The organism is Streptomyces sp. NRRL S-244 (assembly GCF_000717915.1).
In the GTDB taxonomy this organism is placed as follows: domain Bacteria; phylum Actinomycetota; class Actinomycetes; order Streptomycetales; family Streptomycetaceae; genus Streptomyces.
Window position 1 is genome coordinate 342,090 of sequence record NZ_JOCX01000003.1, and the last position, 55,072, is coordinate 397,161.

At 73.2% G+C, this 55,072-nt stretch carries 54 protein-coding genes and 1 pseudogene (2 of these 55 only partly in view); 13 read left to right on the top strand and 42 right to left on the bottom strand.

Features of this window, described 5'->3' with window-relative positions:
- On the top strand, positions 1-395 hold the 3' portion of the coding sequence (locus IF02_RS0105470; RefSeq protein WP_037835524.1) for a TetR/AcrR family transcriptional regulator. It extends 244 nt beyond the left edge of the window; 395 of the gene's 639 nt are visible here — the last part of the coding sequence; its start codon lies off the left edge, out of view; it ends in the stop codon at positions 393-395.
- Positions 396-546: 151 nt separating this feature from the next.
- Here IF02_RS0105470 and IF02_RS0105475 read toward each other — a convergent pair whose 3' ends face one another.
- From IF02_RS0105475 to IF02_RS34720, 6 genes and pseudogenes are all read right to left on the bottom strand, one after another.
- A complete protein-coding gene (locus IF02_RS0105475; protein ID WP_030154103.1) occupies positions 547-1,101 on the bottom strand; it encodes a TerD family protein in 555 nt (184 codons plus the stop codon).
- 112 nt (positions 1,102-1,213) lie between these two features.
- Positions 1,214-2,470, bottom strand: coding sequence for a DUF2201 family putative metallopeptidase (locus IF02_RS0105480; RefSeq protein WP_078621886.1), 1,257 nt, complete (start codon positions 2,468-2,470; stop codon positions 1,214-1,216).
- 19 nt (positions 2,471-2,489) lie between these two features.
- Entirely contained in the window at positions 2,490-3,710 is a 1,221-nt protein-coding gene (locus tag IF02_RS0105485) for an AAA family ATPase (RefSeq protein WP_051695819.1), read from the bottom strand.
- Complete coding sequence (locus IF02_RS0105490) at positions 3,707-5,485, bottom strand: ankyrin repeat domain-containing protein (RefSeq protein ID WP_234318094.1); 1,779 nt, start codon at positions 5,483-5,485, stop codon at positions 3,707-3,709. Before IF02_RS0105490 ends, IF02_RS0105485 begins: the two co-directional genes overlap by 4 nt.
- Positions 5,482-6,621, bottom strand: coding sequence for a hypothetical protein (locus tag IF02_RS0105495; protein ID WP_030154107.1), 1,140 nt, complete (start codon positions 6,619-6,621; stop codon positions 5,482-5,484). The genes IF02_RS0105490 and IF02_RS0105495 overlap by 4 nt, the downstream gene beginning before the upstream one ends.
- 61 nt (positions 6,622-6,682) lie before the next feature.
- Positions 6,683-6,755 (bottom strand): annotated as a pseudogene (locus IF02_RS34720).
- Positions 6,756-7,097: 342 nt separating this feature from the next.
- On the opposite strand from IF02_RS34720, the gene IF02_RS0105500 reads away from it, so the two are divergent.
- A complete protein-coding gene (locus IF02_RS0105500) occupies positions 7,098-7,913 on the top strand; it encodes a glutamate ABC transporter substrate-binding protein (RefSeq protein ID WP_030154108.1) in 816 nt (271 codons plus the stop codon).
- A 120-nt stretch (positions 7,914-8,033) separates the two neighbouring features.
- On the opposite strand, the gene IF02_RS0105510 is transcribed toward IF02_RS0105500, so the two are convergent.
- Positions 8,034-8,600 (bottom strand): DJ-1/PfpI family protein, encoded by a 567-nt coding sequence (locus IF02_RS0105510; protein ID WP_030154109.1) that lies wholly within the window; start codon positions 8,598-8,600, stop codon positions 8,034-8,036.
- Positions 8,601-8,864: 264 nt separating this feature from the next.
- On the opposite strand from IF02_RS0105510, the gene IF02_RS0105515 reads away from it, so the two are divergent.
- Both IF02_RS0105515 and IF02_RS0105520 read left to right on the top strand, forming a co-directional pair.
- Positions 8,865-9,698, top strand: a complete 834-nt coding sequence (locus IF02_RS0105515) for an endonuclease I family protein (RefSeq protein WP_030154110.1) — start codon at positions 8,865-8,867, stop codon at positions 9,696-9,698.
- Between the two features lie 116 nt (positions 9,699-9,814).
- Positions 9,815-10,126, top strand: a complete 312-nt coding sequence (locus IF02_RS0105520) for a DUF3040 domain-containing protein (RefSeq protein WP_106977224.1) — start codon at positions 9,815-9,817, stop codon at positions 10,124-10,126.
- Positions 10,127-10,163: 37 nt separating this feature from the next.
- Here the strand turns inward: IF02_RS0105520 and IF02_RS0105525 are convergent, their stop codons facing one another.
- The 4 genes from IF02_RS0105525 to IF02_RS0105540 form a co-directional block, all read right to left on the bottom strand.
- Positions 10,164-10,595: a GNAT family N-acetyltransferase gene (locus IF02_RS0105525; protein ID WP_030154112.1), complete on the bottom strand. Its 432-nt coding sequence runs from the start codon at positions 10,593-10,595 to the stop codon at positions 10,164-10,166.
- 74 nt (positions 10,596-10,669) lie between these two features.
- Entirely contained in the window at positions 10,670-12,343 is a 1,674-nt protein-coding gene (locus tag IF02_RS0105530) for a beta-N-acetylhexosaminidase (RefSeq protein ID WP_051695820.1), read from the bottom strand.
- 71 nt (positions 12,344-12,414) lie between these two features.
- Entirely contained in the window at positions 12,415-12,852 is a 438-nt protein-coding gene (locus IF02_RS0105535) for a GlcG/HbpS family heme-binding protein (RefSeq protein ID WP_030154114.1), read from the bottom strand.
- Positions 12,853-12,944: 92 nt separating this feature from the next.
- Positions 12,945-14,165, bottom strand: a complete 1,221-nt coding sequence (locus tag IF02_RS0105540; RefSeq protein WP_030154115.1) for an MFS transporter — start codon at positions 14,163-14,165, stop codon at positions 12,945-12,947.
- A 245-nt stretch (positions 14,166-14,410) separates the two neighbouring features.
- Here IF02_RS0105540 and IF02_RS0105545 point away from each other — a divergent pair, with 245 nt between their 5' ends.
- The gene (locus IF02_RS0105545; RefSeq protein WP_030154116.1) at positions 14,411-14,863 is read left to right on the top strand and encodes a MarR family winged helix-turn-helix transcriptional regulator; all 453 of its coding nucleotides are present in this window, start codon (positions 14,411-14,413) and stop codon (positions 14,861-14,863) included.
- Positions 14,864-14,877: 14 nt separating this feature from the next.
- On the opposite strand, the gene IF02_RS32990 is transcribed toward IF02_RS0105545, so the two are convergent.
- The 5 genes from IF02_RS32990 to IF02_RS0105570 all read right to left on the bottom strand — a co-directional run bounded on the left by IF02_RS32990 (position 14,878) and on the right by IF02_RS0105570 (position 19,907).
- Entirely contained in the window at positions 14,878-15,399 is a 522-nt protein-coding gene (locus IF02_RS32990; RefSeq protein WP_051695824.1) for a hypothetical protein, read from the bottom strand.
- Positions 15,396-16,016, bottom strand: coding sequence for an RNA polymerase sigma factor (locus IF02_RS32190; protein WP_078621887.1), 621 nt, complete (start codon positions 16,014-16,016; stop codon positions 15,396-15,398). Before IF02_RS32190 ends, IF02_RS32990 begins: the two co-directional genes overlap by 4 nt.
- 113 nt (positions 16,017-16,129) lie before the next feature.
- Positions 16,130-16,549, bottom strand: coding sequence for an LAETG motif-containing sortase-dependent surface protein (locus IF02_RS0105560; RefSeq protein ID WP_030154119.1), 420 nt, complete (start codon positions 16,547-16,549; stop codon positions 16,130-16,132).
- Between the two features lie 131 nt (positions 16,550-16,680).
- Positions 16,681-18,267 (bottom strand): glycosyltransferase family 2 protein, encoded by a 1,587-nt coding sequence (locus IF02_RS32195; protein WP_051695827.1) that lies wholly within the window; start codon positions 18,265-18,267, stop codon positions 16,681-16,683.
- A gap of 74 nt (positions 18,268-18,341) precedes the next feature.
- The gene (locus IF02_RS0105570; RefSeq protein ID WP_030154121.1) at positions 18,342-19,907 is read right to left on the bottom strand and encodes a PLP-dependent aminotransferase family protein; all 1,566 of its coding nucleotides are present in this window, start codon (positions 19,905-19,907) and stop codon (positions 18,342-18,344) included.
- A gap of 29 nt (positions 19,908-19,936) precedes the next feature.
- Here IF02_RS0105570 and IF02_RS0105575 point away from each other — a divergent pair, with 29 nt between their 5' ends.
- Positions 19,937-20,854, top strand: a complete 918-nt coding sequence (locus IF02_RS0105575; RefSeq protein ID WP_030154122.1) for an EamA family transporter — start codon at positions 19,937-19,939, stop codon at positions 20,852-20,854.
- A 32-nt stretch (positions 20,855-20,886) separates the two neighbouring features.
- Positions 20,887-21,756, top strand: a complete 870-nt coding sequence (locus tag IF02_RS0105580) for a helix-turn-helix domain-containing protein (RefSeq protein ID WP_051695830.1) — start codon at positions 20,887-20,889, stop codon at positions 21,754-21,756.
- Here the strand turns inward: IF02_RS0105580 and IF02_RS0105585 are convergent.
- The 4 genes from IF02_RS0105585 to IF02_RS0105600 form a co-directional block, all read right to left on the bottom strand.
- Entirely contained in the window at positions 21,744-25,223 is a 3,480-nt protein-coding gene (locus IF02_RS0105585; protein WP_051695832.1) for an endo-alpha-N-acetylgalactosaminidase family protein, read from the bottom strand. The genes IF02_RS0105580 and IF02_RS0105585 overlap by 13 nt on opposite strands.
- 155 nt (positions 25,224-25,378) lie before the next feature.
- Positions 25,379-25,753 (bottom strand): YbjQ family protein, encoded by a 375-nt coding sequence (locus tag IF02_RS0105590; RefSeq protein ID WP_030154125.1) that lies wholly within the window; start codon positions 25,751-25,753, stop codon positions 25,379-25,381.
- Positions 25,754-25,877: 124 nt separating this feature from the next.
- The gene (locus IF02_RS0105595; RefSeq protein WP_051695835.1) at positions 25,878-26,759 is read right to left on the bottom strand and encodes a helix-turn-helix domain-containing protein; all 882 of its coding nucleotides are present in this window, start codon (positions 26,757-26,759) and stop codon (positions 25,878-25,880) included.
- 37 nt (positions 26,760-26,796) lie between these two features.
- The gene (locus tag IF02_RS0105600) at positions 26,797-27,030 is read right to left on the bottom strand and encodes a DUF397 domain-containing protein (protein ID WP_030154127.1); all 234 of its coding nucleotides are present in this window, start codon (positions 27,028-27,030) and stop codon (positions 26,797-26,799) included.
- A gap of 247 nt (positions 27,031-27,277) precedes the next feature.
- On the opposite strand from IF02_RS0105600, the gene IF02_RS32200 reads away from it, so the two are divergent.
- Positions 27,278-27,814 (top strand): hypothetical protein, encoded by a 537-nt coding sequence (locus IF02_RS32200; RefSeq protein WP_037835526.1) that lies wholly within the window; start codon positions 27,278-27,280, stop codon positions 27,812-27,814.
- Positions 27,815-27,844: 30 nt separating this feature from the next.
- Here the strand turns inward: IF02_RS32200 and IF02_RS0105610 are convergent, their stop codons facing one another.
- The 5 genes from IF02_RS0105610 to IF02_RS0105630 all read right to left on the bottom strand — a co-directional run bounded on the left by IF02_RS0105610 (position 27,845) and on the right by IF02_RS0105630 (position 31,633).
- Entirely contained in the window at positions 27,845-28,225 is a 381-nt protein-coding gene (locus tag IF02_RS0105610) for a hypothetical protein (RefSeq protein ID WP_030154129.1), read from the bottom strand.
- 37 nt (positions 28,226-28,262) lie between these two features.
- Positions 28,263-29,195 carry an AAA family ATPase gene (locus IF02_RS32995; RefSeq protein ID WP_234318095.1) on the bottom strand — a complete coding sequence of 311 codons (933 nt, stop codon included), beginning with the start codon at positions 29,193-29,195 and terminating at the stop codon, positions 28,263-28,265.
- Between the two features lie 4 nt (positions 29,196-29,199).
- Entirely contained in the window at positions 29,200-30,414 is a 1,215-nt protein-coding gene (locus tag IF02_RS0105620) for an RNA ligase (protein ID WP_030154131.1), read from the bottom strand.
- A 61-nt stretch (positions 30,415-30,475) separates the two neighbouring features.
- Entirely contained in the window at positions 30,476-31,180 is a 705-nt protein-coding gene (locus IF02_RS0105625; RefSeq protein WP_030154132.1) for an epimerase, read from the bottom strand.
- A gap of 18 nt (positions 31,181-31,198) precedes the next feature.
- Positions 31,199-31,633 (bottom strand): VOC family protein, encoded by a 435-nt coding sequence (locus tag IF02_RS0105630; protein WP_030154133.1) that lies wholly within the window; start codon positions 31,631-31,633, stop codon positions 31,199-31,201.
- A gap of 132 nt (positions 31,634-31,765) precedes the next feature.
- Here IF02_RS0105630 and IF02_RS34240 point away from each other — a divergent pair, with 132 nt between their 5' ends.
- Positions 31,766-32,473: a YoaK family protein gene (locus IF02_RS34240; RefSeq protein WP_106977214.1), complete on the top strand. Its 708-nt coding sequence runs from the start codon at positions 31,766-31,768 to the stop codon at positions 32,471-32,473.
- Here the strand turns inward: IF02_RS34240 and IF02_RS33505 are convergent.
- Positions 32,470-33,417: a tellurite resistance/C4-dicarboxylate transporter family protein gene (locus IF02_RS33505; protein ID WP_037835528.1), complete on the bottom strand. Its 948-nt coding sequence runs from the start codon at positions 33,415-33,417 to the stop codon at positions 32,470-32,472. The two genes, IF02_RS34240 and IF02_RS33505, sit on opposite strands and share 4 nt — an antisense overlap.
- A gap of 118 nt (positions 33,418-33,535) precedes the next feature.
- Between IF02_RS33505 and IF02_RS0105645 the strand changes: the two genes are divergently transcribed.
- Both IF02_RS0105645 and IF02_RS0105650 read left to right on the top strand, forming a co-directional pair.
- On the top strand, positions 33,536-34,267 hold the full coding sequence (locus IF02_RS0105645; RefSeq protein WP_030154136.1) for an SDR family NAD(P)-dependent oxidoreductase: 732 nt from the start codon (positions 33,536-33,538) through the stop codon (positions 34,265-34,267).
- Between the two features lie 38 nt (positions 34,268-34,305).
- Positions 34,306-35,226, top strand: a complete 921-nt coding sequence (locus IF02_RS0105650) for a cobalamin-binding protein (RefSeq protein ID WP_030154137.1) — start codon at positions 34,306-34,308, stop codon at positions 35,224-35,226.
- On the opposite strand, the gene IF02_RS0105655 is transcribed toward IF02_RS0105650, so the two are convergent.
- Both IF02_RS0105655 and IF02_RS0105660 read right to left on the bottom strand, forming a co-directional pair.
- On the bottom strand, positions 35,227-35,976 hold the full coding sequence (locus IF02_RS0105655; protein WP_030154138.1) for a VOC family protein: 750 nt from the start codon (positions 35,974-35,976) through the stop codon (positions 35,227-35,229). It lies immediately after the preceding gene.
- Positions 35,977-36,110: 134 nt separating this feature from the next.
- Positions 36,111-37,211: a carboxylate-amine ligase gene (locus IF02_RS0105660; RefSeq protein WP_030154139.1), complete on the bottom strand. Its 1,101-nt coding sequence runs from the start codon at positions 37,209-37,211 to the stop codon at positions 36,111-36,113.
- 257 nt (positions 37,212-37,468) lie between these two features.
- On the opposite strand from IF02_RS0105660, the gene IF02_RS0105665 reads away from it, so the two are divergent.
- Positions 37,469-38,662, top strand: coding sequence for an AI-2E family transporter (locus IF02_RS0105665; RefSeq protein ID WP_078621890.1), 1,194 nt, complete (start codon positions 37,469-37,471; stop codon positions 38,660-38,662).
- Between the two features lie 120 nt (positions 38,663-38,782).
- Positions 38,783-39,625 (top strand): RNA polymerase sigma factor SigF, encoded by an 843-nt coding sequence (locus IF02_RS0105670; protein ID WP_051695838.1) that lies wholly within the window; start codon positions 38,783-38,785, stop codon positions 39,623-39,625.
- On the opposite strand, the gene IF02_RS0105675 is transcribed toward IF02_RS0105670, so the two are convergent.
- From IF02_RS0105675 to IF02_RS0105740, 14 genes are all read right to left on the bottom strand, one after another.
- Positions 39,555-40,076, bottom strand: coding sequence for an ATP-binding protein (locus tag IF02_RS0105675; RefSeq protein WP_051695841.1), 522 nt, complete (start codon positions 40,074-40,076; stop codon positions 39,555-39,557). The two genes, IF02_RS0105670 and IF02_RS0105675, sit on opposite strands and share 71 nt — an antisense overlap.
- 52 nt (positions 40,077-40,128) lie before the next feature.
- Positions 40,129-41,505 carry an FAD-binding oxidoreductase gene (locus IF02_RS0105680; protein ID WP_030154143.1) on the bottom strand — a complete coding sequence of 459 codons (1,377 nt, stop codon included), beginning with the start codon at positions 41,503-41,505 and terminating at the stop codon, positions 40,129-40,131.
- Positions 41,502-41,825, bottom strand: a complete 324-nt coding sequence (locus tag IF02_RS35085; protein WP_030154144.1) for a hypothetical protein — start codon at positions 41,823-41,825, stop codon at positions 41,502-41,504. The genes IF02_RS0105680 and IF02_RS35085 overlap by 4 nt, the downstream gene beginning before the upstream one ends.
- Entirely contained in the window at positions 41,822-42,187 is a 366-nt protein-coding gene (locus tag IF02_RS0105690; RefSeq protein ID WP_030154145.1) for a cupin domain-containing protein, read from the bottom strand. The genes IF02_RS35085 and IF02_RS0105690 overlap by 4 nt, the downstream gene beginning before the upstream one ends.
- Positions 42,188-42,371: 184 nt before the next feature.
- Positions 42,372-43,151, bottom strand: coding sequence for a response regulator (locus IF02_RS0105695; protein WP_078621893.1), 780 nt, complete (start codon positions 43,149-43,151; stop codon positions 42,372-42,374).
- A gap of 152 nt (positions 43,152-43,303) precedes the next feature.
- A complete protein-coding gene (tsrT, locus tag IF02_RS0105700; protein WP_030154147.1) occupies positions 43,304-45,025 on the bottom strand; it encodes a tryptophan 2-C-methyltransferase in 1,722 nt (573 codons plus the stop codon).
- Positions 45,026-45,040: 15 nt separating this feature from the next.
- Entirely contained in the window at positions 45,041-46,252 is a 1,212-nt protein-coding gene (locus IF02_RS0105705) for an acyl-CoA dehydrogenase family protein (protein ID WP_324603753.1), read from the bottom strand.
- A gap of 21 nt (positions 46,253-46,273) precedes the next feature.
- Positions 46,274-47,488 (bottom strand): acyl-CoA dehydrogenase family protein, encoded by a 1,215-nt coding sequence (locus tag IF02_RS0105710; protein ID WP_030154149.1) that lies wholly within the window; start codon positions 47,486-47,488, stop codon positions 46,274-46,276.
- Between the two features lie 31 nt (positions 47,489-47,519).
- Positions 47,520-48,818 (bottom strand): ATP-grasp domain-containing protein, encoded by a 1,299-nt coding sequence (locus IF02_RS0105715; protein ID WP_030154150.1) that lies wholly within the window; start codon positions 48,816-48,818, stop codon positions 47,520-47,522.
- A complete protein-coding gene (locus tag IF02_RS0105720; protein WP_030154151.1) occupies positions 48,815-49,936 on the bottom strand; it encodes a SidA/IucD/PvdA family monooxygenase in 1,122 nt (373 codons plus the stop codon). The genes IF02_RS0105715 and IF02_RS0105720 overlap by 4 nt, the downstream gene beginning before the upstream one ends.
- Positions 49,933-51,228, bottom strand: coding sequence for an ATP-grasp domain-containing protein (locus IF02_RS0105725; protein WP_051695846.1), 1,296 nt, complete (start codon positions 51,226-51,228; stop codon positions 49,933-49,935). Before IF02_RS0105725 ends, IF02_RS0105720 begins: the two co-directional genes overlap by 4 nt.
- Positions 51,225-52,589 carry an MFS transporter gene (locus IF02_RS0105730; RefSeq protein ID WP_030154153.1) on the bottom strand — a complete coding sequence of 455 codons (1,365 nt, stop codon included), beginning with the start codon at positions 52,587-52,589 and terminating at the stop codon, positions 51,225-51,227. The genes IF02_RS0105725 and IF02_RS0105730 overlap by 4 nt, the downstream gene beginning before the upstream one ends.
- Positions 52,586-53,653, bottom strand: a complete 1,068-nt coding sequence (locus IF02_RS0105735) for an FAD-dependent oxidoreductase (protein ID WP_234318096.1) — start codon at positions 53,651-53,653, stop codon at positions 52,586-52,588. Before IF02_RS0105735 ends, IF02_RS0105730 begins: the two co-directional genes overlap by 4 nt.
- Positions 53,650-55,072, bottom strand: partial view of a class I tRNA ligase family protein gene (locus tag IF02_RS0105740; protein ID WP_030154155.1) — the 3' portion only. 119 nt of this gene lie beyond the right edge of the window; 1,423 of the gene's 1,542 nt are visible here — the last part of the coding sequence; its start codon lies off the right edge, out of view; its stop codon occupies positions 53,650-53,652. The genes IF02_RS0105735 and IF02_RS0105740 overlap by 4 nt, the downstream gene beginning before the upstream one ends.

Below are 55,072 nucleotides of genomic sequence, written 5' to 3' on the forward strand. Positions count from 1 at the left end.
GCACGCTCGCCGGCGACCTGCGCGAGGCGGCCCGGATCGCGGCAGGCAACTCGGGACGCGACACCCGCCTCACCCAGGCGCTCGGGCACGCCGTGCTCAGCGACGAGGAGCTGCAGGCGGCGCTGCGCGAGGCGCTGGTCGAGCCGGAGCTGGCCGCGTTCGACGCGATGGTGGCGCGGGCCGTGGCGCGCGGCGAGATCGCGGCGGGCCATCCGGCCGTGGAGTTCCTGCCGGCCCAGCTGATGGGCGTCCTGCGCATCCGGCCGGTCCTGGAGGGTCAGTACGCCGACGCCGACTACCTGGTCCGGTTCGTCGACGCGGCTCTGCTGCCCGCCCTGGGCCTGGTACCCGTCCCGGCCCCCGCCCCGGACCCGGACCGGGCCGAGGCCCCCTGAACCGGTGGGCCGCCGTCTCCGATGACCGGACGGCGACCCGCCCGCGCTGCCTCGTGGGGACGGCGGCAGCGCGCCACCGGACGGGGCGGTGGTCACTCACTCGAGGGAGTGACCACCGCCCGGTCTGTGCGGCCCCACGTACGGGCCTGCGTCAGGACAGCGGCGCGCCCATGATCCGGGCGAACTCCTCCGGGTCCGCGTCGAAGCCCCGTAGGGCGGCGTCCAGCGACCAGGCCCCCGAACCGTCGCGCCTGAACTCCGCGATCGTGGCCGCCGTGGCCTGCGGGACCCCCGTGAAGTCGGTCACCGCGAGTTCGGTGTAGCCCTCCCGGATCCGGACCCCCGTACCGCCTATGGCCGCGAAGGTCTTCGTACGCGCACCCCGCTGCCCGGTGTCCTGGATGACCACGCCGACCACGACCCGCCCCAACGCGGGTGCCATCCGGTCCAGTTCGAGGGTCATCACCTCGTCGAAGCCGAAGCCCTGGCCGGTGTGGCTGTCACGGTTCAAGGTGATGGTGCCGTCGGGAGAACGGCTGCCGAAGTGCACGAGGTGGACCGGCTCCCCGTGGGGGTCCGCGGCGCCGAACACCGCCGCGATGATGTCCAGGTCATGGGCGGGCGTGCCCGCGGGGCTCGGATCCCACCGCAGTGCGATCTCCACCTTGGCCAGGCCCTTGCGTACTCCGCTCGTCGAAGTGCTCACCGAACTCCCCCTCCGCTTGCCGGGTGTTGCCCGGCCATGCTGTCATGCGGCGGCCCCACCGGTCCGGACGAGCGTACGTTCCCGGCCAGTTGAGCCGGATACCGTCCGTCGCTCAGGACCCGGGAGGGACGCGTACGGTCTCCACCCAGCCCGGCGGCTGCGGTGCGTCGGCCCCGATCAGCGCGGCGATCAGCCGGCAGGACGGGGTCTCGTCCGGCCACGGCGTGTACCCGTCGGTCAGCACGACGACGATGTTCGGCCGGTCCGGCAGCGCCAGCGCGGCCCGGATGCCGACGCGCATGTCGGTGCCGCCGCCCCCGGCCAGGGTCACCTGCTCGGTGCTCGTCACCCGGGCCACGGTGTGCACGTCCGCGTCGCAGGCCAGGACGGCGACCCGGTTGCCCCGGACCCCGACCTCCCGCAGCACGCCGGTGACCTCGCCGAGCGCGGCGGCGAGCTCGTCCTCGCCCATCGACCCCGAGGTGTCGATGACGATCGCGACCCGCGGCAGCGGCCGGCGCAGGCTGGGCAGCACCACGCGGCCGCCGAGCGCCGGAGTGCGCCGCGAGGGGCGGCGGTAGGTGTAGTCCACCGCGCCGCCCGCCCAGGCGGCGGCCTCCCGGACCGCCCCGGACAGCGCGCTGCGCCAGTCGACGGTGGGCTCCAGCAGCTCCTGCGCCCAGCGCTGCCAGCCGGCCGGGAGCCTGCCCCGGGCGCGCTGGTGGGCGCGCATGGCCTGGGCGGTCTGCCGGCGCAGCGCCTCCGCCTCGACCGGGCCGATCCGGGCGGGACCCGCCGCCTCACCGAGCTCCCAGGGCATCGGCGTGCCGTGGGCCCCCGAGCCGCAGTCCGGTGCGTGCGGCGGGGTGGCCGGGATCGCGGGCAGGTACGTCTCGAACATCCCGCCGGTGGCGAGGCCGAACAGCCGGGGCTCCATCCGGCCCTCGGGCAGCGCCAGTCCGTCGGCGAGGAGGTCGTCGTTGATCTCGCAGTCCTGGGCGATGTTGACGCGTCGCCGGTCGCGCTGGTCGGCGGCCGGGAGCCGGTCGGCGCGGGCGTGGTGGTCGCGCAGCAGGTGGGCCACCTCGTGGACCCACACCCCGGCCAGTTCCGCGACCGGCGTGGCGTCGACGAACGCGGGCGAGACGTAGCAGCGCCAGTGCCGGTCCACCCCCATCGTCGGGACCCCGGCCGAGGGGACCACCGTGAGCGCGTACAGGGCGGAGGCGAGGTACGGCCGGGCCTCGGCGGCCTTGTACCGGGCGGCCAGCAGCTTGGCCCGGTCCAGGCGGGCGCCGGCGGGGGCTCCGTCCTCGGGCGCGCCCGTCGGGCCGTCGCCCGTCGGGCCGTCGCCCGTCGGGCCGTCCATGGGCACGCTCACCCGCCCGTCAGCCGCCGCCCGGCAGGGCGCCGGAGAGCTGGAGCAGTTCGATGAAGGCGTCGATCCCGGCGGGCACCGGCCAGTCCAGGTCGCGCATGGCGGCCAGGTCGGTGGCCGCACGCGCGGCCACGTCGGGCACGCCCGCGTCGACCGCCTTCGCGAGGACCGCCCAGCCGGCCTCCCAGCGGGGGCGGGTGAGCTCGCCCTGGACGGCGGCGACCACGGCGATGAGGAAGGCCAGCTGCCGGTCCCCGCGTTCGGGCAGGGCGAAGGCGTCCGGGTCGGCGAGCACCCGGTCCGGGTCGGGCAGGTCGAGGTGTTCCACGTACGAGAGCAGCTCGATCCCGGCCGCGTCCCCGACGGCCCCGGTGAGCGCGGCGGCCAGGGCCTCCCGGCCGGCGCCGGCCGCGTACCCGGTGGCCAGCAGCCGCAGGGCCATCTCCCAGGTGCGCGGGGAGGGCCAGGCGCGGCCGCGGCCCTCGGCCTCGTTCGGCATGTGGTGGACCAGGCCCGGCCGGGCGGTCAGGAAGCCGGAGATCACGCCGCGGGCGCGGGCGACGGCCCCGGAGGCGCGGGCGGGGTCGACGGCCGGGATGGCCACCTCGGGCCAGGTGCCGGCGAGGCCGCGGGCCACGGTGCGCGGGCTGTGGGTCCAGTCGAGGTGGACGAAGCGGTTGGCCAGCGGCGGGCTGAGGTGCCAGCCGTCCGCCGCACTGGACGGCGGATTGGCCGCGGCGACGATCCGTACGGACTCGGGCAGGACGAGGCTGCCGATCCGGCGTTCCAGGACCACGCGCAGCAGGGCCGCCTGCACGGCGGGCGGGGCGGAGGACAGCTCGTCGAAGAACAGCAGTCCGTGGCCGGTGCGGGCGAGGCGGACCGCCCAGTCCGGCGGGGCCATGGGCACGCCGGTGGTGGCGGGGTCCTCGCCGACGATGGGCAGCCCGGCGAAGTCGGAGGGCTCGTGGACGCTGGCGATGACGGTCTCCAGCTCGACGCCGAGGGCGGTGGCGAGCTGCTGCATGCCCGCGGACTTGCCGATGCCCGGCTCGCCCCACAGCAGGACGGGCTGATTGGCCGTCACGGCCAGGGCCAGCGCTTCGAGTTGGGGGTTGGTCGCCGGCTCGGTGCGGGTGGCGCGGAGCCGGGCGCCCAGGGCGTCGGCGGCCGCCAGGGCCCGCGAGGGCTGCGACTGCGGCTGCGGCCCGCGCTGCGGCTGCGTGCTCATGCGTCCTCGTACTCCTCGTCGGACTCGCGCTCGTCCAGGTACTCGTCGAACCACTCGGAGCCGATGTCGGGGAACTCCTCCTCCACCCGGCTGCGCAGGAAGGCGAGATCCGTGCGCTTGTGGCGGCGGATCACCTGGCCCAGCGACAGGTCCGCGTCGTCGACGACGTCGATCCTGCTGCCGGCCGCGAGGAGCATGCGGACCAGGCCGACCCGGGCCCCCCGCTCGACGGCGACCTGGAGCGGGGTGCGCCCCGCCTTGTCCTGGGCCTCCAGGTCCAGGCCCGCCGCCAGCAGCCGCGGCAGCAGCACCTCGTGGTCGAGCAGGTGCAGGACGTGCAGCAGCGTGTACCCGCGGGCGTCCCGGACCCGGGGGTCCGTGCCCGCGTCGAGCAGCGCGACGACGCCCGGGGTGTCCCCGTGCTGGACGCGCAGGAACAGCTCCTGCCGCTCCGCCCGCAGGGCGCGCGGCAGCCGCCCCTCTCCCGTGGTCCAGATCTGCTGCACGGCGAAGCAGCCCTGGATCGCGCCGCCGAACGCCCGCATGGCGCGCTCGCGTTGCTGCTCCTCGGGGCTGTGCGGGAGCAGGTCCAGTACGCCGCCCTGGGAGCGGACCTCGTGCCACTCGCCGCGGCAGCGCACCCGTACGGGCTTCGCCTCCGCGGGGCCGGGCGGACCGGCGGCGGGGCCGGCCCCGGGGAACAGCGCGGCGGCGACCAGCGGGTGCAGCTCGCGCGGGGTGATCCGGCCGGTGCGGACCAGTTCGAGGTCGGGGAGCCGCTTCCAGGCGAACAGCGGGAGCGCGGGCACTCCGCCCAGCTCGTCCCGGCCGGCCGCCCGGACCCGCAGCCCGTCGTCCGGACCGGAGCCGGCCGGTTCCAGCAGCAGGCAGCCGCGCCAGTCGCCCATCTTGAAGCGTTCGCCCGCGCCGGCCGCCACGAGGCGGCGCACCTCCGGCCCCAGCCGCGCCAGATCGGCCGAGGAGGTGGCCATGAGGGTCTCCGGGTCCGCCGTCCTGCCGTAGCGCGGGTTCTCCGCGGGCTTGGTCAGGTCCCGTTCGATCCCCGCGGCCGCGTACGCCTCGGCGAAGTCTTCGCGGGCGTGCAGCAGGGCGACCCACTCGGCGTGCCCGGCCGGGTCGGCGGTGCCGGGATCGGCGGTGGGCAGCTCGTCCGCGGGCAGCGGGGTGCCGTCCGGGCGGAAGAAGGGCAGCCGCTCGCCGCCGCCGAGGCGCTCGCGCAGCGCGGCCGTGTGCCGGGCGTCCCAGAGCGGGCGGGCCGCGGTCCAGTCCTCGGGGCGCAGCCGGTGGGCGCCGCCGAAGGTGCGGTGGGGTGGCGGGGGTTCGACCGGCGCGCAGTGCAGCAGCAGCCGCTGCGGCCCCTCGATCATCGGGCCGGTGGACACGGACAGCACCGGCGTGTCGGCGCCGGCGCCGTAGCGGGCGAGCAGCACGCGTACGTCGGGCTCGACGGTCGTACGGCCGCCCAGGACGCGGGGCAGGTGCCAGCGCACCAGGTCGGGCGCGAGGTGGCGCAGGTCCTCCGCCACCGCCTCCGCGAGGGGTGCGCCGTACCGGGCGGCGAGTCCGGGCAGGTCGAAGGTGACGTCCACGGCGGCGGCCGCGCAGGCGGCCTGCCAGTCGCCGGCCAGCCGGTGCGCGGTGGCGCGCTCGATCATCCAGCCCGGGACGGCGTGGCGGCGGATGCGCTGCCAGGCCGCGCCGTCCTCCGCCCGAACGCCCCCGGGCAGTTCGCCGGGGCCGGTGTACCCGCTCACCGGTACACGCTCGTGATCGCGCCGAGGTCGGGGTGGGCGGGCCGGGCGGGCCGCAGCCGGGCGGTGAAGGACCGCTTCACCTTGCGGGGCAGACCGGGGCCGAGGCCCACGTACTCCAGCGGGGAGTCCTCGGGCACCGCGGCCAGCAGGCACTTCGCACCGCGCCCGGTGAGCCCGGTGTGGCGCAGTTCGAGGCGGCGCAGCGGACTGCCCGGGAGGGCGGCGGCCAGGGCGTACGCCCCCTCGTCCCCGGTGTCGTTGCCGGCGGAGCCGAGGCTGCGCTCGGACATGGCCCGGCCGAGGTCGAGGGCTTCGATCCCGCCGAGGGCCTCGGCGAGGGACCGGGCGCCGGCCGGGCCGATGCCGTTGCCGCCGAGGCCGAGGCGGACGGGCCGCGCGGGGTCGGCGGCCGCGGCGGCGGCCAGGACGGCGGTGCCCTCGTCGCCGAGGTGGTTGGCCGGGAGGTACAGCTCGCGCACCCCGGCCTCCCGGATGAGGGCGGCGAGCAGGGGTGCGGCCTCGGCGGTGAGGCCGTTGCCGCCGAGGAAGAGCCGTTCGAGCGGGGTCTCGCGGGTGCGCAGGGCGTCGAGGAGGAGGCGTACGCCGTCGGTTCCGATGCCGGTGTTGACCAGGTCGAGGGTGCGCAGCGTCCGGTTGCGGCGCAGCAGGGCGGCGAGGGTGCGGGCGCCGTCCTCGAAGACCGGATTGCGCTTGAGCCACAGGGCCTTGACGCCGGTGTCGTCCGCGAGGGCGTCGGCGAGTGCGGCCACGCCGTCGGGGCCGATGCGGTTGCAGCCCAGGTAGAGGGTGTGCAGTCCGTGCCCGTCGGTGAGGGCGCCGGCGAGCGTGCGGGCTCCTTCGTCGCCGATGGAGTTGGTGCCGAGGAGCAGGTGCCGGGCGTGGGGCGAGCCGGCGGCGACGGCGGCCACCCGGGCGGCGCCGGCCGGTCCGAGGCCCTGCTTGCACAGGTCGACGCGGCCGTCCGCGCGCAGGGTTCCGATCGGGAAGGCCTCGTCGGCCCCGACGGCGTCTTCGGCGGCGAGCCGCGCGAGCAGCGGGTCGAGCCCGGCCGGGTCGGCGATCGGCAGGTCGGGGTGCTCGATCGCGGGGCACCGTACGGGTGTCGGCTGTGTCATCACCACTCCACCGGTCCTTCGCCGGTGCCCGGCGTCCACAACGACAAGAAAGAAGAAGACGCAAGACCGGTCGGATTCGAACCGACGTCCTCCAGCTCGATGCGTGGGCGCGACGACCTCTGCGCTACGGCCTTGCTGCCGGAGATCATACCCATCCGCAGGCCTGAAATCGATCACCAGTTTGAACGGTTTGCACCCCTTCGCTCAATAGCAGTGCTTTTCCGGCCACCCGTACCGAATCCGCCATGCAGCAGCCCGCTTTGTCCCGTTCACGGCGCAATTCGCCGGAGAGACACCGGTCGCGCCGGATCGTTACCTCAAGTTTTCCTCAATTGCAGTGACATCGCGGCGGGCGCCTTCCTAGCTTCCTCGTACACGCGTCTCGACTCTTCTTGACGCTTCGTACCAATCCGCGGTTCCCCCCGCTGCCGGCGATCCCCGCAGCGCATCCCGCGGCCCCTAGGAAAGAGTGCAGCATGAAGGTTCCCAAGGCCGGTGCTTTGGTCGCAGTGGTCGGCCTCGCCCTGACCGCCTCCGGGTGTGGCGGTGACAGCGGCCCCAAGGGGAACCTCTCGATCGGCATCAAGTTCGACCAGCCGGGCGTCGGGCTGCGTGAGCAGGGCGGGACCTTCTCCGGTTTCGACGTGGACGTCTCGACGTACATCGCCAAGGAGCTGGGCTACAAGCCGGAGCAGATCGAGTTCAAGAAGGTCGACAGCTCCGACCGCGAGCTGCTGCTCCAGTACAACGAGGTCAAGTTCGTCGCGGCCAGCTACTCGATCAACGACAAGCGCAAGGAGAAGGTCGACTTCGCCGGCCCGTACTTCCTCGCGCACCAGGACCTGCTGGTCCGCGCCGACGACACCACCATCACCAAGGCCGAGGACCTCAACAACAAGAAGCTCTGTTCGGTCACCGGCTCCACCTCGGCCGAGAACGTCAAGAAGACCCTCGCGCCGAAGGCCAGCGTCCTGGAGCTCGACGGGTACTCGGAGTGCGTCGTCGCGCTCCAGGACGGCCTGGTCGACGCCCTCACCACGGACAACTCCATCCTGGCCGGGTACGCCGCCCAGAAGGGCAACACGGGCAAGTTCAAGCTGGTCGGGCTGAGCCTGAGCAACGAGAACTACGGCATCGGTGTCAAGAAGGGCAACAAGGACCTCCAGAGCAAGATCAACGCCGCCCTGAAGAAGATGGTCCAGGACGGTTCCTGGGAGGCCGCGGTGAAGAAGAACTTCGGATCGGCCAACTACAAGAACGAGCCGGCCCCGCAGATCACGACGGGCAGCTGACGATCGTCGACGCGGTGGCGGGATCCGACCAGCCGGAGCCGAGGGCCGCGTCGACCACGTAGAGCACGTGGAGCACGTAGAGGCGGCGCCGAGGAAACCGCGCCGGCGCCGCCGCGTACGTCAGGCCAGCGGGGCCTTGGCGCGCAGCACCTTCAGGAACTCCCGCATCCAGGCGGAGTGGTCGGGCCAGGCGCGCGCCGAGACCAGGGTGCCGTCGACCACGGCCTCGGAGTCCTCGTACGCGGCCCCGGCGGCCTTCATGTCGGGTTCCAGCGCCGGGTACGCCGTCACCCGGCGGCCGTTCAGCCCGCCGCTCGCGGCCGTGATCAGCGGGCCGTGGCAGATCTGGGCGACCGGCTTGTCGGAGCCGGTGAAGGCGGCCAGGATCCGCCGCACCTCGGGGTCGTTGCGCAGGTACTCGGGCGCCCGGCCGCCCGGGACGACCACGGCCGCGTACTCCTCCGGCACCACGTCGGCGAACGCCACATCGGCGGGCCAGGTGTAGCCGGGCTTCTCGGTGTAGGTGTCGAAGCCCTCCTCGAAGTCGTGCACCACGAACCGCAGTTTCTTGACCGCCGGCGCCGCGATGTGCACCTCGTACCCCTCCTCGCGCAGGCGCTGGTACGGGTAGAGGACCTCCAGCGACTCCGCCGCGTCGCCGGTCACGATGAGGATCTTCACTGCCATGGGCTGCTCCCGGTAGGGGGTGTTGACGGTGTGCACCGTCCGCGCGGCCCCGGTCGGGGCCACCGCCACCGTGCCCGCGGCGGAGCGATCTGCCAAGGGGCCCTCGCCCGTTCGGCCCAGTGGCCGCGAGGGGCAGAATCCGGCCTTCCGACACATGGATTTAATCTGTAGGGCACATGACAATGTGAGCCTCGGCTCTGCCACCTGATGCCCCGCCAACTGCCTTGGCGGGGGCGGTGCCTGCGAAGAGGTATCCCCCACATCATGAAATCCTCCCCACGCGCCCCCTGGGTCGCCGGGCTCGCCGTCGCGGCCCTGGCCCTCATTCCGGCCACCGCGTCGGCCGGCTCCCAGCGCACGGCGGCTCCCCACGCCGACGCTGCCGCCGCCGACGCGGCCACCACCACCGCCTCCGTGGACGCGTACTACGCGGCCGCCGAGGGCAAGACCGGAGCCGCGCTGAAGACCGCGCTCCACAACATCATCAAGACCCAGTCCAAGGTGACCTACGAAGGCGTGTGGAACGCGCTGAAGGTGACCGACCAGGACCCGGCGAACCCGAACAACGTCATCCTCGTCTACTCCGGCCGCTCCCAGTCCAAGTCCACCAACGGCGGCGGCGTCAACGACTGGAACCGCGAGCACGTCTGGGCCAAGAGCCACGGCGACTTCGGCACGTCCACCGGTCCGGGCACGGACCTGCACCACCTGCGCCCCGAGGACGTCACGGTCAACAGCACCCGCGGCAACAAGGACTTCGACATGGGCGGCAGCCCGGTCGCCGAGGCCCCCGGCAGCTTCACCGACTCCGACTCCTTCGAGCCGCGCGACGCGGTCAAGGGCGACGTCGCGCGCATGCTGCTCTACATGGCCGTGCGCTACGACGGCGGCGACGGCTTCGCGGACCTGGAAGTCAACGACAAGGTCAACAACGGCAGCGCCCCCGCCATCGGCCGGATCAGCGTGCTCAAGCAGTGGAACCAGCAGGACCCGCCGGACGCCTTCGAGCAGCGCCGCAACCAGGTCATATTCGACACGTTCCAGCACAACCGGAACCCGTTCATCGACCACCCGGAGTGGGTCAACTCCATCTGGTGACCCTCCCCCGGCAGCCAGGGGACGGCCCGCGAGGGTTGGGCCGCCCCTGGTCGGGTATGCGCAGGCCAGAGGCTGTGGTGCGCGCCGCCCGGTGACGCCGGCCGATGGAGGTCGTCATGGACGGAGCCGGACTGTCCGACCACGAACGGCGCGCCCTCTCGGCGATCGAGGCCGATCTCGAGGCGGACCGCTCTCTCCAGCGGATCCTGCGCTCCGCGCACACCCGTCCGCGGCACCGCACCGCGGCCGCCTGTCTCCTCGGTGCGGTGACCGTGGCCCTGCTGGTGGCGGCGTCGATCACGGTGTCGCTCCCCCTGATCTGGGGATTCGCCGCGGCCTGGACCCTGACCGTGGTCCTGGCCCTGCCGCTGTTCGGCCAGTGGGTCCGCCGCCGCTGGCAGCGCAGGGAGCACGCCGAGCGGCCCTAGGGGCCCCATCGGCCGTGGCGGCCGCTCCTCCGCTCCCCTACTGCTCGCCGAGCAGCATCCACTTCTCCTGGTCCGCCAGGGGCTCGAAGCCGACCTCGGCGTAGACGCCGTGCGCGTCGGCCGTGGCGAGCATCACCCGGCGCAGCCCGTACGGGGCCAGGTGGTCGCGGATCGCGGCCACGAGGCCGGTCCCCAGCCGCTTGCCGCGTGCGGCGCGGTCGATGTACACGTCGCACAGCCAGGCGAAGGTGGCCCGGTCGGTCACGACGCGGGCGTAGCCGAGCTGGGCTCCCGAGGCCGCGTCGTAGACGCCGAAGTTCAGGGACTCCGCCATGGCCCGGTCCTGCTTCTCCCGGCTCCGGCCGAGGGCCCAGTACGCGTCCTGCGACAGCCAGCGGTGGATCAGCTCGGCGTCGAGGCGGGCGGGGTCGGTGGACAACTCGTAGCCGTCCGGCAGCTCACTGTTCATCCCGGCATCCAAGCAATGCGGACGGCGTCCGGCCAGCGAATATCCGGGGCGGTGCGGGACACGCCCTCCGCAGGTCAGCCCGGCGGCTGGAGCCGGTCGGCGAGCGCCTTGAACTCGGTCCAGGCGGGCTGCGGCGGGCGGGCGTCCCAGACCTTCTGGGCCAGCGCCGCGAGCGGCAGCCGTATCCCCTCGGCGACCTGGGCCTGGGTCTGGGCGCCGGCCAGGTCGGACCACACGGCCAGCCGGGCGCCGAGCACCTGCGCCGCGTACCGGTCGGGCACCGGGGTCGTGCCGCGCAGGACCAGCGGGGTCCACTGCTCGTAGATCCGCTTGCCGGTGGGATAGGTGAACTGGTTCGGCTGGCCGAGCACGTAGTAGAGGTACTCGTCGTTGAGGTTGACCAGCTTGCGGCCCTCCCGCAGGTACTCCAGCGGCGGCCGGGCCCCGATCTCCTTGCCCGTCCAGTACTCGACCTGGATGTCCTTGGCCGCCTGGACCACGCCTCCGGCGAAGAAGCCGTCGTTCCACGCCTTGGGCACCTTGCCCGCCGGACGCACCACGTCCGCACGGTCGTCGAGCCAGCCCTCGGCCAGGTCCTGGATGCGCGCCTTGGGTCCGTACTTCTGCTGGGCCGCCCGCGCGAGCTGCGGGAAGGAGGCCTGCGGGTCGCGGTAGACCAGCGCCTGGTACTCGTCGGCGCCCAGGTGCCAGAACCCGCCCGGGAACAACGGCAGGTACTCGCGGAGCAGTTCGTCGATCAGCTTGGCCGCGGCCGGATCGGATATGTCCACGGCGCCCTTCACGGCCCGCCCCTGTACGTCGCGCAGCTGGAGGGCGGGGTGGGCGCGCAGCACGGCGCCGAGGTGGCCGGGCGAGTCGAGCTCGGGGACGACCGTGATGTGCAGACGGGCGGCGAGGGCGGTGATCTGCCGGACCTGGGCCTTGGTGAGGTGGGGCGTGGAGACGATCTCGGGATGGGTGTCGGACTGGATCCGGAACGCCTGGTCGTCGGAGAAGTGCAGGCCGAGCTGGTTGAGTTTGAGGTCGGCCATGCGGCGCAGCTCGTCCTCGATCCAGCCGACGGCGAAGTTCTTGCGGGCGATGTCGAGGTTGAGGCCGCGCTGGGGCTTGGCGGGGGCGTCGCGCACGGTGCCCTCGGGGGCCGAACCGGCGGATTTCACCGCCTGTTTGAGGGTGCGCGTGCCGTAGAAGACCCCGGCCTCGTCGGGGCCGGTGACCCGGACGCGGCCGTTCTGGACGGTGAGCGTGTAGGACTCGGGCGGTCCGGAGTTCTTTGCGCCGAGGGCCAGTTCCACGTCGCCGGGGCGCGGGTCGGCGCTCTCGGCGAAGCCCATGCGCAGTTCGCCGGCGAGCAGCTTGCCCTCGTCGGCGAGTGCGGCCGCGTTCACCGGCGGTACGACGACCCGCGCGGCGGCGGCCGGCTTCCAGCCGGGGCCGCGGGCCGGGATGTGCTCCCGTACGGCCGGAATGGTGCGCGGGGCCGTGGACAGCGCGTACGACGGGGTCGGCGAGGGCGGCGGGGGCGTCGGCGCGGCGACCGTGGTGACGGGGGCGGCGGAGCCGGTGGTGCTGGCGTCCCCGGGGCCGCGGCCCTCGTCGGAGGCGGCCGTGCACCCCGGCACGGCGAGGGAGGCCAGCGCGGCGACGACCGCCGTCGCGATGACGTGGCTCCGCCTGACCTGCCTGACCTGCCTGGACGACCTGACCTGCCTGGACTCTCGCATCATGCACCCCTGTCCCCCGTACCAACGTGGCACGGAGGACCGGGGCGCGCGACCCGGAGGCCGGGGCGGGAGGGTCAGACGAGCGCGGCGAGGGCAGCCGCTGCGAAGCCGTGGTCCTGGTCGGGGGCGCCGCCGCCCACGCCGATGGCGCCGATGAGGCGGCCGTCGCGGTGGACCGGCAGCCCGCCCGCGATGAACAGCAGCGGCCGGTCGAGGGCGGTGGGCAGGGTGTGGAAGGGCCCGCCGGGCTGGACGGCGTCGACGAGGTCGGCGGTCGGGGCGTCGAGCTGGAGGGCGGTGAAGGCCTTGCGGGTGCTGGTCTCGCCGGAGATCAGCACGGCCCGGTCGTCGCGGCGGAAGGCGAGCAGGTGCCCTCCGGCGTCGAGGACGCTGACGCTGACCGTGACCCCTGCCCGCTCGGCGGCGGTGCGGGCCGCCGAGAGGAGCAGTTCGGCGTCCTCGGTGGTCAGCGGGGCGACGGCGGTACGGGCGGGGGTGGTGGTGCCGGACATGCGGGTTCTCCTGAATCGTGGTGCGGGGGATCTCGTACGAGGGCTGCCGTAGGGGGGTGGCGTACCGGGGGGGTCGTACGCGGGCTCGTGGATCAGTGGTGGACGGGCACGGGGGCGGCGGCCGGGGCTGCGGCCGCGGCGACCCGGCCGCCGGCGCCCGGGCGGGCGGCCGTACGCCGCTCCAGCGCGCCGGAGACGAGGGCGAGGACCAGGGCGGAGGCGGCGAGCGCGGCGCCGACCCAGTTCGGGGCGGTCCAGCCGAGCCCGGCGGCGATGACGAGGCCGCCCAGCCAGGCGGCGAGCGCGTTGCCGAGGTTGAAGGCGCCGATGTTGACGGCGGATGCCAGGGTGGGGGCGCCGGCGGCCTGGTCGAGGACCCGCTTCTGCAACGGCGGCACGGTCGCGAAGCCCAGCGCGCCGATCAGCACGATCGTGGCGGCGGCGGCGATCTTGTGGTGGGCGGTGAAGGTGAACACGGCCAGGACGACGGCCAGGGCGCCCAGGGACACGTACAGCATCGGCATCAGCGCGCGGTCGGCGAACCGGCCTCCGATGAGGTTCCCGGCGACCATGCCGAGGCCGAAGAGGACGAGCAGCCAGGTGACGGAGGTGTCGGCGAAACCGGCGACGTTGGTCATCATCGGCGTGATGTAGGTGATCGCGGCGAAGACCCCGCCGAAGCCGAGGACGGTCATCGCCATCGCGAGCAGCACCTGGACGTTGCGGAAGGCGGCCAGCTCGTGGCGGATCCGCACGCCCTCGGGCCGGGGCAGCTCGGGGACCAGCCTGGCGATGCCGACCAGGCCGAGGACGCCGAGGGCGGCGACGATCAGGAACGTGACGCGCCAGCCGAGGGTCTGGCCGACGAGGGTGCCGAGCGGGACGCCGACGACGTTGGCGACGGTCAGGCCGGTGAACATCATGGCGATCGCGCCGGCCTTCTTCTCGGGGGCGACCAGCCCGGCGGCGACCACCGAGCCGATGCCGAAGAAGGCACCGTGGGCGAGGGAGGCGACGACGCGCCCGGCGAGCATGACGCCGAAGGCGGGGGCGAGCGCCGAGAGCACGTTGCCCGCGATGAACAGGCCCATGAGCAGCATCAGCATGCGCTTGCGGGGGACGCGGGTGCCGAGGACGGTCATGAGCGGGGCGCCGAGGACGACGCCGAGGGCGTATCCGGTGACCAGGAAGCCGGCGGTGGGGATCGAGCTGCCGTAGTCGGCGGCGACCTCGGGGAGCAGGCCCATGATCACGAATTCGGTGGTGCCGATCCCGAAGGCCCCGATGGCCAGGGCGAGGAGTGCGAGAGGCATGAGGGGGGTGCCCTTCAAGGGGGAGGTGGTGGTGCAGTCCGCGGCACTTGCCGTCGCCGCTTACGTGCGTCCACATTAATTGCAGACGCGGGATAATTGCAAACGCGGGCTATTGCGGTAGTGGCCTATCCTGGGAGGACACCCGTGGGAACACGGGGCACAGGACCACCGGACACGGGAACACCCGTCACGGGAACACCCGACACGGGAACACCGGAAGCGGTGTGAAGGAGCAGGGAGCAGCCATGACGGCCACCGACAGCGCACTCACCGGCCTCGCCCAGGGCTGGTGCGCCCTCTCCCTGCTGCACGGGCGGATCGAGGCGCACATCGAGCGGGCCCTGCAGGCCGGCCACGGGCTGAGCGTGCGCGAGTACTCGCTGCTGGACGTCCTGAGCCGCCAGCACAGCGGCCCGGGCGGGCACCTGCGGATGCACCAGGTGGCCGACTCGGTGGTGCTGAGCCAGAGCGCGACCACCCGGCTGGTCAGCCGGCTGGAGGACCGCGGGCTGCTGAACCGCTACATCTGCGACACCGACCGCCGGGGCATCTACACCGACGTGAGCGAGGCGGGCCTGGCCCTGCTGGCCGCCGCCCGGCCGACCAACGACACCGCGCTGCGCGAGGCGCTGGCCGAGGCCGGCCGCAACCCCGAACTCGCCCCGCTGGTCGCGGCGGTGGAGAACACCCGCGCCTGACCCGCGAGCAGGGCCTACCCCTTGGACGGTCCCGCGCTCGGGGGCGGCGAGGACCGCGACGGGGTGGACGACGGGGTGGCGGACGAGAACGGGGACCTCGACGGCGGGGCGGCGGAATGCGCGCCCGACGGGGTCGGCGTCGGCCCCGGCGGCTGCGGCGAGCGGGTCCCGGGGGCCGTGGAGGGCGTCGGGGACGACGGCACCACGGACGGGTGCGGACTGCCCGTTCCCGTACGGGAGTCCGGGGTCGGCCCGGGTCCGGTGATCTCGGGCGGCGAAGCCGGCGGCACCGGCCGGGCCGGGGAGGTGTCCGGGCCCAGCACGAGGTACCCGGCCACGGCGGCGGCAGCCGCGGCCAGCCCCGCCAGCGGCAGCGCGAACCGGCGCAGGCCCAGCCGCAGCCGCGCGGCGGGCAGCCGCCGGACGTGCAGGGCCGGCGGCTGCGCCGGGCGCAGCTCGCGGACGGTGATCCCGGCCGCGCGGGCGTCGAGGGCCTGGCGCAGCCTGCGTTCGACGGGGCGTTCGCCGTGCGTCATATCCGTCCCTCCAGAATCCGTTCCAGCGCGTCCAGGGCGCGGCTCGCGTTCGACTTCACCGCGCCCCGGCTGATTCCGAGGGTGGTCGCTATCTCCGCCTCGCTGAGTTCGGCCCAGTAGCGCAGTACGAGGACCTGCCGGCGGCGCGGGGTCAGCCGGCCGAGTGCGTCGAGGACCTCGCGGTGTGCCTCGTCGAGGACGACGTGGTCCTCGGCGGACGGGATGTCGGCCGCCGCGGGCGGGGTCCACGCGCGGGCCGTGCGGCGGCGGCGCAGCACGGACCGGGAGGTGTTGACGACGGCGGTGCGCAGGTACCCGAGCGCGTTGTCGACCTCGCTGACCTGCTCCCCGTGGCGCCGGTACAGGGCCGTGAAGGCGTCCTGGACCACGTCCTCGGCGGTGGCGAGGTCGTCGACGAGCAGCACCGCCAGCCGGACCATGCGCAGCCGGTGCGCGTGGTAGAGCTCGGTGACGGTGGGCTGCGGCGCGTCGGTGCGCGGGCCGTCGTCGTACGCGGCCCCCGCCCCGTACGCGGCCCCCTGACCGTAGGCGTGCCCGTACGGATGGGCGGGCGGCGGCGGGGTGGCGCGCTCGCGGCGCAGCACCGACGGCCACAAGCCCCGCCACGACCACGAGCCCCGCCACGCCCGGCCGAAGCCGAGCGTGAGGGGGCGGGGGGAAGGTGCGGGTGGTACGAGGTGGAGCACTGGATTCCCGGGTTTCTGGGTGCCTAGCCGTTGGCGCGGCGCCGGACGGCGTAGAGGGTGCCGGCGCCGGCGGCGATGAGCACGGCGGCCCCGCCCCCGATGGCGGCGGTGGTGGCGGAGGAGCCGGTCTTCGCGAGCTCGTCACCGGCCGGCGAAGGAGACGCGCTGGGCGCCGCGCTCGGAGCGCCCGTGGGCTGGACGCTCGGCGCGGCCGTCGGCGGAACGCTGCGCGAGGGCGTGGGGTGGGCGCTCGGCGCCGCGGTCGGCGGAACGCTGCGCGAGGGGGTGGGCGTCGCGCTCGACGGAGCGCTGGGGACGGGCGACGGGGTGGCCGAGGCGCCCTGTGCGGCGAAGGCGGGCCCGGCGAGCGCGAGGACCGCCCCGGCGGCGGCAGCGGTGACGGCCGCCCGGCGGACGGTCGAGGGGACGCGCTTCAGGTTCATCACAGTGGTTCTCCACGGTCGGGTCACGGTCGGTGCAGGGCGCGGAATGCCGCCCTTCACCCCCGCACGACGCGCGACCCCCCGTGAGGTTGCCGCCGGTTCCGAAGTTTTTTCGGCTGGAAGAAATTTCTTCAGGCCGTGGGCAGCGGAATCCTGCGGACCACCTCGAAACTCAGGTTCCCGTACGAGGTGAAGAAGGCGGCGGCCGTGAGTTCGGTGGCGCCGCCCGGGTCGCGGGCCAGGACCTTGGCCCGGCGGGCCGTGCGGTCCAGCTCCGGGGCGTGCCGGCGGCCCAGCCGGACCGTACGCGTGACCCCGTCCGCCCGTACGTTCAGGAAGCAGTCCCAGGTGCCCGGCGGCAGCGGACCCCCGCCGGCCAGCGTGGCCAGGTCGAGCTCCGCCAGGAAGCCGGCCATCATCAGCTCCGGGTTCTGCTCGGTGAGCTCGGGCGCCGGCCGGGCCAGGAGGGGTACGAGGTGCTCGTCGCCCGTCTCCCGCGCCCGAAGCAGCAGTTCGCTCTCCATGCGGCCGGTCCCGAGCGACTGGATGTACGCGTGGCCGGTCAGCCGCACGCGGCCGCCCTGCCAGGTCAGCGACGCGAGCCGGTGCTGCGTCTTGAGCTTGTCGGTCACGTCGAAGAGCACGTCCGGCAGTCCCGCCGCCGGGTCGCGGAACAGCGGGTAGCAGCGGTACACGCGGCCGTTGTCGACGAGCTCCTGCGGCGCCGGCTCCAGGGCCGGGTCGTACTCCATCAGCTGCTCGAAGGCGGGCAGCGGGCCGCAGGCGAACGCGTACAGCCGGATCCAGTCGATCGGCGGCAGCTCGCCGCCCATGTCCGGCCGCCAGTACGTCTGCACCAGCGCCCGCGCCCGGTCGTACACCTCCCCGGTGAAGCCGGGGTTCTCCTGGCGGGCCTCCACGGCCGGCCGCAGTGCCGTGCGCAGCAGGCTGCGGAAGTGCCGGCCGAGCATCCGGCGCCGCCCCACCGGGTCCTGGACCCGCTCGGCCACCAGGGCCATGACGCGCTCGATGTGGGCCACCGTCTCGCCGGCCGTCCGGGGGCGCGCGGTGATGTTCTGGCCGTCGTCGCGGCGGCGCAGGAAGTAGCAGTCGTAGTCGCCGACGACCGATATCTTCCCGGCGGCCAGGAACACCTCCGTCACGAAGACCTGGTCCTCCCCGTACCAGAGGTCCTCCGGGTAGCGCAGGCGGGCGTCCTCGATGACCTGGCGGCGCATCAGCTTGGCCGAGTGCAGCGAGCGGTAGACCTCCGAGGTGTGGAGGGCGGCCTCCTCGGCGTGCCGGTGCGCCTTGTCCGACACCGTCCGGCCGAGCCCGACCTGCTTGGCGAGCACCACGTCGCTGCCCTGGGTCTCGGCCATGTCCAGGAGCCGCTCCAGCGCCTCGGGGCCGAGGTAGTCGTCGGCGTCGAGGACGAAGACGTACCGGCCGCGGGCCAGGTCGAGGGCCCGGTTGCGGGGGCCGCCGGGGCCGCCGGAGTTCGGCTGGTGCAGGACGCGGACCTGCGGGTACCGGGCGGCGTAGCGGTCCAGCTCGGCGCCGCTGCCGTCCGTGGAGCCGTCGTCGACCGCGATGACCTCCAGGCGCTCGGCCCCGAGGCTCTGGCCGAGCGCGGAGTCGAGGCACTCGTTCAGGTAGGGCATCGCGTTGTAGACGGCGATGATCACGGTGATGTCGGGGACGGACGCGTGGTGCATGCACCTGAGCATAAAGTTCCGCTTCGCCGGCTCCGGAGGGGGTGCCCTTCCGGCCGGATCAGACCGGACCGGGTTCAGCGGAGTCGGCGCAGGGCGCGGCCGAGCAGGGCGATGCCTTCCTCCAGTTCGCCCGGCGGGCCCGCCGCGTAGCCGAGGACCAGGCCGGGTGCGCCCGGTCGGATGCGGTGCCAGGACAGCGGGTGGGCCTTGACACCGAGGGCCAGGGCCTCGGCCGCGAGGGCGGTGTCCTCGAAGGCCGCGCCGTCGAAGGTGACCATCAGGTGCAGGCCGGCCGCAGCGCCGTGGACCCGGGCGCCCGCCAGGTGCTCGGTGATCGCCTGGAGCATGGTGTCCCGCCGGCGGCGGTGGCGGCGCCGGACGAAGCGCAGGTGGCGCTCCAGCTCGCCCGAGTCCATCAGCCGGGCCAGCACCAGCTGTGCGAGGACCGGATTGCCCAGGTCTGCGTAGCGCTTCGCGGCCACCACCGCTTCGCGCAGGCCGGGCGGGACCAGCAGCCAGCCGAGGCGCAGCGCGGGGGCGAGCAGTTTGGACACGCTTCCGGCGTAGCAGACGCCCTCGGGCAGCAGGGCGCGCAGCGCGGGGACGGGGGCGCGGTCGTAGCGGTGCTCGGCGTCGTAGTCGTCCTCGACGACCAGTCCCCCCGCCGCCGCCCAGCCGAGCAGCTCCCGGCGGCGCTCGCCGTCGAGCACGACCCCGGTCGGGAACTGGTGCGCCGGGGTGAGCAGCACCGCCGGGGCTCCGCTCGCCCGGAGGGCGGCGGTGTCCAGCCCGCCCTCGTCCACCGGTACCGGTACGGTCTCCAGCCGGCCGTACTCCAGCTGCTGCCGGGCCCCGAGCGAGCCGGGGTCCTCCACGGCGACCTTCCGTACGCCGCCCTCGCGCAGGACGTGGGCCACCAGGGCCAGCGCCTGGGCGACGCCGGCGACGATGACGACCTCGTCGGGGTCGGCGCGGATCCCGCGGTTGCGGGCGAGCCAGCCGGCGACCGCCGCCCGCAGCGCGGGCACGCCCTGCGGGTTCCCGTAGCCGAAGTCGGCGGGCGTGAGCGCGCCGAGCACGCTCCGCTCGGCCTGCAGCCAGGCGGTGCGCGGAAAGGCGGTGAGGTCGGGCACCCCCGGCGAGAGGTCGATCCGGCACGGCACGGCCCGCAGGGCATCGACGAGCGCCCCGGCCGCACCGGCCGCCGCCCCCGGCCCGAACGGCCCACCCGGCCCGAACGGCCCACCGGGCCCGGCCGGCCCGCCCGGCGCGTTCCGGCCGGCCGGCGCGGCAGGGGCGGTCGCGGCGGCCGGTGCGGCCGGCGGGGGGAGGGGGGCGGCGACCACCGTCGTGCCCGAGCGGCCGCGGCCCTGGACTTGACCGGCGTCCGCCAGGCGCTGGTACGCCTCGGTGACCAGGCCGCGGGAGACCCCGAGCTCCGCCGCGAGCACCCGGCTCGGCGGGAGGCGGCTGCCGACCGGCAGCGTGCCGTCGGCGATGGCCGCTCGGATGCGGGCCGTCAGCCACTGCGTGCGGCCACCCGGCGGCACCTCCCGCCGGTCCAGCTGGAGGAAATCCGAGCCGCCGGCGGGCTCGGCCGGTTTGGACCCCTTGGATCGATGCGGTTCGGCACTGCCCATGGGGCCAATGCTCGCAGAGGCTGGGTCGTATGAACACCTTCGCTCCCCTCGCCCCCGGCGCCCTCGGCATGGTGTTGGTCGGCAGCAGCGTCACCGTCTCGCGCTCCCTGGTCCACGCCCCGCTGTTCGCCACCCAGGCCGTCCGTTACGCGGCCGCCGCCCTCCTCCTGATCGCGTTCGCCCGGGCCGCCCGGGTGCCGGTCCTGCGTCCGCGCGGCCGGGAGTGGCTGTGGCTGGCCGGGATCGCGGCCACCGGGCTCGTGCTGTTCAACGTGGCCGTAGTGCGCGGGGTCGCGCACGCCGAACCGGCCGTCATCGCCGTCGCGGTGGCCTCCGTACCGGTCCTCCTCGGGGTGCTCGGCCCGCTGTTGGAGGGCCGCCGTCCCACCACTCGGATCCTGGTGGCGGCCGTCGTGGTCGTCGCCGGGGCCGTCCTCGTCGAGGGGACCGGCCGGACCGACGCCGCCGGAGTGGCCTGGGCCGCGCTGGCGCTGGCCTGCGAGGCCGCGTTCACCCTGCTCGCCGTACCCGTACTGAGGCGCCACGGACCGTGGGGGGTCTCCGTACACGCGGTATGGCTGGGGGCCGTGATGCTGGCGGCGCTGACGCTGCTCACCGAGCACCCCGCCGGTCTGCCGGCCCTCGGACCGGCCCAGTGGGCGGCCGCCGGGTACCTGGCCGTCATGGTGACCGCGGTGGCCTTCCTCCTCTGGTACCGCACGGTGGCCGCCGTCGGCGCCGGCCGGGCCGGGCTGCTGGCCGGGGTCGCGCCCCTCGCCGCGGCCGCCATCGGGGCGCTCTCCGGCGGCGGGATGCCCGGCCCGCCGGTCTGGCTCGGCCTGGTCGTGGTGGTCGCCGGGCTGGCGGCCGGACTCCGCGCCCCGGGCCGCGGGCCCGTACGGAAGGAGGCGCGGCCGCGCAAGGGCCGGGCGCCCGCGTCCCCTTGAGGGGGCCCGGCCCGGTGGATCACAATCCGCAGATGCCGAAGCCCCCGTACAGCAGTTGGATGCGGTACTTCTCCCCCACCGCCAACCACCGGCGACTCGGTCTGGTCTGCCTCGGCGTCGGGGTGCAGGAGGGCCTGCTGCCGGTGGTCGGCCCGCGGGCCCTCGACCACCACGTCGCGGTGGTCGTCACCCGGGGGCGCGGCTGGTTCGGCCACGACGGGCGCCCGCCACAGCCGGTGACCGCGCCCGCCCTGCTGTGGCTGGTGCCGGGCGTGGAGCACCACTACGGCCCGGACCCGGAGACCGGCTGGGACGAGTGCTTCGTGGACTTCGCGGGCCGCAGCGTGGAGGCGTACACCGACCTCGGCTACGTCACCCCGGACCGCCCGCTGGTGCCGCTGAGCGGGACGGAGGGCGTACGGCACGTGGTCGACGGGATCGTACGGGCGGCCCGGCGCGGCGGCCCGCTGCTGGAGGTGGAGGCCGCCGCGGCCGTGCACGGACTGCTCGTGGCACTGCGCTACGCCCGCGCCGAGGTGTCCCGGCACGGGGACGCGGTGATGGACGCCCTGGCCCGGGACGCGCTGCTGCCCATTTCGGTGGCCGAGCACGCGGCCCGGCTCGGGATACCCCTGCCCGAACTGCGCGGGGCCGTACGGCGCAGTACGGGCGAGGGGGTCAAGGAGTACCTCCTCGGGATCAGGCTCAGCCGGGCGAAGGAGCTGCTGGCCCGGACCGACCTGCCGGTCGCGGGGGTCGCCCGGCGGGTCGGCTACGAGGATCCGGCGTATTTCAGCAGGCTGTTCAGCCGCCGGGTGGGCATGGCACCCGTCCGGTTCCGCCAACAGCAGTCGGTGCCTCAGCAGTCGGTACCGCCCCGCCCCCAGCCTCAGGGCAGGTAGCCGATGTTGAGCTCCGCGACCGAGGTCCAGGGGTTGCCGCCCACCTCCCTGGTGGCCTTGAGCTTGACGTACCGGGCGGTCCTGGCGGTGAACGAGACGTCCTGCTGCGCGGTGGTGTTCGCGAAGGTGCCCGTGGCGGCGGCCGTCCCCCAGTTCACCCCGTCGGTGGAGGTGAACACCTGGTAGTCGGCGATGCGCCCGTTGCTCTGCGTCTGCCGGGGCAGGCAGTGCAGCGCCGAGACGTTGTACGAGGCGCCCAGGTCGAGGGTGATCTCGTGCGGCATCGGCGCGGTGGCGGCGTACCACTCGGTGTGCCAGATGGTGGCGGCGTCGCCGTCGAGGACGTTGGCGGCGCTGCCGTTCTCGCCGGTGGTCTCCTGGCTGTCGACGGCCTTCACGCCCATCTGCGCCTGAGGTACGAGGAGTTCGCCGCCACCGACCGGACCGAGGTCGTCCACGGCGAGGTCGTCGAGGATGAAGTCGGCCTCGTTGTGGGAGTCTTCTGCGGTGGCCTTCCGGATGCCGATCCAGGCGTCGCTCCCGGCGGTGAAGGTCTTCGTGAACGTGGTGGCCGTCCGCGCCTGGTTCAGCGCGGTGGCCGTCTCGGTGCTGCCGGAGCCGGTGATGAACTGGTAGTCGCCGGAGAAGCCGTTCTCGTAGCCGAAGGTCACCTTGTACGCGTGGCCGGGCACCATCCGCAGCGTCTGCGGGAGGGTGCGGTAGACCAGGCCCTGGCGCTCTTCGTGCGATTTGAGCGAGTTCTGCCCGGAGATCACGTCGTCGACCGGCTTTCCGCTCCAACCCGCCTGGGTGTACGGGGCGTTGCGCTGGGCGATGTGCGTCCGCGGATCGGTGGCCGCGCCGCCGGCGCCGCCGAAGGCGAAGGGGCCCCAGCCCGCGTCCACGTTCTCGAAGTCCTCGGTGAACCAGTGGCCGGCGAGCGGGGTGCGGGCCGAGCGGACGACCCGTACGTCGTCCAGGTAGACGGTGCCGGAGCCGGCCGCGGCGGAGAGCTTCAGGGTGGCGGTGGACTGCCCTGACGGCACGTCGAAGAGCACCTTCATGCGCTGCATCCTGGTGCCGTTCTTCTCGCTGCCGCCCAGGTTGTTGGTCAGCGTCGAGGAGTCGGCGTACACGGATGCGGCGGCGCCGCCGGCCGGGGTGGCGGTGAGGGTGGTGGCGCGGCCCGTCGGGGTGGAGACCCAGACGGAGGCCGCGTAGGTGCCGGGGGTCAGGCCGGTGAGCTGCTGGGAGACGGCGGGGGCGGTCCCGGGGGCCAGGGTGAGTTCGTTCTGGCCCTGTGCGTTGCGGGTGACGGCGGCGCCGGTCCCGGTGACCGTCCAGACGTTCAGGTCGCCCGCGTAGAAGGAGGGGTCCTTGACCTTGACCGAGGTGCCTTCGCCCCACTTCGGGTCGGCCTGGGCGGGCGCTGCGCCGTCGGTGACGACGTAGGCGGTCTTCGCGGTGGCGTTGAGCGTGACCCGGCCGCCGCTGACGGCGAGGTCGCCGACCAGCTGCCGGCCGGTGTCGGTCAGCTTGTAGAGCTTGGGCGCGGTCCATCCGGCGGGCAGGGTCCAGGTGGTGGAGCCGCCCTTGTCGTTCCAGTGGTAGAGCTTTCCGTCGCGCGGGAGCAGGTAGCTGCCTCCGCTGAGAACGGTGCGCCCGCCGGTGGTGATCTTCCGGGTGCCGCCGGCGGTGGTGGCGGTGGTCCCGTTCGCGAGGGTGACCGTGTCGGAGGTCCACTTCACGATCGGGGATTCCTGGAGGTACTTGGTCGGCAGGTTGACGGCGAAGGTCGTGTTCAGGAAGGCGGTGTAGTCCTTCTTGCCCTGCCAGCCCTCGTACGCGGCGAGTTCGGCGCCGCCGAGCAGCGGGTTCGCGGCGATCCAGTCGTCCTTCGCGTGGTTGCCGATGAAGCGGGCGATGGTGGAGTTGATGCCCTTCAGGTCGCTGCCGCCGTAGTTGACGTCGGCCGCCCAGTGGTGCCAGAGGGACTGCTCGGTCAGGGTGTTGGGGAACTCGGTGGCGAGCTGGAAGCCGAGGCCGCCGATCTCGCGCTGGAGCTTGCGTGACACGTACCCGTCCCCGTACCAGACGTCCACGTAGAGGAAGTCGAGCCCGGGCGCGGCCGTCTTGAGGTCCTGGAGCCGCTTCAGCCGCTCGCCGGACTGGCCGTCCTTGCGCGTGTCCACGTAGTACGACTGGTCGAGCCAGTCCCAGCCCAGTCCCCCGCTCTGGTGGGCCGGGTCGAAGGTGGCGGAGACCGGGTACTCCTCGGTGGCGTTGATGTGGACGCCGAAGTCGGCGTTGTAGGCGTGTCCGGCGGTGGTGAGGGCGTTCAGGTCGGCCGCCCCGCCCGGCTTGGAGCCGATGTTCTTGTAGTCCATGTGCGCGGAGTCGTGGCCCTCGGAGGCGTACCCCTTGAGGAGGACGAACTGGCCGAGGCCGTCCGTGGCGAGGCTGACGCGCTTGGTCTCGTCGAGGGTCTCGGCGAAGGGGTGGGTGGCCTGGGAGGCGAAGTTGAAGGGGATGCGCTGTACGACCCGGTCGGCGGTCTGCTGCCAGCCGGTGGGCGGGGTCCAGATGTCCCGGTAGGCGACGGCGGCGTCCTGCCAGTCGACGGTCGCATCGCCGTTGCGGTCGCCGGTGATCGCGATCCGCGCGTACGGGAGCGGCTCGGTGTCGGTGTCGGCGGCGCCCGCGGCCCGGTAGAGCCAGGCTCCGCTCCACAGTCCGGCGCGCCGGTAGGCCCCCTTGTCGGTGACCCGCTTGCTGATCCGGCCGTTCTCCCGGGCGGTGCCACCGGTGGGGGTGTCGTAGAGGGAGTTGGAGTCGATGGCGGCGGCCAGCTTGGCGGTGTTGGCCAGCCCGTACATCACCGTCGTCGCGGCGGAGTCCACGGGGGTGCTCGCGGTGACGGGGGTGAAGGTGTCCCCGGTGCCGGTGGTGGCGGTGTACATGTTCGCGGTGGCCAGCGCGGCGCCGGGCTGGTCGCTGCGGACGCTGACGAGGGTGTGGTCGGGGATCGCGAGGCTGCGTACGCGCAGGGCGGCGGTGTCCTCGATCGCGGTGACCTTGAACTCCACGACCGAACCGGTGACCGAGAGCCGGGATCTGATGGTCACCCCGGAGAAGGCCAGCGCGTAGTCCACGGAGGAGGCGGAGGGCGTCGAGGTCACGGTGGGGGTGTACGTGGTGCCGTTGACGACGATCGCGGAGAGGGCGTCCTCGTTGCCGTTCAGCACGTCCCCGGTGGCCCGCCGGGTGTAGCTGACGACCCGGGGGAAGCCGCTGTCGACGCTGACGGACAGCTCGGGCGAGGTGATCGTCACGGGCGTGGCGGCGGTGGCCGCGGCGGCTTGGGCGGCCGCGGCGGCGTCCGCCGCGGAGGCCGCCGGCACGGAGACGACGAGGGTGGCGAGGAGACCGGCGACCGCGGCTGCGGTCGGCCAGAGGGGGGTGCGCATCGGGCCTCCGGGAGTCGGTGCTTCCTGGGCGGAAGACCGCACGGCACGGAGGCCCGCGGTCCGCTCACTGACCTGTCAGCTTGCGGACCGCGCCGCCGCAGGCCCATGGACAAAGCGGAGCCCCGTCCTGGACTTACGGAAGTGGATGGAGGGGATCAGGAGGCGGCGGGGGTGATCACGACGGCCGTCCCGTACGCGCACACCTCGGTCCCGACGTCGGCGGCCTCGGTCACGTCGAAGCGCATCATCAGGACCGCGTTCCCGCCGCGCGCCTTCGTCGCTTCGATGAGCCGTTCCATGGCCTGGTTGCGGGTCTCCACCAGGGTCTTGGTCAGGCCCTTCAGCTCGCCGCCGATCATCGACTTCAGGCCGGCGCCGATCTGGCTGCCGAGGTGGCGGGAGCGGACGGTGAGGCCGAACACCTCGCCGATGACCTGCTCGACCCGGTACCCGGGCACGTCGTTCGTCGTCACGACCAGGACGCCGGTCTGCTGGGCGCCCGGGCCGCCGCTGTAATCTTCGATACCCATGACAGCCACTCTGGCGGCGGGCGCGGACCCGCGCATCCGGAGGGGGCCCGTTCCAGCCATCCCCCAGGTCCCTTGGGCCGGCCGTGACGTGCTCACCCGGTCAGGCGGTCAGGCGGTCAGGCGATCACGCGGTCACCCGGAGTTCGCCGGCGCTGAACTGGCGCTGCGCCGTGCGGATCAGGCCGGTGCTCTCGTCCACGGTGGCCGCCGCGTTGCGCACGTTGGTCAGGGCGGTGCGGTAGTCGTCGAGGGCCCGCGGCCTGGTCACGTAGTTCGCGCCGTTGATGTGCTCCACGTACGCCACCTCGGCGTGCTCCCCGTCGCGGAACCTCAGGTGGGTGATCGGGTAGGGCGGTGTGGCCCCGTACGCGCGGGCCATCGGGAGGATGCGGATGCTCACCTTGCCGGTCTCCCCGGCCCGCAGCAAGTGGGTCAGCTGCTCGTCCATCACGGCCGCGTTCCCGCAGCGGCGGTGCAGTACGCCCTCTTCCAGCAGGGCGGTCACCCGGGGCAGCGGACGGTTCATCAGCCGCAGCTGCCGTTCGGCGCGGAGTTCGACGACACGGTCGACCTCCTCCTCGCCGGCGCCGGGCATGACCGCCCGCACCATGTGCCGGGCGTAGGCGCGGGTCTGGAGGATGCCGGGGACGACGAGGTTCTCGTAGACGCAGATCTCCTCGGCGTCGCCCTCCAGCTGGATGAGGCGCTTGAGGAAGTCGGGGGTGACATCGCTGAACTGCTCGTACCACTCGGAGTCCCGCGCGTGTTCCAGGAGCCGTTCCATCGCCCGCATCTCTTCGGCGTCGACGCCGTAGTACCGGGCGAGGTCCCGTACGTCGCGCGGTCTGGGCGGGCTCTCGCCGCGCTCCATCCGGCTGATCTTCGACACCGAGCCGCGGATGACCGGTGCCACCTGACGCAGGGTGAGGCCCCGGGCCTCACGGCACCTGCGCAGTTCCCGCCCCAGCAGGCGGTCGGCCGCCGCCCGGGCCCGATCGCCGCCCATCGGTCCACCCCTCACGCTCTGGCCTCGAATCGAGCCGTCATCCGGTCAGGTGGTCGAATTCCGCGTCTTTGGCGCCGCGGAGGAACGCCTCGATCTCGGCGGCCGTGAACACCAGCGCCGGCCCGTCAGGGAAGCGCGAGTTCCGCATCGCCACTCCGCCGCCCGCCAGGGCCGCGACTTCCACGCAGTTGCCGTTGCCCACGCTGGCACTGCTCTTGACCCACACCACGCCGGGAATCGCGCCGGCCACCACGCCGTTGTCGAGCTGCATGACAGAAATGCTAGCCAGATGTACGGGGCACGGGAGTCCCTCGAATGGGTGCCTCGGCTGCGCGATATCCCGATGATCCGACCCCCGGACCGAGGGGCGGATATTGCGCATTTCGGGCTAAACGGCGGTGAGTCACCGGGGCTGCTCGACCCGGCCTGGCCATAGTCGACCGTGGCAGCCGACTGGCTGCCACCCCGGCCCGCGGCTCACCGCGGCCGGGCGGAAGTCTTCGCAGAGGAGCCTGCACATGCGGAAGCCCACCAGGACCATCCTCGCTCTCGCCGCCGCAAGCCTGGTGCTCGGCGGGGTCGGGGCGGGCGCCGCCGTCGCGGACGAGGGTCCGACGACCGACACCCCCTCGCAGGAGATGGTCGTTCTCGAACCGGACGGCGACCAGGCCGGCACCTACCAGGGCAAGGAGTACACCGTCGGCAAGGTCGTCTCGCGCGGACCGCTGAAGCTCCGCTCCAAGCCGACCACCCGCTCGAAGTCCGTGGGACACGTGAAGCCGGACCACAGGGTCGCCATCGTGTGCAAGGTGCGCGGTGAGTCGGTCGACGGCAACAACGTCTGGTACCTCCTCCACGTCAAGGAGAAGGAGAAGGAGAAGGAAGGACAGCAGCCCATGGAGCAGTCCATGGAGAACTCCATGGAGCAGCCCGCGGTCTCGAACGCGGAGAACGGGGCGGACGCGATGGAGGGGAAGGACGGCAAGGAGCGCAAGGACGCCTGGGTCACCGCCCGTTACGTGAAGAACCTCCACCACGTGAAGTGGTGCGACTGACCTTCCGGACCCCGTCCCCGCACCGGGCGGTCATCCCGCCGGGCGTACGGTACGCGGCCCGACGCACCGCGCCCCGTACGCCCGGACCCGCTCGCGCAGTTCCCGGTCCGCCGTGACCACGACGCAGCCGCGCTCCGCGTAGGCGGCGGCCAGTTCCACGATCCGGTCGTCACCGCTCCCGGGCGCCGGGTCCACCCGTACTCCGGGCACGGACTCGACGCCCCGGGCCGCGCCCTCGACGACGAGGACGATCTCCTCGATCGCCCCGATCCCCTCGATCTCCCCGCCCGCGGCCGGGTCCCGCTCCGCGAGGCGGTCGCGCAGCCGCTCGGCCGCCCCCCGCCGGTCCCGCCACCAGCCGTCCGGCACGGAGCCGACCACGTTCGCGGCGTCCACGATCAACACGCTCATGGCCCCAGTATGGGGAGATCCGGCAGCCGCCCGCGTTCTAGAAGTCGCCGTAGTTGACCTGCCAGGTCGGCAGGCCCATCCGGCGCCAGACCGCGACCACCCGGTCCCGGTCGTCCAACGAGACCCGCACCGCGTACCGGTGGCGCACATGCGCGTCGAACAGCTCCGCCTTCACCACGTCGTCGCGGCGCGTGTCGCCGAGCGGCCGCATCCACAGCTCGTCGTACGGCACCTCGTGCCGGCGCAGCCAGGCCTCCGTCTGCGGCCGGTGCTCCTCGCCGCGCCCGGACAGCAGCACGATGGTGTCGCCGTCCGCGCGCCGGAAAGCGTCCAGCGCGTACCGCACCGGCTCGTTGAGCGCGTCGATCTCGCAGCGCGAGAAGTCGTACGGGCTGCGGTCGCCGGTGAGCGCGAGCGTGCCGTCGATGTCGCACATCACCGCGGAGGGCAGCGCCGGGTCGGCCACGTACGGCTCGACCACGGGCTGGTCGTTCAGCCACTCCGCGGTGAGCCGCCAGCCGCCCTTCTTGGCGCTCATCCGCTTGTCGTTCAATATCCGGATGATCTCCTCGCCGACCGGCCGCTCCCGCGCGGCGTCCCGGCGCAGGCACTCCTCCACCGGAACGTCGGTGAAGTCGTGCACGACGAAGGTCGCGCGCCCGGCGACCGCCGCCTTGAGCCGCTTGGGGATGTGCGAGGTCAGGTGCGTGTTGTCGACGACCACGTCGAAGCCGCCGTCGACGGCCGCGCGCACGGCCGCGTCCTGCACGGCCAGGACGGTCTGCTCGTGCCGGTACGAGCGGCCGCGCTCCGGGTCGGGCAGGTCGAGCATGGCCCGCAGGTCGTCCAGGTTGACGCGGCGCATCCGGCCCGCGGCCTCGGCCTGCAGGGCGCGCGCGGCCGTCGTCTTACCCGAGGCCGGCAACCCCGTCATGACGTGGACGACGGGGCGTGCGGGGTCTTCGGACACTGGTTCAGTTCTCCTCATCGGTCGTGAAGGGGTCGGACGCTTCGGGCCGCACGTGCCGCCATACGACGAGCTCCGTGGACCGGCCGTCCAGGCGCAGGAACATCGCGGCGCGGATCGAGCGGTCGGGCAGCGCCTTGGCGGCGCGCGCGAACGCGCCCCGGTCGTCCGCCAGATGGGCGAGCTGCGCGTACGCCTCGTCGATGGCGCGCTCGCGCCGCGCCGCCGCGTCCTCGATGCGGGTGACCACCTCGCGCACCCAGGTGTCGAACTCGTCCGGCACCTGCTGCAGCAGCGCTTCGAGCGGCTTGCCGCCCGAGGCCTCGATGTCGGCGACGGTGCAGTTCAGGCCCTGCGCCAGCTCCTTGACGGGGAGGCCGGCGAAGCGCTCGATGCCGTGGCTGCGCCAGATGTCCCGCTCGGTGACACCGGTGACCAGCTTGTGCAGGCGTACGTATTCGGACAGCTTGGCCTTCGCGCGCACGCCGGAGGCGAACCGCAGCACGAAGCCCTCGGCTTCGGTGCCCGCGGCGTTCTCGCCGCCGGGCAGGGTGTTCGACTCGGCCAGCGCCAGGAGTTCGGCCAGCGGCATGGCGGGCCACACCGTGACGACGGAGCCGATCCCCTGCCAGTGGCCGGCGGCCTCGGCGAGCGGGACCTCGGTGCCGTCCAGGCCGAACGCGGCGAGGAGCACCAGGTCCCGGCGGTCGCCGTAGTCGACGACGATACGGTTCTGCGGGTACAGGATCTCCGCGAGGTAGGTCACGCCGGGGACGAGGGCCGAGGTGTCACGGCCGTCGAGGTGGCGCTGGCCCCAGGTGGCCTGGGTGCTGATGAAGGATCCCTTGGAGGCGACGCGCCAGCCGCCCGCGTAGTGGAAGACCACCGCGAGGCTGCCGTCGACCTTGTCGTACACCTCGAACGGCTCGTCGGGCAGCGCCGGTGCGTACGGCTGGCCGGACTCGTGCTCGCCGACGTTGAAGAACTTCGGCAGCGGCAGCGCGACGATCGCTCCGGTGGCGTCGTCGGCGACGAGTCCGCGGCAGCGCACGGTGATCCGGTTCCAGGCGCGCTCGTACTGTGCCGTCCGCGTGTACGTGTAGATGGACAGCGGCAGTTGAGGGTGCGCCTTGCGGGTCACGAGTCCGGCGTCGATGGCGGCCGCCAGCTCCTGCTGCGGCAGCAGGTCGTGCAGGGTCGGGTAGGCCTGGTTCTGGCCCATGGGTTCCTCCCGGTTCGAGATGGCTCATTCTCACGTGCGGGAGGGTTGGCCCGGTACCGAATTATCGCTGGTCCGAAGGGCTGCGGCCCAGCCGGTTGATGTCCTGGGGCCGCAGGATCCGGGTGCGGACGCCGGCATCGGGCCTCGCGACGGCGATCATCGCGCGGCCCAGGGCCTCGGTGGTGGTGACGAGGTTCGGCGCGAAGCGGCGCAGCAGCGGGAAGAGCGGTGCGGTGACCAGGTAGCCGGCCCGGTAGAGGAGGGTCTTGGAGGGCATGCCGCGGACGGGCTGTACGAGCCCGGGGCGGAACATGTAGGCCTGGAACGGCAACTGGAGCAGGTCGTTCTCGGTCTCCCCCTTGACCCGGGCCCACATGGTGCGGCTCTGCTCGGTGCTGTCCGTGCCCTCGCCGGAGACGTACGCGAACGTCAGCCGCGGGTTGGCGGCGGCCAGCGGGCGGGCGGCGGCGAGGGTGAGGTCGTGGGTGATGCGGCGGTACTCCTGCTCCTTCATGCCGACGGCGGAGACGCCGAGGCAGAAGAAGCAGGCGTCGAAGGAGGCCAGGTCCAGGTCCGGATCCGGATCCGGGCCCTGGGCCGAGAGGTCGGACGGATCGTCCTGGACGCGTTCGCGCAGCTTAGGGTGGGAGACGCCGAGCGGGGTGCGGCTGACGGAGAGGACGGCCGTGACGGAGTCGTCGCGCAGGCATTCCCGCAGAACACCCCGGCCGATCATTCCGGTTCCGCCGAAGAGGATGACGTTCACATGCGCAGCCTAAGTGCGTCAGTGCGAGACGCAGAGCTCATTGCCCTCCGGATCGGCGAGAGTGGTCCAGGTGTAGGGGCCCTGGCTGCTGTCGTGCAGGTGCCGGGCGCCCTTGGCGATCAGGCGCTCGACGACCTCCCGGGGGTCGTCGGAGCCGGTGCGGACGTCGAGGTGGACCCGGTTCTTGACCGTCTTCGGCTCGGGGACGAGCTGGAAGAGGACACGGGGTGCGCGCTCGATCCCCTCGGGGTGGCGGATGGCCGCGCCGACCTTCCAGACGAGGGCTCCGCGGTGGGTGGTGGTGTCCTCCTCGGAGGCCTGGCCCTCGGCGACCATCTTGCGGATGAACTGCTCGTCGGTCGGCTCCACTTCCCAGCCGAGGGCGTCGGCCCACCAGTCGGCGAGGGGGTGCGGGTCGGCGGAATCGATCGTCACCTGGAATGTGTATGCCATGAGCGGGACCCTACTGAGGACCACTGACAACGACCTCGGAAGGCGTCCCGGGATTCCGGGTCGTTGCTTCGATGCCGCTCGTTCGGCGGGTACGGTTTGCGCCGTAAGTCCCTTTCGGAACGGGGTTGGCGCATGGAATTCGGCCGGCGCGGGATCCTGCGGCCGCTGGCCGCGCTCCTCTTCCCGCCGGGTCCGGAGGGCGGGAGCGGGCCGCACGGGGTGCTGCCGACGCTGCTGGTCGCGCTGACCTTCGTGAGCGGGGTGGTCGACGCGGTGAGCTACCTCGGGCTCGACCACACCTTCGTCGCGAACATGACCGGCAATGTGGCCTTCCTCGGGTTCGCGCTCGCCGGCGACCGCCAACTGTCGGCCGCGGCCTCCCTGCTGGCGCTCGGCGCCTTCCTGGCCGGTGCGACGGCCGCCGGGCGGCTGCGCCGCGGCCGGGAGCCGGCGCGGATGTTCGCTCCGCTGGTGGCGGCGCAGGCCGTACTGGTGGCCGGGGCGCTCGCGCTGTCGGCGGGCGGGGCGGGGGCGCTGCCGGTCGTGGGGCTGCTCGCGCTCGGCATGGGCCTGCAGAACGCCGTCGTGCGCCGGCTGGGCGTGCCCGATCTGACCACCACCGTGGTCACCCGGACGCTGACGGGCCTGGCCTCCGACCCGTGGGACCGGGCCGCCGTACGAAGGGTGGTCTCGGTGGCGGTCCTGTTCTGCGGGGCCCTGGCGGGCGGGCTGCTGACGATCCACCACGGATCGCGCTGGGCCCTGGCGCTGGCGGTGGCCCTGCTCCTCGGGATCGCCCTGGCGGGCGCCCTGAGGGTGGCCGGACACCCCACCGCTTAGGGGCTGCCCGGGCGGGTGGCGACCAGGGCGGCGAAGGTCAGCAGCCAGGCGCCGACGGCGATCCACAGCAGCACCTCGCCCAGCGGGCGCAGCCAGCCGACCCCGGTGGGGCCGGCTGCCGAGAGGCAGGCGGTGGCCGTCATCCCGAGGGGGAAGACGGTCGCCCAGCGCCGGATGTCGTAGTGGGGCCGCCACTGGCGCAGCTCGGCGGCGAGCAGGAGCACGTACCAGCCGAGGGACAGGGCGAGCGTCACCAGCGTGGCGGTGCGCAGTGCCGTGTGCGCCGAACCGGTCCCTACGGGGGATGCCGTGAGCTTCGATCCCGCCAGCGCCGAGATGGCGAGCGCGCCGCCCGCCACCCAGTGGTCGCCCGCGCCCCGCAGCACCTCGCGGAAGTCGAAGCGTACGAGGGCGACCGCGTACAGCAGCAGGCCGAGGCAGAAGGCGGCCAGCGCCGCCCAGGCGAGCCGGTCGCGGTGGACGGCGGCGGCCAGGGTCGCCGCCAGGACGGCGAGCCCCTGGGTGGCGACGCACACGAGGAACGCGGCGCCGGGCGTCCGCGGTTCCCAGTGCCGTACGACGGAGATCAGCAGTCCGGGCCAGAGCACGGCGGCCAGTACCAGCAGGGCGGCGGCGAGCCCCTGCCACCCCAGCTGGGAGATCCGGGTTCCGAGCACGGTCGTGGCGGCCACGGCCGTCAGGGCGGCCGGGGCGTCGGCCTCGGCCCGGAAGCGGCCCCGGTCGCCCACGAGCCGGGTGGTGAAGTCGGCGGCGAGTACGAGCCACAGCGCGGCGGCGAGGACCAGCGCGGCGAGGGACAGCCCGTCGAAGCCGATCAGGTGCAGGCCGACGGAGAGGATGCCGTCGGCCATGACGGCGGCGCCCGCGGCCGGGGGGAGTCCCGTCCACCACCGGCGGCCGGGCAGGGGGAACACCTGCTTCACCCTGCCAGCGGACACCGCCGGGCCGCGGCCCGCGAGCGCGGTGGGCCACCCGGCCCAAGCCACGCGCCCCGTGCCCGTGCCTTGACTTCCCGAGGTCGCTGCCCGAACCTCTGCCCTCATGGGACAGCTCGACGGCAAGGTCGCGGTGGTCACCGGCGGGTCCGCCGGCATCGGACTGGCGACGGCGCACCGGTTCGTACGGGAGGGTGCCCGGGTGTTCGTCACGGGGCGTCGCGAGGCCGAACTCGCCGCCGCGGTGGAGGAATTGGGGAGCGGCGCGGTCGGGGTGCCGGGCGATGTCACCCGGTCGGCGGACCTGGAGCGGCTGTACGCGGCGGTCGCCGCCGAAGGCAGGGCGATCGACGTCCTGGTGACCAACGCGGGCGGTGGAAAGGCGGGCGGTGTCGCCGAGTTCACCGAGGAGCAGTTCGACCTCGTCTCGGACCTGAACTTCCGCGCGACCTTCTTCACCGTGCAGCGGGCGCTGCCGCTGTTCGGGGAGCGCGGCTCGGTCATCCTGGTCGGCTCGACCGCCGGTTCGTCGGGGTCCACCCGGTTCGGCGTCTACGGCGCCACGAAGGCGGCCGTACGGTCGATGGCGCGCAGCATGGCGCTGGAGCTCGCGGGGCGCGGGATCCGGGTGAACGCGCTCAGCCCCGGTCCGATCGACACCCCCGCGCTGGCGCGGGCGCCCGCCGCGATCCTGGAGGAGGTCACGTCCGGGGTCCCGCTGGGCCGGACCGGCCGCCCGGAGGAAGTGGCCGCGGCGGCGCTGTTCCTCGCCTCGGAGGAGAGCAGCTACATCACGGGCATCGAACTGTTCGTGGACGGCGGAGCCGCCCAGGTCTGACCCGGCCTGATCCACAAGACACGGCCTAGGCTCGGGGCATGCGCATCGTCTCCCTGCTTCCCGCCGCCACCGACATCGTGGCCGAGCTCGGGCTGGCCGCCGATCTGGTGGGCCGTACGCACGAGTGCGACTGGCCGCCCGGCGCCGTGGCCGGGGTGCCGGTGGTGACCGCCGCGGAGTTCTCTTCGGACGCGCTGAGCAGCCGGGAGATCTCCGAGGCGGTCGGCGGCGCCGCGCACAGCGGCTCCTCGCTCTACACGCTCGACACCGAGGCGCTCGGCGCCCTCGCGCCCGACGTGGTGCTGACCCAGGACCTGTGCGACGTCTGTGCCGTCTCGTACGCGGGGGTGAGCCGGGCGGTGCGCGTGCTGGACGGCGGGCCCCGGGTGCTGAGCCTCGAACCGCGCACCCTCGGCGACGTACTGGACTGCCTGGTCACCGTGGGCGGGCTGCTGGGCGTACCGGAGGCCGCGACGGAGCGCCGGGCCGCGCTCGCGGCCCGGCTGGAGGCCGTACGGGCGCGGACCGCGGGCCGGCCGCGGCCGCGGGTGGTGGCCGTCGAGTGGCTCGATCCGCTCTGGCCGGCCGGGCACTGGGTGCCGGAGCAGATCGCGTCCGCGGGCGGCGAGGCGCTGATCGCCGCGCCGGGCGAGCACACCCGGCCCATGGACTGGGAGGCGGTCCGGGCGGCCCGTCCGGACGTGCTGCTCCTGCTGCCCTGCGGGTTCAGCCCGGAGCGCACCGTACGGGAGCGGGAGCTGCTCACCTCGCTGCCGGGCTGGGCGGAACTGCCGGCGGTACGGGCCGGGGAGGTGTGGGTGCTCGACGGGCCGGCGTACTTCAACCGGCCGGGCCCCCGGGTCGTGCGCGGGGCGGAGGTCCTGGCGCACGTCCTGCACGGGGTCGCGGTGGGCGATCCGGTGACCCCGGCGGAGGCATTCCGGCTCGCCGGGGCGTGATCAGGGGGTTTCGGTCTCGGGACGGGCGGTGGTGAGCGTGAACATCGCGCCCGCGGGGTCGCGGAGGCTGACCCAGCGGTCGGTGGCGCTCGACATGATGGTCGACAGCGTGGTCCCGCCGGAGGTGGTGGCCGCCTCGATGGCCTCGTCGAGGTCCGGGACGCGGAAGTAGACGTGCCAGCGGGGTCGGGTCTCCGGTGCGTGCGTCGCGGCCTCGGTGATCCCGCCGTTCAGCCGGGCGACGGGGTCGCCCGCCTGCCGCAGGACGACCTGGTCGTCCTCGTACGAGACCTCGCAGCACCCGGGGCGGCCGGTGGCCCACTCCAGCACCTCGCCGTAGAAGATCGCCGCCTCGAAGGCGTCCCTGGTCCGCAGCTCCAGCCAGGCCGGCGCCGGCCCGCGGCCCACCCGCCAGTCGGCGGACACCCCGCCCGCCCAGATCCCGAAGACGGCGCCGTCCCGGTCGGCGACCAGCGCGCCGCGGCCGCCGGAGGGGAAGGAGACCGGGCCGACCGCGACGGTGCCGCTGCGTTCGCGGATGCGGTCCGCGGCCTCGTCGGCGTCGTCGACGGCGAAGTACGGGGTCCAGGCCGCGGCGACCGGCAGGTCGGAGGTCAGCGTGCCGACGCCGGCCACCGGCACCCCGTCCAGCTCGGCGACGGTCCAGCCCTCGCCCAGCCGGGCGGGCCGGAACTTCCAGCCGAGAACCGCGCCGTAGAACTGCTGGGTCCCCTGGAGATCGCGGGCCATCAGGCTGACCCAGCACGGCGCGCCGAAGACCTCCCTCGTAGAAATCTCCACCACACACGCTCCGTCCCTCGTCCAGCCCATCGTCCCGTCGGGGCCACCGCCCCGCACGTCGGCCGGGTACCGACGCGGCCCGCTCAGCGGCCGCTCCCGGCGCCCTGCCCGGTGATCAGGTCGGCGAGGGCCGCCATGCCCCCGTCCGCGAGGGCCCGGCGCTGGCGGTCGGCGGGCGTGCCCTCCCGCAGGAGCCGGTGCAGCAGGGAGCCGACCTCGCGCTGGTCCCCGGCCTCCTCCAGGGCGGGCGTGATGTGCCCCATCAGCAGCGACAGCACGTCTCCGGCGCTGCGCCGGCGGCCCTGCGGGTCCACCAGGGCGCCGTCGAGGCCGTGCCGGGCCGCGTGCCACATGGCCGCCTGGAGCAGCTCGTGCGAGCACGCGACGGGTGCGGCTCCCGCCTTCTCCTCGGCGATCGCGGTGGTGACCAGCGCGCGGACGATCCCCGTGAGCAGTACCGCGTCGGTGGCGTCCAGCTGTACGTCGAGGCAGCGCACCTCCACCGTGGGGTAGCGCTCGGACAGCCGGGCCTGCCAGTAGAGCTGGCCCCGGTCGGCGATCACCCCCGCGTCCACGAGCGCATCGGCGCGTTCCTCGTAGTCGGCGAGCGTACGGAAGCACGGCGTCGGGCCGCTGACCGGCCAGCGGCCGAAGACGATCGTGCGCCAGCTGGCGAATCCCGTGTCGCGCCCGTCCCAGAGCGGCGAGTTCGCGGACATGGCCAGCAGGGTCGGCAGCCAGACCCGCAGCCGGTTGAGGACCGCCACGCCCATCTCCCGGTCGGGCACCCCGACGTGTACGTGCATGCCGTTGATCAGCTGCTCGTCGACGAGGCGGCGGGCTTCCTCCCGCATCCGCAGGTACCGGGGCTTGCGGGTGACCGGGACGGGCACCGCGTCCCGCAGCGGGACCGCGGCGGAGGTGGCGAGGAGGCAGCCGTACTCCTCGGCGGCGGAACCGACGGCGTGCCGCAGCCTCAGCAGGTGGCCGGCGACCTCGTCCAGGTCCGTGCAGACGGGTGTGGCGACCTCGATCTGGGCCTGGAGCAGCTCGTTCTGTACCTCGCCGGCGTCCACGAACGGCCCCAGGCCGGCCGCCGTCCGCACCTCTTCCGCCCGGGACACGGGCAGATGGGTGACCGGATCCAGCAGGACGTACTCCTCCTCAACCCCGACCGTGATCATGTCGCGTCGGACTCCTGCCTCGAGTTCTGAATCCCAGGCGCTCACGGCAGCCACGGCGGCGGTCCGTCGTGGCCCCGTCCATGGGCCTTGCGTCTGCCCGGCCGGGGGCCGCCTCATGCAGGGGCGGCCACCCCGCTTCGGGCGTGGGCATTCGGCGGTTCCTTCGGGCGAATCTGGCTCCGGGTGCGTGGGGTGCCGGTTCCAGCGTGGCAGTTCACAGGGAAATGCACCCATCGGGCCATCGGCAGAGGCGGTACATGACCAGGCGATCCGCAGGCCGGCCGGCGTCCCGCCCGGGCGGGGAGCGTACGGGGGCGCCGCGTACGGGGGCGCCGCGCTCCCGGGTGGCCGTCCGGCGCGCCCGGGCCCTCGGCCGCCGCCCGGGCGGGAGGCCGGTCGACCGGCCGTACGCGACCGTGTCGCCCCTGCTGCGGACGGCCGCCGCGTACTCCTGGCGGCTGCTGGTGGTCGGCGCGGTCGTGTACACGGTGTTCATGGTGCTGGGGCGGTTCCACGAGCTCGCTGTGGCCGTCTTCCTCGGCCTGGTCGCGTCCGCGCTGCTGCGCCCGGTGGCCGATCTGCTGGCCCGGTGGATCCCCCGCTCCCTCGCCGTGGCCTGCTCGCTCCTCGGCAGCATCGTGCTCGCGCTGGGCGCGCTGGCCTTCGTCGGGGAGACGATCGCCTCGGAGTGGAACTCGCTGGTGACGGAGTTCCGGGAGGGGCTGGACCGGCTGGAGCCCCTGCTGGAGCGGCCGCCCCTGCGGCTGAGCCCGCACGCGCTGGGCGATCTGCGGGACCGGATCGGCGACTACCTCTCCAGCCACCGCGCGAGCCTGCTCAGCACGGCCGTGAGCGGTGCCGGGCGGCTGGTGCAGGCCCTGACCGTGGTGGCGCTGTCGATGTTCTGCTCGGTCTTCTTCATCTACTCGGGTGACCGGCAGTGGCGCTGGGTGTGCTCCCAGTTCCCGAAGGGCGCGCAGCAGCGCATCTCGGTCGCGGGCCGCGCCGCGTGGCGGACGTTCACCGGGTACACCCACGGGATCGTGCTGGTCGCGGCGACCAACGCCATCCTGGTGGGGGTGGCGCTCTACGCCTTGGGCGTCCCGCTGGCGGTGCCGCTCGCGCTGCTGGAGTTCTTCGCCGCGTTCGTCCCGCTGATCGGCTCCCCGGTCGCCCTCGCGGTGGCCGTGGTGGTCGCGCTGGCGGCCAAGGGGCCGCTGATCGCCGCGCTCGTGGTCGCCCTGATCGTGATCATCGGGCAGATCGAGGGGCACGTGCTGCACCCGATGCTGATGAGCTGGGCGGTGCAGCTGCATCCGGTGGTGGTGGCCCTGTCCGTGGTCGCGGGGGCCATTGCCGCGGGCGTGCTGGGCGCGGTGGTCGCGGTACCGCTGGTCTCGGTCGTCTGGGCGGTCCGCCAGTCGCTGCGGTCCCCGGAAGCAGGACTCTGAGCTGCGCCTCCCCGATCGAGCGGCTTCATCCGGCCGGGAGGGGGGTATATGTACGGAGAACAGCTCACGAGACGGCCGTGCCGCAGCCCAGTGGCGCGACCACCCGTCGGAGGAGCCGACATGCCGTACGCAGAGGTCACCGAAAGCATTCCGCAGGACCCGCTGAGCGTGAGCACAGGCGAGGCCCGGGCGCTGTCGGGGGCACTGTTCCACCGGCTGCGGAGCCTCGACGAGGGCAGCGGAGCGTACTCGTACGTGCGCAACACGCTCGTCGAGCTCAACCTCAGCCTGGTGAAATACGCCGCCCGCCGGTTCCGCGGCCGCAGCGAGCCGATGGAGGACATCGTCCAGGTCGGCACGATCGGCTTGATCAAGGCGATCAACCGGTTCGACCCGGAGCGCGGGGTGGAGTTCACGACCTTCGCGATGCCGACCATCGTCGGCGAGATCAAGCGGTTCTTCCGCGATACCAGTTGGGCCGTCAAGGTGCCCCGGCGGCTCCAGGAGCTGCGGATCGACGCCGCGAAGGCGCACGACGCGCTGGAGCAGGACCTGGGCCGCGAGCCCACGGAAGCCGAGATGGCGGGGCGTCTGCACGTCACGCCCGAGGAGCTCGTGGAGGGTCAGAAGGCGGCGCACGCGTACTCCGCGCGCTCCCTGGACGCGCCCGCACAGGAGGACGGCGACCACAACACGTACGCCGACCGGCCCTCGCTCGGCGCGGAGGAGGCGGCGTACGACACGATCGAGTGTCTGGAGTCGCTCAAGCCGCTCCTGGCCGAGTTGCCCGAGCGGGAGCGCACCCTGCTCTCGCTGCGCTTCGGCGACGGGCTGACCCAGTCCGAGATCGGCGAGCGGCTGGGGCTGTCGCAGATGCACGTCTCGCGGCTGCTCAACCGGACGCTGACCGCCCTGCGGACGGGACTCCTGGAGGATCCGCCGGAGGAGCCTGCGCAGCCGTGAGCGGCGCCGGCGCCGGGACTTCCGCCCACACCGTCTTGCCGCTCCGCCCGTCGCCGTAGGGCTCGCAGCCCCAGCTCCGGGCGAGCCGCTCCAGGATGAGAAGGCCGTGGCCGCCGGGCTGGGCGGGGCCGGCGGTCCGCAGGCGACGGGGGTGCTCGGGGCTCCCGTCGCCGACCTCGATCCGCAGCCGTCCGGGGGTGCGGCGCAGCACCAGTTCACGGGGGCCGCCCGCGTGCAGGCAGGCGTTGCCGACGAGCTCGGAGACGAGGAGCAGGACGTCTTCGGCTGCCTCCCGCCGGTCCGGGTCGTACGGGCTCTGTGCGTCGCCCTCATCCGTCTCGTCCGTGATCCACTGCCATGCGGCCAGCGCGCGCCGGGTGAAGTCCCGGCACCGGGTGACGGTCCCCTGCGTCCCGCCGCCGAGGATCAGCGTGCGGGTGTCCTCGCTCATGGGGGCCGCCTACCCAGGCCGGGGGAGAAAACACCGTGCCTTCATGATCCGGTCATGATCCGATGGCCTGGCCGAAGGAGAAGAAGTCCTCCGGGTCCACCCGCTTCTTGATCTCCACGAGCCGCGGATAGTTGGCGCCGTAGTACGCGGTGCGCCAGTCCGGCAGGTCGGGGTCGATGAAGTTCTGGTAGGCGCCCTCGCCCACGTACGGCGCGAGCGCCTCCCGCAGCTCCGCCAGCCAGCGCAGGTTCGCGGCCACGGTGGCCGGGCTGTCGTGTTCGGCCCAGGAGGTGTCCATGCTGACCAGGAACCGTGCGTCCCGGTGGACGAAAGCGGTGTCGGCCGGGGCGACCCGGTTGATCGCGCCGCCCCAGGTGTACAGGGCCAGTCCGCAGCCGTCCGGGTTGCCGCTGCCCGGCCAGCGGGCGAGCCGGTCGAGGACGGCGGCCACGGCCTCGGCGGGCAGCGGCCCGGCGGCGAAGTTCGTCCGTACGGCGAACGGCCCGGCCGAGGTCTCGTGCAGCAGGTAGTCCTTCGCCTCCCAGAACGTGCGGTCGGCGATGTCCTCGCGCACGGGCCGGGTGGCCGCGAGGACGGGGGCCAGCAGTTCCCGCAGCTCGCTCGCGGGGCCGAGGTGCAGTCCGACGGCCGACACCACGGGGTTCCCGCCGGAGGCGGTGCTGACGCCGAGGCGGACCGAGAACTCGTCCGGTGCGTGCTCCGCGGCCCGCTGCACCGCGGCGAACGCGGCGAGGGCGTGGGCCCCGTCCCACAGCAGCAGGCAGGTGGAGACGTCCGGCACCTCGGTGGCCCGGAAGGTGAAGGAGAGGTTGATGCCGAAGTTCCCGCCTCCGCCGCCGCGGCAGGCCCAGTACAGGTCCGCGTTCTCCTGGGCGTCGCAGGTCAGGACCTGTCCGTCGGCCGTCATGAGGGTGGTCCGTACGAGGGCGTCGGCGGTGAGGCCGAGCTTGCGCGAGGTGGAGGAGGAGCCGCCGCCGAGCGTGAGGCCGGCGATGCCTACGGAGGCGCCGTTGCCCAGGGCGAACGCCATCTCGTGGGGCTGGATCGCGGCGTAGACCTCGGCCATGCGGGCTCCGCCGGCGGCCGTGACGAGCCCGGTGGAGCCGTCTGCGGACACGGCGTTGAGCGCGCCGAGGTCGACGACGAGCCCGGTGGTGACGGAGTGGCCGGCGTAGCTGTGGCCGCCGCTGCGGGCGACGAGGCCGACGCCGGTGTCGCGGGCCCACGCGAGGGCGTGCCGTACGTCGGCCTCGTTCGCCACGGACACGACGCCCTGCGGAGTGGTGGAGGCGAAGCGGGTGTTGAAGGGAGCGCAGGCCGCGCGGAAGCCGGCGTCGCCGGGCCGCAGGACGCGGCCCGCCACGGTCTTCTCCAGCCGCTGCCAGTCCGCCTCGGAGGCGCCGTTCACGGCACCTCCTCGATGTAGGAGATCCCGGTCGCGGCGTGCGGGCCGTAGCGCTCCCAGACCTCGCGCAGCCGCAGGCGGCCGTCCTCGGCCACCTCGGGGGTGTTGACGGTGCGTCCGCAGACCACCTCGCCGGTCGCGAACACGAGGGTGTAGCCCATGGAGAGGGTGCCGTCGGGGGTGCAGGTGCCGACGGTCCAGCCTCGCCGCACCTCTCCGCCGAGGACCTCTCCCCAGACCAGGTCGCCCTGCTGGTGGTAGACGGCGACGGTCCGGACGTCGCCCTGCGGTTTGCGGAACCTGCGGCCGTCGTAGTCGATCACGTGGCATCGTCCGTGGCCGCGAGGAACTCGGCCGACATGCTCCGGCCCCACCAGATCGCGTAGTAGGAGAAGTCCTCGTCGTGTCCGTTGACGATGTGGTGCTCGGTCCCGCCCTTCATCAGCGCGATGTCCCCCGCGGCGAGCTGCCGGCGCCGGCCGTTGCAGACCACCTCGGCGCGGCCGGCCATGGCGATGAACATCTCGCGTTCGTGGTGGGCGTGCGCCTCGGACACGTCGCCGGGGCGCAGGACGCACCAGGCTCCGCGGAACGGTGCCTCCAGACCCGGCCACGGGTACAGGAGCTTGAGGTCCAGGCCGTGCTCCCGGAGCAGGTGCTCCGGCTCCGCTGTGCGGATGTCCACGTCGGGCTGTTCCCGGTCGGTCAACTTTCCGCTCCGATCGACGTCTTCGTTTGCCTGCGCACCGGAATTCAGGGAATTTCCGCATTCCGGTGGATGGCGACGTCGGCCAGGTTAGGGGCAGGCGATTCCCTCCCGACAGGGGAATTGTTCCCCAGTTTCCCCGGCCGAAAGGGAATCCACCGGATCAGCCGTGCCCCAGACCCGCGTCCCGGGCGAGCACGATGGCCTGGGACCGATCGGCCACGCCGAGTTTTCCGAATATCGCGGAGACGCGGTTGCTGATGGTCTTGGACGCGAGCACGAGCTCCCGGGCGATGGCGGCATTCGACTTGCCGGCGGCGATGCGTTCCAGGACGTCCCGCTCCCGGTTGGTCAGCTGGGGGAAGGGGTAGCCGTACTGCCCGGTGGGCGCCGGGCCCATCAGCGCCCCGAGCCGGTTGGCGATCGACTTGTCGACGATGCCCTCGCCGGCCGCGACGGCCTGGATGCCGCGCAGGATCTGGTCCGCGTCGGCGAATTTGAACAGATAGCCGCGCGCACCGGCCTGGAGCGCCGCGGTGATGACCCGGTCGTCGTCGACCGAGCTGAAGACGAGGATGCCCGTTTCGGGCCATAATCTCAGCACTTCGGATATCACCCGCATCCCGGCGCGCTCGTCCATGAGCGGGTCGACCACGAGGACGTCGGGCCGGCAGCGGGAGGTCTCCGCCATCACCTCGTCCGCCGTGGCGGCCTCTCCGACGACGGATGTCCCTCCGGAGCGCTCCAGTACGGAACGCACCCCGTGGCGGATCGCCGGCTGTGCGTCGGCGAGCACGACGGTGATGGTGGCGAGGGGTCTGGCGAGGGGTCTGGCGACGACCGCGAGGTCCCCCTCGGGTCGCCGGCCGGCGAGGTCTCTTCGCGCCTCACCCTGTGACGAGAGTGGCCAGAGCAGCCCCTTGATGTCTGTCGTCTGATGCATTTCTACCTTCCCCCCGACTCGATCTTTTACGGTGGCTCAGGGCCGACCGGCCGTTACCAGAATGGTGCACGGGCCAGTCTTACCGCAACGGTCGGGGGGATATCCGTATGGCGCGATAACCATGTCGGCAACGACATTCACATCCGGCCACGTCACTTTTCCGCGGACTCTGCCATTCCTACCTCTTGTGCCTGGCGGAGAATTTCTTCCCGGTCCCGCCAATGCGCCCAGAACGCTCCGGTGTATCCGAGTCCGCTGAGACTGGTCAGGAACGGATTGTCCGCATAGTTGTTGTCGTGCTCGCTCATGCCCGCCAGCGTCGGCAGCATGACCCTGTGGTGGTCGGAGGGGTCGACGAGCTCCCAGAGCAGTTCCACGGACCGGCGCCGCAGCCCGGCGGGGTCGTCGACCGTTCCGGCGTCCTCCAGGAGATCCGGCGAGAAGTAGCAGACGAGGCGGAAGTTCCCCGACGCGTCGAACATGAACTGACGCTCGTACTCCACCGGTCCCGAACACCGGGCGAGCGGCTTCAGCACGATCGGCTCGGTGGCCGTATTCGACTGGAGTCCGGGCACCGTCCGCACCCCGTCGCACTGCTCGGCGATCGCGATGCCGAGCGGCGTGTACGGGAAGAGCCGCAGCCCCAGCGAGAACCCGGTCACCGTGGCGTCCAGCGCCATGAACGCCTCGACGCATTCGCGCATGGTCTGCGCGGTCTCGCCCGGCATCCCGAACAGCGCCTCGACCATCGTCATCATGCCGTTGGCGTGACAGAGCCGGACCAGGTTCTCGGTGTCGGCGAAGGAGTAGTACGTGGTGCCCTTCTCCGTGACCTTCCAGCCGCGCAGCATGTCCTGGCGCACGTGGTCGGAGCCGACGTTCACCCCGCGGCACCCCGCGGCCGCGAGCAGCTGCGCGAACTCCTCGTCGAACGGCGAGGGCTGGCAGTAGACCCACAGCCGCAGCCCGTTCAGCGGATTGCCGGGGTCGGCGTGCTTGCGCCGGACGATCTCGCGCAGCAGGTTCTTCGCGTGGTTGACGGACAGGTTGAACTCACTGTCGGTGGTGTGCTGGTCGAGGATTCCCTGCGCGGCGAGCGACTGCATCTCGTCGACCACGGCGGCGATGTCGCGCCGGCCGAACCGGGTGCCCTTCGCATCCGGCTCGACGCAGTGCGAACAGCGGTAGGTGCAGCCGTTCTTGGTGAGGATGCCGGCCAGCCCGCCGCGCTGGTAGTACAGCAGGTTGTCCACCTTGTGCGGCGCGCCGGAGCGGCGCCGGTACGTACCGGCCCGCTCCACCTGCCACACCCGGTCCTCGAACTGCCCGCCGGACAGCGGCGGCGCGGCGCGCCGGGGTCCCGGGACGAGCGCCGGCGGCGGTACGCGGGTGACCCCCTCCCCCGTGTTGCGCAGCAGCCCGGACACCGTGCCCGTGTCGCGGCCGGTGACCAGCGCGTCGGCGAGGTCACAGATGATCTGCTCGCCGGGACCCTTGACTCCGAAATCGATCCCGAAGTAGTCGACCAGCGCGAAGGGCATGGAGGAGAAGCCGATGCCACCGCCGACGATCGGAGCGTCGGTCAGCCGCCTGATCTCGGTGATGATCTCCTTGTGCTCCCCGATGAAGGGGCGCTGCTCGAAGGCGTAGACCGTGTCGGTGTTGCGTATGGTGACGCCCACGAGCAGGGGGCTGCGCGCCCCGAAGTACTCACAGAGGTACGACTTCCAGTCCTCCCGGTGAAACGTCAGGTCGACGACCTCGACGTCGAAGTCGGCGGCCTCCAACGAGGTGGTGAGCACGTCGAGCGCGTACGGTGCGATCGGCGGATGCACCTTGTTGGGATTGACCAATAACACGAGACCTCTGCCCATCGGTTTCTTCTCCCCTTACTTGACGATGCCGAGGCAGATGCCGAATTCGGGCTCCGAGCCGAGCAGGTAGGCGCCGGCCGACTGGAGAATGCGGTCCTGCGCGGTGGCGTGCTGGCACATGGTGGTGGTGTCGCGCATCCAGCGGTCCATCGGCGAGGACTGGTGGATCGACCAGGTCTGGAGCAGGTCGAAGAGCCGGCCGACGATCGACCGCGAGGTGCGGAAGGCGTGCACCCAGGCGAGCGGCGACGCGGCGCGCTCCTCGGGGGTGAGGTCGTCCGGGGTGCCCCCGGCGGCCAGCACCTCCCACTGGCGCCGCTGGCTCCCGTACACCGCGTTCCGGGTGGCGAGGAAGTCCGCCTCGCACTCGGCGAGCGTGACCTGGGCCCGGAAGTGGTCCTTCCACGCCACGCCGGTCATCCGGTCGACCCGGGTCCGGGCGATCTCCCGCGCGTGGTCCAGGGCGGCCCGGGCCACTCCGAGCGCCACGCCGCACATGCTGCGCGTGAACGCGTCCGGCTGGGCGAGCGGGCCGGGCCTGCCCCGTACCTTGCCGAAGCTGTACGTGTGCTCCTCGGGGACGAAGACGTCGGCCATCGTGTAGTCGCAACTGCCGGTGCCGCGCATCCCCATGGTGTGCCAGTTGTCGATGACCTCCACCCGGGCCCGGGGTACCAGGAACTGCCGCGACTCGTGCGGATTGCTGCCGTCCGGGCTCGCGTACGGCTTGCCGTCCTGGTAGACGAACGCACCCGACGTCACCCAGTCGCAATGGGTGATCCCGCTGCCGAACGACCAGCGGCCGGAGAGCCGGAAGCCGCCGGGAACCCGCTCGGCGTGACCCGTCGGCTGCAGCAGCCCGGCCATGATCGTGTCCGGGGTCGGAAAGATCTCCTTGGCCACCCTCTCGTCGAGGAAGGCGCTGAAGATGCCTCCGCTCGCGCCCATCACCGCGCACCAGGCCGCGGAGGCGTCCCCGTGCGCCAGCGTCTCGACGACCCGGGTCTGCTCCACCGTGGTCAGAGCCAGTCCGCCCAGCTCACGGCCGAAGGCCATCCGGAACACCCCGGCGTCGCGCAGCACGTCCACCACGTCCGCCGGCAGCCGCCGCGCCTCTTCGATCTCCGCCGACCGCTGCCGCAGCAGCGGCGCCAGCTCCTTCGCACGGGCCAGCAGCTCCGCCGCGGTGGCGGGCACCGCGGCCCCCGGGGTCCCGGTCATGCTCATGTGATCGCCTTTCACTTGGCCCTACTTGACGATGCCGAGGCTCATCCGGAACTTGGGCGGCCGGCCCAGCAGGTAGGCGCCGCCGGATTCGAGGATCAGGTCCGAGGCGGCGACGTGCTGGCACATGGTCGCGGTGTCGCGCATCCAGCGGTCCATCGGCGAGGACCGGTTGATCGACCAGGCCTGGAGCAGGTCGTAGAGCCGGTTCACGATCGCCCGCGAGGTGCGGAAGGCGTGCACCCAGGCGAGCGAGGACGCGGCCCGCTCGGTGGCGGTGAGGTCGTCCAGGGTGCCGCCTCCGGCCAGTACGTCCCAGTGCCGCTGCGAGCTGCTGTGGACGCCGCTGCGGGCGGCGTTGAACTCCGCCTCGCACTCGGCGAGGGTCACCTGCACGCGGAAGGTGTCCGCCCACGGGGTGCCGGTCATCTTGTCCACCCGGGTGAGCGCGGTCTCGCGGGCGTGGTCCAGGGCGGCCCTGGCCACGCCGAGCGGCACCGCGCACAGGCTGCGCATGAAGGAGTCGGGCTGGGCGATCGGGGTGTCGGTCCGGCCCCGCACCTTGTAGAAGGTGTAGGTGTGCTCCTCGGGCACGAACACGTCGGTGATCGTGTAGTCGCTGCTCCCGCTGCCGCACAGGCCCGTGGTGTCCCAGTTCCCGACGACCCCGACCTCGTGGGCCGGCACCAGGAACTGGCGCGACGCGTGCGCGTTGCTGCCGTCCGGACTCGCCCACGGCTCGCCGTCCTGGTAGATGAACGCCCCGGAGGTCACCCAGTCGGCATGGGTGATCCCGCTGCCGAACGACCACCGGCCGGTCAGCCGGAAGCCGCCGGGTACCCGCTCGGCGTGCCCGGCCGGCGCTATCAGCCCGGCGGTGATCATGTCCAGGCTCGGGAACACCTCCTTGACCACGGCGGGGTCCAGGAAGTTGCTGATCGCCCCGGTCATCGCGCCGATCGCCGCGCACCAGCCGGCCGAGGCGTCCCCGTAGGCCAGCGTCTCCACGACCTCGGCCTGCTGCATCGACGTCAGCTCGGGGCCGCCCCACTCGGGCCCGAAGCACATCCGGAACACTCCGGTGCCGCGCAGCATGTCCACGACGTCCGCCGGGAGTTGCCGGGCCTGTTCGATCTCCGCCGACCGCTCCCGCAACCGCGGAGCCAGGGCCTTGGCCCGCTCCAGGATCTCCGCCGCGGTCGTGGGTGCTTCGGTGCCCGGGTTCCGGGTCGTGCTCATGCGTTCCCCCTCGGGTGGTGGTGTGTGCCGGTCATTCGTCTACGTCGAGCAGGCCGGCCGGCATCTCGAACGGCGCGTCCGGATCGGGCGGGCCGATCGGTTCCGCGTCCAGCTCGACGAGCGCGGCCGCCCCGTCGAGCCGGTCCAGGCAGGTCCGGGTGTCGTCGGCCTCGCACACCACGAAGGAATGGCGTGCCAGGTAGCCGCCCGGGGGCAGCCGCAGGGTGGTGCCGGGCTCGGCCATGGGCGCGGCGGCGACCAGGCCGGGCGCCTCGGCCGGCACGGTGACCGAGCGCAGCAGGCAGTCCCGCTCGGGGTAGCCGAAGCGGATGCCGGCGACGGCCCGCCGGGTGGGCCGGGTGTCGGGCCGCACCCCGGTGGCCACGTCGAACAGCACCTCGCCGGGCTCGATGCCGGTGGCGGTCCGGCCGAGGAAGGGGATCAGGTCCCCGCCGAGCCGGCCGTTGACCTCGATGATCAGCGGGCCGCGGCCGGTCAGCCGGACCTCGCTGTGGGTGATGCCGTCCTCGATGCCGAGCACCTGGTGCGCCCGGGCCAGGGTGCGCATCAGCTCGGCGTCCGCCATGAGCGGGTCGGCCGCGTCGACGAGGTGCCCCACCTCCTCGAAGTACGGCTGGTCGCTGCTGTGTTTGCGGGCCACGAACAGCGGGAGGTACTCGCCCTTGTGGACGGCGCCGTCGACGCTGATCTCCGGCCCGGGCGCGTACCCCTCGACGATGGCGCTCGCCCGGTAGGGCCCCGGGTCGACCTCGCTGGCGGCCAGGGCGGTCCGGAAGGCCGCCTCCAGCCCGTCCTCGTCGGCGGCGAACACGACGCCGATGCTGGCGCCCATCGCGCGCGGTTTGACCACGACGGGGTAGCCGATCCGCTCGGCCGCCGCCCTGGCCTGCGCGGCGGTGGTGGTCAGCTCGAACCCCGGCTGGTACAGGCCCGCCGCGGTGAGCTCGGCCCGGGTGAGCCGCTTGTCGCGGCAGCCGCGTACGCCGGGCACGGACAGCCCCGGCACCCCGAACTCGGCGGCGAGGAGCCCCGCGTCCAGGACCAGCGGCTCGTCCCAGCACATCAGGCCGACGATGCGCCGGCGTGCGGCGACCTCGCGGGCCGCCGCGCCCATCGCCTCGGAGTCGAAGACGTTGGCGACGATGATCTCGTCGAAGTACGCGTGCTGCCAGGTGGGGTTGAGGTTGTTGAGCAGCACCATGTCCAGGCCGGCCGCGCGGGCGCGGCGGCGGATCGGCGCGACGAGGTACTCGCGGTACACCTTCAGCCCGCTGCCGATGACCAGCAGCGTTCCCGTGTCGGCGGTCACCGGGCGCTCCCCGTGGTCGCGCCGCGGCGGGCGAGCAGGTCGGTGAGGATGTCGTGCGAACGGTTCGCGAGGACGCTGATGAGGGAGTCGGCGATGCCGTGGGTCTCCTCGTTGACGCCCTGGAGGTAGACGGCGCCCCGGGCCGACTCGCCGAGGTTCACCCGGTGGGCCCGGCTGACCTCGACCTCGTCGATCCCGACGCGCGCCGCCAGCTCCCGTACGAGGGCGGGCTTGCGCGGGTCGTAGCCGGTGCCGAGGAGTACGAGGTCGCAGCGCAGGGGCTCGGTCTTGCCGTAGTTCGTCAGCCGCATCTCGTCGAGGACCTGCGCCCTGACTTCCGGCGGGCTGTCGTAGAACTCGTCCACGAACGAGGGGAAGAACAGCTCGTTCACGAACTTGCTCGTCTGGTAGTTCTGCAGCCCGATCGACCGCACCAGCATGGTCACCCGGCTCTGCGGAAGGTTCTCGTGCAGCGCGTAGAACATCTCGGCGGCGCTCTGCGCCCCGCCGACGACCACGGCGCGGACCGGCTCGTCCTTCGGGAGCTTCCCGATCCGGGTGCGGTACTGGGCGCTGTGGATCAGCCGGTCGGCCGGGAGGCCGGCGAAGACCTCCGGTACGCGCGGGTCGCGGCCGCCGCCGACGACGAGGTCCCGGCAGCGGATCTCGTCCCCGTCGGTCAGCAGCACGCTCCACCCGGAGACCGAACCGTCGGCGGCCGGCACCGGGTCGATCCGCGCGGCCCGGGCCCCGTACTGGATCCGCACCCGCTTCAGCGAGGTGGCGACCCACTGGAGGTAGTCGGAGAACTCCCACCGGTACGGGTGGAAGGTGCCCAGGTTGATGAACTCGTCCAACCGCCCCTGCTCGTGCAGGAAGTTGAGGAACGTGAACCTGCTCGACGGATTGCGCAGCGTCACCAGGTCCTTCAGGAAGGACACCTGGCTGCGCGCCCACGGCATCAGCAGGTCGCGCTGCCATTTGATGTCCGGACTCTGCTCCAACAGCAGGGTCCGGTCCGCCAGTTCGGGCGAACCCGATTCCTCGATGGCCACCGCGAGCGCCAGATTCGCCGGGCCCGCGCCGATCGCCAGTACCCCGACCTCCCGCACCGTCACGCTTCCTCCTCGATGTCGATCCGGACCGCGGCCGCGGCGGCTTCCGCGCGCCGCAGTGCCTCGGCAGAGCTGTCGGCGGTGGCCATGACGATCCCCGCCCGGTCCCAGGAATGGCGCAGCCCCGTGAACCGGTCCCCCGGCTCGGCGGTGACCGCGACCAGGAACACGCCGTCGACCTGCCGGGCGTCCTCGACGCCGTGCACGGCCGCGACCCGGCCCGGCCCTGCGGCCAGGAACCGTACGGCGGCTCCGCCCTTGGCCCGCCGGGGCAGTTCGGCGGGCGGCTCCTCCCCCTTCAGCACCGCGTAGTAGCTGCGCATGAGCTGTACGGGGTAGGCGAGTTGGATGGTGTCGACGATGCCGCCGCCGGCGAGCCGGCCCGCGCATTCCACGAGGTACGGGACACCGTCCGCGACGATCCACTCGCAGTGCACGATCCCGTCGCGGAAGCCGACGGCGGACACCACGCGCGCCGTCTGCGCGCCGAGCGTCCGCGCGAGCTCCCGCGGGATGTCGGCGGGTACGAGGTGCGCCATCTCCACCGGGTGGGGGCCGGGGAAGAGCTGCTTGCCGGTGACGTTGACGAACAGCGGGCGTCCGTCGCGGACGAGCATCTCGACGCTGAACTCCGGCCCCTCGACGTACTGTTCGGCCAGCATGGACAGTTCCATGGGCCGGTCCGGCACGAAGACGCCCTCGTCCTGGACGAGGCAGTCGGCCCAGGCCTGTTCGACCTCGTCCGGACCCCGGATCACCCGGGTGCCCACGGCGGCCTGCCGGTTGGCGGGCTTGAGCACGACGGGCCGCCCGTCCTGGCCGCGCAGGAACTCCCGTACGTCGGCGGGGCCGTTCACCCGCACGCCGGCCGGGTTGGCGATCCCGGCCGCCGCGCTGACCCGGCGCAGCAGGGCCTTGTCGCGCAGGATCTGCGCGGCTCCGAGGCCGGAGCCGGGCAGGCCGTAGCGCTCGGCGAGGCGGGCGGCGAACGGGGTCGCGTACTCGATGGCCGGGACGACCGCGACGGGAGCGAGGTCGGGGTGGGCGTTGTGGAACTCGTCGGCCTTGCCGGCCAGGTGGTACTCCCATTCGATCAGGCCGCGGACGAAGGCCACCCCGTCGAGCTGCTCGTGCACGTGTCGCTTGCGGACGACGTCGGGCTCCTCGATGTAGATCACCGAGTCGTCCGGCTGGAACTCCCCGATCGCGGCGAGCGTGACGCCGACGAATCCCACGATCAGCACCGGCCCGGTGGCCGGCCCCGGCTGCGGCTGCGGCTGCGGCTGCCCGCTCATGAGGTGCCTCCGACGACTTCGGGTTCGCCCTCGGGGCGCGGGTCCGCGTCCTTGGCCGGGGGTGGTTCGGGCGGCTGTCGTACTCCGGCCAGGGCGAGGAGTCCGGCCGCGGCGGTGACGATCCCGCACAGCAGCCAGAACCCGCCGCCGAGCCGGGTCCAGAGGAAGACGCCGAACAGCGGCGCGAGGGCGGAGGCCGCCCCGCCCACGGCCTGCATGGTGCCGATGTAGCGGGCCTTGACCGCCGCGGGGAAGGTCGCCGGGTGGGCGAACATGCTCGGGGCGGCGATCATGATCCCGAAGACGACCAGGACCGCGCCGGCGATGGTGAACGCGCCGGACCGGGAGGACAGTCCGTAGACGGCGAGGCCGACGGCCTCCACCAGGTGGCCGGTGATCACCCGTACGTGCTTGGGCAGTCTGCTGAGGTACGCGGTGATCTTGAGTTCGCAGGTGATCAGGACGACCGAGGACACCGTGAGCACGGTGCTGTAGAAGCTGGTCGGGTAGTGGTCCGCGGCGAGCTCCAGCGGCAGGGCGATGTGGCCCTGCGCGTAGGTGAGCGAGCCGAGCAGGATGGCGCCCAGGTAGAGCAGGTACTTCCGGTCGCGGAGCATCGCGGCGTACGCGGAGCGGCCGTCGGCGGCGGCCGGCCCGGAGGCGGCCGGCCCGGAGGCGGCCGGCCCGGAGGCGGCGGCTGCGCTCTCGGCCTCCGTTCGGGCTTCCGGCTCTGCCTCCTCCCGCTCCCCCTCCGCCTGCGCCTGCGGGGCCTGCTTGGGGAGCAGGGCGAAGGCCAGCAGCGCGTAGACCAGCGCGGTCCCGCCGTCGATCCAGAACAGCAGGTCCCAGTCGACCAGGATGACGACGGCGGCGATCAGCGGGGCCAGGGCGGCGCCGATGTTCAGCGCGATCCGCATCATCGAGAACGCCATGACCTGGTACCGCTCCGGCATCAGGTCGCTGAGCAGTACGGCGGCCGCCGGCCGGTACGCCTGGGTGAACAGGCCCGCGAGCCCGACCACCACGAGCAGCGGCCACAGCATCCCCGGCCCGCTCAGCCAGGAGATCGATCCCACCAGCGGGGCCGAGGCCGCCATGGCCGTCATGATCGTGGTCCGCGGGCCGAACCGGTGGGTGATCTCGGCGCCCAGCATCGTGCCGAAGATCGAACCGATGCTGTAGGCGACGAGCGCCAGACCGGCCACGCTGACCGAAGCGCCGCGGAAGGTCAGGTACAGCACGAGGAACGTCTGTACGAACGCGCCGAGTTGGTTGACCAGTACGCCGCCGAGGAGATAGCGGACCGGTGTCGGAGTCGCCTTCAGCGCATCGAACACCCGGACCGGAGGATCGTCCGTCATGCCGCCCCTTCCCTGGAATCCCTCAGGATTTCGACGATGTGGCCCGCGACGAGCGGGGCCGAAGCGAATCCGGAGCCGCCGCACGCCGCCCGCGCCCAGACGGCGGGACCCGCGCGGGTCAGCAGCGCGCCGCCGGTCTCCGCGTCGGCCGCGTAGTGGCACGCCTTCACGGCGGCCACGGTGTAGCGGTGCAGGCCGGTCAGCGGCGCCGCCGCGGCCAGCCGCTCGGCCCAGGGCGCCTGGTCCTCGCCTTCGCCGTCCTCGGTGGTGTCCACCGCGCGGCAGACCGCGTCGGAGCTGATCTTCAGGAGCGTGCCGTCTCCGGGCGGCACCGCCCACCCCCGGCCGTCCGGGCCGAGGCCCCCGGCCGCGGGCGCCCGCTCCCACCACCGCGCGGCGTCCGCCGGCGGGTGCAGGTAGACCGTGGTCTGGCGGTGCAGCACGACCGGCTGCCGCCCGACCAGGTCGCGGGTCCACGGCCCGGCCGCGACGAGGACGAGGTCGGCGCCCAGCCGCTCCCCGCCGGCCACCAGCACCTTGCAGGAGTCCGTGTCGACCTCGGTCACCGCCCGGTACGGCCGCAGGGTCACCGCCGGATGCGCGCCGAGCCACCGTGCCGCGGCCTCCAGGGCCCGCTGCGCGAGCAACACCCCGGCGGCCGTGTCCAGTACGCCTGCCGAGTCCGGCGGGAACTCCAGGTACGGCAGCGTCCGCGGTTCCACCGTCCGTACGCGGACCCCCGCCGCGGCTGCCGAGGCGGCGAGCGCGGGGAGGCGCTCCCGGGGCCAGGCGGAGACCACTCCGACCGGGCGGAACAGGCGGGTTCCGAGCAGGGTCTCCAGTTCCCGCCAGCGGCGGCGGGCCGCGGCCATCCGCCGCGTCGCTTCCGCGTCCTCCGGGCTGAACGTACGGATGACCCGGTGCTGGTCGTGGGAGGCGGAGCGCGGATTGGGGATCGGTCCCCCGTCCAGTACGGTCACGCGGTGGCCGGCCAGCGCGCACTCCACCGCGGTCAGCAGCCCGGTGACGCCCGCCCCGACGACCACGACCGCCGCCGCGCTCACCGTCCCGGCTCCGCCAGGCGCGGCGGCCGTACGGGGGTGAACTCCGTGGCGTGCGGCGCGGCGGGGATCGAGCGGTCCGGGAGCGCCGCCTCGGCCAGGTCGATCAGGAGCGGCGCGGCGCAGCGCAGGAACACGTCGGCCTCGTGGCAGAAGTCGCCGGCGTCGGCCGGTCCCGCCTCCCACCGGTCCAGCCGGGCCAGCTGCTCGGACAGGGTGAAGGCGGCCGCGGTCAGGTTGAACCGGCGGACGTCGTACGCGGCGGCGAAGCGCTCCAGGAGGCGTGCGGCCGCGTCCCGGGACCGCTGGGACACGGGCAGCGGGCCCTGGCCGGGGCCCGCCCAGCGGTCGATCTTGTCGGCGACCCGGTTCCACGGCCGTACCAGCCGTTCGCCGGCCACCCGTGCCAGTGCCTCGCGGGTGAAGTTGGTGCGCTGGAAGTCCGGGCTGGTCGCGGCGAGGTAGAACCGGATGACGTCCCGGGGCACCTCACCGGCCAGTTCCCGGCCCGAGACGACATGGCCGCGGCTGGTGGAGAACTTGTCGTGGTCCAGCTCGTAGAACTCGTTGGTGACGAAGTGCTCGGGCAGGACGTAGCCGCCCAGCGCCTCCAGCATGGCCGCCCCGACGACCGCGAAGGCGAAGCCGGCGTCGGACCCGAAGAAGTACACCACCTTGTTGCCGGTCTCGGAGAACCACAACTCGTCCTCGGCGGCCGGCACTTCGCCCCGCTGCTCGGCGGCCAGCGCGGTGCAGTGCATGCTCCACGCGATGGTCTCGGCATCCGCGTAGATCACCTGGCCGGCGACCTCGGGGAAAGGTGCGGGGATGCCCCAGGCGATGGGGAGGGTTACGGGATAGTCCGGGAGCGGCCGGGCGAGGATCTCCTCGATCATCTGCGCCAGGCGCGGGCGCATCGTCGCGCGCTGCCGGGCGAAGTACGCGACGAGCGCCTCGCGGTGGTCTTCGAGCGGCAGCACCAGCACCTGCTGCTCGCGCAGTTCGACGGGGTCCTCGGGGTGCAGGGTGGAGCGCGGGTCGATCAGCTCGCCGGACGCGATCCAGTGGCCGCAGTTCTCGCAGAGCCCGGCGCACCCGTCGGCGAGGCAGACCGGGCAGCCCCCGCGCACGTACGCGTCGGTGAGGAACTCGCCGGTGCGCGGCGCGTACGGGAACACGACACCCCGCAACCGGAGTTTGCCGCTGCCGTGCAGGCGCTCGAAGAAGGTCCGGACGGTTTTGACGTACCGGTCGCCGAACCGGACGAACCCGTCGGGCACGATGCCCATGGCGGTCAGCGTTTCCTCCACCTGACCGGCCGAACGGACGCGCAGCTCTTCCGGCGGTACGCCCAGCCGGCGGGCGGTGGTCACGATGTAGTTCTGCGTGAAGTGCACGCCCGTGCCGAACAGCACGTCGCGG

What these genes read in the sequence shown, in the direction of transcription:
- IF02_RS0105535 (WP_030154114.1), bottom strand. Translation starts at nt 12,852, where the DNA reads ATGTCCGGCACCACCACCCCCGCCCGTACCGCCGTCGCCCCGCTGACC.
- IF02_RS0105655 (WP_030154138.1), bottom strand. Translation starts at nt 35,976, where the DNA reads ATGGCCCGCGATCTCCAGGGGACCCAGCAGTTCTACGGCGCGGTTCTC.
- IF02_RS34240 (WP_106977214.1), top strand. Translation starts at nt 31,766, where the DNA reads ATGGAATTCGGCCGGCGCGGGATCCTGCGGCCGCTGGCCGCGCTCCTC.
- IF02_RS0105590 (WP_030154125.1), bottom strand. Translation starts at nt 25,753, where the DNA reads ATGGGTATCGAAGATTACAGCGGCGGCCCGGGCGCCCAGCAGACCGGC.
- IF02_RS0105540 (WP_030154115.1), bottom strand. Translation starts at nt 14,165, where the DNA reads ATGCCTCTCGCACTCCTCGCCCTGGCCATCGGGGCCTTCGGGATCGGC.
- IF02_RS0105670 (WP_051695838.1), top strand. Translation starts at nt 38,783, where the DNA reads ATGCCGTACGCAGAGGTCACCGAAAGCATTCCGCAGGACCCGCTGAGC.
- IF02_RS0105650 (WP_030154137.1), top strand. Translation starts at nt 34,306, where the DNA reads ATGCGCATCGTCTCCCTGCTTCCCGCCGCCACCGACATCGTGGCCGAG.
- IF02_RS0105710 (WP_030154149.1), bottom strand. Translation starts at nt 47,488, where the DNA reads ATGAGCACGACCCGGAACCCGGGCACCGAAGCACCCACGACCGCGGCG.
- IF02_RS0105585 (WP_051695832.1), bottom strand. Translation starts at nt 25,223, where the DNA reads ATGCGCACCCCCCTCTGGCCGACCGCAGCCGCGGTCGCCGGTCTCCTC.
- IF02_RS0105620 (WP_030154131.1), bottom strand. Translation starts at nt 30,414, where the DNA reads ATGGGCCAGAACCAGGCCTACCCGACCCTGCACGACCTGCTGCCGCAG.
- IF02_RS0105480 (WP_078621886.1), bottom strand. Translation starts at nt 2,470, where the DNA reads ATGGACGGCCCGACGGGCGACGGCCCGACGGGCGACGGCCCGACGGGC.
- IF02_RS0105575 (WP_030154122.1), top strand. Translation starts at nt 19,937, where the DNA reads ATGAACACCTTCGCTCCCCTCGCCCCCGGCGCCCTCGGCATGGTGTTG.
- IF02_RS0105695 (WP_078621893.1), bottom strand. Translation starts at nt 43,151, where the DNA reads ATGCATCAGACGACAGACATCAAGGGGCTGCTCTGGCCACTCTCGTCA.
- IF02_RS0105725 (WP_051695846.1), bottom strand. Translation starts at nt 51,228, where the DNA reads ATGAGCGGGCAGCCGCAGCCGCAGCCGCAGCCGGGGCCGGCCACCGGG.
- IF02_RS0105510 (WP_030154109.1), bottom strand. Translation starts at nt 8,600, where the DNA reads ATGGCAGTGAAGATCCTCATCGTGACCGGCGACGCGGCGGAGTCGCTG.
- IF02_RS0105580 (WP_051695830.1), top strand. Translation starts at nt 20,887, where the DNA reads ATGCCGAAGCCCCCGTACAGCAGTTGGATGCGGTACTTCTCCCCCACC.
- IF02_RS0105630 (WP_030154133.1), bottom strand. Translation starts at nt 31,633, where the DNA reads ATGGCATACACATTCCAGGTGACGATCGATTCCGCCGACCCGCACCCC.
- IF02_RS0105500 (WP_030154108.1), top strand. Translation starts at nt 7,098, where the DNA reads ATGAAGGTTCCCAAGGCCGGTGCTTTGGTCGCAGTGGTCGGCCTCGCC.
- IF02_RS32195 (WP_051695827.1), bottom strand. Translation starts at nt 18,267, where the DNA reads ATGCACCACGCGTCCGTCCCCGACATCACCGTGATCATCGCCGTCTAC.
- IF02_RS0105545 (WP_030154116.1), top strand. Translation starts at nt 14,411, where the DNA reads ATGACGGCCACCGACAGCGCACTCACCGGCCTCGCCCAGGGCTGGTGC.
- IF02_RS0105525 (WP_030154112.1), bottom strand. Translation starts at nt 10,595, where the DNA reads ATGAACAGTGAGCTGCCGGACGGCTACGAGTTGTCCACCGACCCCGCC.
- IF02_RS0105600 (WP_030154127.1), bottom strand. Translation starts at nt 27,030, where the DNA reads ATGCAGCTCGACAACGGCGTGGTGGCCGGCGCGATTCCCGGCGTGGTG.
- IF02_RS0105660 (WP_030154139.1), bottom strand. Translation starts at nt 37,211, where the DNA reads ATGATCACGGTCGGGGTTGAGGAGGAGTACGTCCTGCTGGATCCGGTC.
- IF02_RS0105610 (WP_030154129.1), bottom strand. Translation starts at nt 28,225, where the DNA reads ATGAGCGTGTTGATCGTGGACGCCGCGAACGTGGTCGGCTCCGTGCCG.
- IF02_RS0105570 (WP_030154121.1), bottom strand. Translation starts at nt 19,907, where the DNA reads ATGGGCAGTGCCGAACCGCATCGATCCAAGGGGTCCAAACCGGCCGAG.
- IF02_RS0105665 (WP_078621890.1), top strand. Translation starts at nt 37,469, where the DNA reads ATGACCAGGCGATCCGCAGGCCGGCCGGCGTCCCGCCCGGGCGGGGAG.
- IF02_RS0105595 (WP_051695835.1), bottom strand. Translation starts at nt 26,759, where the DNA reads ATGGGCGGCGATCGGGCCCGGGCGGCGGCCGACCGCCTGCTGGGGCGG.
- IF02_RS0105675 (WP_051695841.1), bottom strand. Translation starts at nt 40,076, where the DNA reads ATGAGCGAGGACACCCGCACGCTGATCCTCGGCGGCGGGACGCAGGGG.
- IF02_RS32200 (WP_037835526.1), top strand. Translation starts at nt 27,278, where the DNA reads ATGCGGAAGCCCACCAGGACCATCCTCGCTCTCGCCGCCGCAAGCCTG.
- IF02_RS0105730 (WP_030154153.1), bottom strand. Translation starts at nt 52,589, where the DNA reads ATGACGGACGATCCTCCGGTCCGGGTGTTCGATGCGCTGAAGGCGACT.
- IF02_RS0105520 (WP_106977224.1), top strand. Translation starts at nt 9,815, where the DNA reads ATGGACGGAGCCGGACTGTCCGACCACGAACGGCGCGCCCTCTCGGCG.
- IF02_RS0105495 (WP_030154107.1), bottom strand. Translation starts at nt 6,621, where the DNA reads ATGACACAGCCGACACCCGTACGGTGCCCCGCGATCGAGCACCCCGAC.
- IF02_RS0105560 (WP_030154119.1), bottom strand. Translation starts at nt 16,549, where the DNA reads ATGAACCTGAAGCGCGTCCCCTCGACCGTCCGCCGGGCGGCCGTCACC.
- IF02_RS0105705 (WP_324603753.1), bottom strand. Translation starts at nt 46,252, where the DNA reads ATGAGCATGACCGGGACCCCGGGGGCCGCGGTGCCCGCCACCGCGGCG.
- IF02_RS0105645 (WP_030154136.1), top strand. Translation starts at nt 33,536, where the DNA reads ATGGGACAGCTCGACGGCAAGGTCGCGGTGGTCACCGGCGGGTCCGCC.
- IF02_RS32990 (WP_051695824.1), bottom strand. Translation starts at nt 15,399, where the DNA reads ATGACGCACGGCGAACGCCCCGTCGAACGCAGGCTGCGCCAGGCCCTC.
- tsrT (WP_030154147.1), bottom strand. Translation starts at nt 45,025, where the DNA reads ATGGGCAGAGGTCTCGTGTTATTGGTCAATCCCAACAAGGTGCATCCG.
- IF02_RS0105485 (WP_051695819.1), bottom strand. Translation starts at nt 3,710, where the DNA reads ATGAGCACGCAGCCGCAGCGCGGGCCGCAGCCGCAGTCGCAGCCCTCG.
- IF02_RS0105530 (WP_051695820.1), bottom strand. Translation starts at nt 12,343, where the DNA reads ATGATGCGAGAGTCCAGGCAGGTCAGGTCGTCCAGGCAGGTCAGGCAG.
- IF02_RS0105515 (WP_030154110.1), top strand. Translation starts at nt 8,865, where the DNA reads ATGAAATCCTCCCCACGCGCCCCCTGGGTCGCCGGGCTCGCCGTCGCG.